Below are 55,831 nucleotides of genomic sequence, written 5' to 3' on the forward strand. Positions count from 1 at the left end.
GCTGCCCCTGATGAAGGCGATGACGGAGGCCCGCATCAAGTGGCGTACCGAGCACGCCCTGGTGTTCCCGGACAGACCCGACTACGACTTCGAGCTGGGTGAAGACGGCGAAGTGCTGGCCATCCACGTGGAGCCGCGCCGCATCGCCAACCGCATGGTGGAAGAGTCGATGATCGCCGCCAACATCTGCGCCGGCCGCGTGCTGGGCAAAGAGGTCGGCTACGGCATCTTCAACGTCCACACCGGCTTTGACGAGGAGTCCCTGGACGGCGCCATCGAGCTGCTCAAGACCGCCGAGGCCCCGTTCGAGAAGGAAGATATCGCGAGCCTCTCCGGCTTCTGCGCCCTGCGCCGCTGGATAGACAACCTGGACACCCGCTGGCTGGACGGCAAGATCCGCCGCTTCCAGAGCTATGCCCTGATGTCCGCCGAACCGGGAGCCCACTACGGCCTGGGTCTGGATGCCTACGCCACCTGGACCTCCCCCATCCGCAAATACGGCGACATGGTCAACCATCGCCTGCTCAAGGCGGTCATCGCCGGCAAGACCCCGGGTGAGCGCCCCAGCCTGGAGCTGACCGAGCACCTGACCGCCTGCCGCCGCCTGCACCGCATGGTGGAGCGCGACATCGGCGACTGGCTCTATGTGCGCTACCTCAAGGCCGATGCGGGCACCGACAAGGTGTTCAACGCCGAGATCATCGACGTGATGCGCGCCGGCCTCAAGCTGCGTCTGCAGGAGAACGGCGCCGTGGTGTTCATGCCCGCCCGCCATATCCTCGACAACAAGGATCGGCTGGAGTGCAACTGGGACAACGGTCGCGTCTATCTGGACAAGACCGAGGTGGTCTACGAGCTCGGCCAGATCATCGAGGTGAAGCTGACCGAGGCGGTGGAAGAGACCCGCTCCCTCATCGCCAAGCCGGCGGTGGATCTGGTGCCGGGTCCGGCGCCGGTGGCCCCGACCAGCGAGGCCGATGCCGCGCCTGCCGACGAGGCCCCCAAGGCGCAGTGATCCCCTGCTTGTCTGCTCTGCAAAAGCCCGCATCCTGCGGGCTTTTTTTATGGCTGCGCTCCGCGGGCAGGCGGGATGGGAGACCCGCTCGCAGGCCCCTGCCTGCGTCGCTACCGGCAGGGAGGAGTGAGACGGGATCGGCTCAGGATCCGCCACCCGAGCGTCACAAGAGGCCTTGTCGGAACCGATCCTCTCGGGGGAAAAACTGAAAGTGGGTTACAAAATAAATGATTCATTGGTGATTAACGATGAACTACGGCATATCCATCGTCATTACTTGCGAATACGAGGCGACAAATCATGACTCATTTGAGTGCAAAATTTGATTTTGTGACAACAGTCACGTTGACACCGTGTTTGCGCAAACCACAAAACGAGACATCAATCACAAAAAATTGACACCCAGAGGCGAAAAGATCGAAATGTAGCCGAAATACAGCGACTGACTGTGATCGTCATCACTATGTCGGGAGGGGGGAGGTCGGGGTATTTGAGATCCAGGTCACAAGACACCCCGTTTTCAGCCTAATTTGATCACAAGCTGGTAGATTGAAGTTGCTTAGACGACTGGGATGGGAGTTCGGCAAAACTCGTCATCCCGACTACCACTTTTAATCACACAGGCTTAAAACGGGGTCCCGACATGTTATCACCGGATACCAAAGTCAAGATACAGAATTTTGGACGCTTCCTGTCCAATATGGTCATGCCCAACATAGGCGCCTTCATCGCCTGGGGCTTCATCACCGCCCTCTTCATCCCCACCGGCTGGCTGCCCAATGAAACCTTGGCCAAGCTGGTCGGTCCCATGATCACCTACCTGCTGCCGCTGCTCATCGGCTATACCGGCGGCAAGCTGATCGGGGGTGACCGGGGGGCCGTGGTCGGTGCCATCACCACCATGGGCGTCATCGTGGGGACCGACATCCCCATGTTCATGGGCGCCATGATGGTCGGCCCGCTGGGTGGCTGGGCCATCAAGCGCTTCGACAAGGCGATGGAAGGTCGCGTCAAGAGCGGCTTCGAGATGCTGGTGAACAACTTCTCCGCCGGCATCATCGGCATGTTGCTCGCCATTCTCGCCTTCTTCGTCATCGGTCCCTTCGTCAAGGTGCTCTCCGGCGTGCTGGCGAGCGGTGTCGGCTTCCTGGTGGACAACCACATGCTGCCCCTCACCTCCATCTTCGTCGAGCCGGCCAAGATCCTGTTCCTGAACAACGCCATCAACCACGGCATCTTCTCGCCGCTCGGGATCCAGCAAGCCACCGAACAGGGCCGCTCCATCTTCTTCCTGATCGAAGCGAACCCGGGTCCGGGCATGGGCGTGTTGCTGGCCTACATGGTGTTCGGCCGTGGCGCCGCCAAGCAGTCCGCAGCCGGTGCGTCCATCATCCACTTCTTCGGCGGCATCCACGAAATCTACTTCCCGTACGTGCTGATGAACCCGCGCCTCATCCTGGCGGTGATCGCAGGCGGCATGACCGGGGTCTTCACCCTGACCCTGTTCAACGCCGGTCTGGTCTCCCCCGCCTCCCCGGGCTCCATCTTCGCCGTGCTGCTGATGACACCGAAAGCCTCCCTCATCGGGGTGCTGCTCTCTATCGTCGCCTCCGCCACCGTCTCCTTCCTGGTCGCCGCCGTGTTCGTCCGTGCCCAGCAGCCGGAAGCCGACGAGGCCGATGCCCTGGGTGAAGCCACCCGCAAGATGAAAGCCATGAAGGGTGCCAAGCCCGAGACCACCGCCGCCAAGAAGCCGGAAACCGAGCTGACCGCAGTGCGCAACATCGTCGTCGCCTGCGATGCGGGCATGGGCTCCAGCGCCATGGGCGCCGGCATGCTGCGCAAGCGGGTGCAGGCCGCCGGTCTCGACATCAGCGTGACCAACCGTGCCATCAACAACCTGGACGATCAGGTGGATCTGGTCATCACCCACAAGGATCTCACCGACCGTGCCCGTCGCCATGCGCCGCATGCACAGCACATTTCGCTGACCAACTTCCTCGACAACGCCCTCTATCAGGAGCTGGTGCAGAACCTCAGCCTGGCCAACGCGGCCAACGATGACATCGCCAACCCGCAACTGCTGGTGGCGGCCAACGACGACAGCTACGAGCCGCAGGAGCCGGAAGTTTTCACCCTGAGCCTGCAGGACGTGCACCTGGGCCTCAAGGCCGAGAGCAAGGAAGCGGCCATCGTGACCGCCGGCAAGCTGCTGGCCGAGCGAGGCTATGTGGCACCGGACTACGTCGACGCCATGCTGGAGCGCGAACAGCTGGTCTCCACCTACCTCGGCGAATCCATCGCCGTGCCCCACGGCACCATCGCCGCCAAGGAGCACGTGAAGCGTACCGGCATCGTCATCTGCCAGTACCCGGCCGGAGTCGCCTTCGGCGAGGGCGCCGATGAAGTGGCGCGCCTGGTCATCGGCATTGCCGCCCGCAACGATGAACACATACAGGTCATAACCCGCCTGACCAATGCACTGGATGAGCCCGGTCTCGTCGACCGTCTGGCCAGCACCCAGGATCCCCAGGAGTTCCTGGATCTGCTGGGGGCCGAGCAGGCCGCGTAATCATCCGTCATCGTCTTTGGTTGTAGAGGTTAATATCATGAAAACATTGCATTTTGGTGCCGGCAACATCGGTCGGGGCTTCATCGGCAAACTGCTGGCTGACGCCAGCCATCAGGTCACCTTCGCCGACGTCAACGAGACCCTGATCGACCAGCTCAACCACCGCCAGGAGTACAAGGTGCACGTGGTGGGCACGGATCAGAAGCTGGACGTGGTGCGCAACGTTGCCGCCGTCAGCTCGGCCGGACACGAGGTGATCGCCCGTATCATCACCGCCGATCTGGTCACCACGGCGGTCGGCCCCAACATCCTGGACAAGATTGCCAGCACCCTGGCCAAGGGGCTGCAGGCCCGCTTCGATGCCGGCAACCTGACTCCCCTCAACGTCATCGCCTGCGAGAACATGGTGCGCGGCACCAGCCACCTCAAGGAGGAGGTACTCAAGTACCTGCCGGTCGCGTATCATGCCACCCTCGAGCAGTGCGTCGGCTTCGTCGACTCGGCGGTGGATCGCATCGTTCCGCCCGCCGCGGCGAACGACGATCCCCTGGAGGTGACGGTGGAGAGCTTCAGCGAGTGGATCGTCGATCGGACCCAGTTCAAGGGGGAGCTGCCCCAGGTGGCAGGCATGGAGCCCACCGACAACCTGATGGCCTTCGTCGAGCGCAAGCTGTTCACCCTCAACACCGGCCACATCGTCACCGCCTACCTCGGCAAGCTCAGGGGCTATCACACCGTGCGCGAGGCGATCGAGGATCCGCTGATCCGCAGCAAGGTGCGCCGCGCCATGGAGGAGAGCGGGGCCGTGCTGGTGAAACGTTACGGCTTCGACCCGCGCCTGCACGCCGCCTACATCGAGAAGATCCTCTCCCGCTTCGCCAACCCCTATCTGGTGGACGAGATTGACCGGGTCGGTCGCCAGCCGCTGCGCAAGCTGGCGGCGGGGGACAGACTGGTGAAGCCGCTGCTCGGCACCCTGGAGTACAGCCTGCCGAGCGATCACCTGCAGGAGGGCATCGCCGCCGCACTGCATTACCGCAATGAGGACGATCCCCAGGCGGTGGAGCTGCAGGCCATGCTGGCGGAACTTGGTCCGGCACGGACACTGGCCCGCGTCACCGGCCTGGATGAGCACAGCGATGTGGTACGCACCATCGTCGCCCGTTACAACAACTTGAAGTGACCTGATGGGGTGGCGTCACACCGCCCGTGACGGACCCCATACGATACAAACCGGGGGAGGGCCTGCTCTCCCCCTGTCAGCCGGACCCGAAGCACTTATGACCACACACCAGGAAGATGAAGTACTGGAGCGACTGAACGAGCAGGATGGCCCCCGCGGCTTCTTTCTCGAGGTCGTGACCATCCTGGAAGAGGCGGTCGACTCCCTGATGCGGCGAGCCTTTCGTCAGGAGGAGTATGCCGTCAAATACGCCATCGAACCCCTGCTCAACCAGAGCGGACCCCTCGGCCAGCTGGAGGTGCGCCTCAAGCTCATCTTCGCCCTCGGCCTCATCTCCCTCGAGCGCTATCAGGATCTCGAGGCATACCTGAAGATCCGCGACTTTCTGGTACGCGACCCCAAGGATTACCGCTTCAGCGACAAGCCGGTCCGCGATCTGCTCGAGCGCCTGAATGCCATCCAGCAGGGCAGCATGATGCCGCAGGATCCCCCGGCCAACGAGGAGGACTGGCCCCTCTACCAGATGCAGCTCAACCGGCTCGATCAGATGGTGCGCTCCGCCCTGGTGCTGGCGGTGACCGATTGCGTCACCGAACTCCACAAAGAGAGCCCCATCTGATCTGAGTGGCTCTCCCCTGCACGCCTGGCGGGTGTCATCTTGCCCCCCTTCCCCGCTACACTAGGTCCAACCCCATCACCTGTACGAGGTTGGCATGATTGCTCTCTCCCTCGCCGGAATAGCCCTCATCTCCCTGCTCGCCCAATGGCTTGCCTGGTCCGTGCGCGTTCCCGCCATTTTGTTCCTGCTGCTGAGCGGCCTCTTGCTCGGCCCGGTGACCGGTCTGCTCGATCCCGATCAGTTGCTGGGGGATCTGCTGTTTCCCCTGGTTTCCCTCTCGGTCGCCATCATCCTGTTTGAAGGAGCGCTGACCCTGCACCTGACCGAACTCAAGGGGATCGGCAAGGTGGTACGCAACCTCTGCTCCACCGGCATGGTGACCAGCTTTGCCGTCATCGGCGCCGCCAGCTACTTCCTGCTTGGGCTGGACTGGCGGGTCGCCATGGTGCTCGGCGCCGTGCTGGTGGTGACCGGCCCCACGGTGATCGCCCCCATGCTCAACGTGATCCGCCCGGTCCGGGAGGTGGACAAGATCCTGCGCTGGGAGGGGATCGTCATCGACCCCATCGGCGCCCTGTTCGCGGTACTGGTGTTCGAGGCGGTGCGCCTCGGCAGCCAGGGGGATCTGGTCGGTCATACCCTGCTGGCCCTGGCCAAGACGGTGGGAGTGGGGTCGCTCATCGGGGTCGGTGCCGGCTGGCTCACCACCCTGCTCATCCGCAAGGACTGGCTGCCGGTCAGCCTGCACAAGTTCGGGGTACTGGCGCTGGTGCTGGTGACCTTCACTCTGTCTGACTGGCTCAGTCACGAATCCGGCCTGCTGGCGGTGACCGTGTTCGGCATCTGGCTCGCCAACCAGGAGGGGCTGGATCTGGAGGAGGTGCTGGCCTTCAAGGAGGATCTCGCCGTCATTCTCATCTCCTCCCTCTTCATCCTGCTGGCGGCCCGCCTCGATCTGGCCCAGCTCTGGCAGCTCGGCCCCATGGTGCTGGCCCTGCTGTGCGTGGTGCAGTTCGTGGCCCGCCCGCTCTGCATCCTGGTCTCGACCCGGGGGTCGGACCTGCCCTGGCGCGCCCGCGCCCTGCTCGCCTGGATAGCCCCCCGGGGCATAGTGGCGGCGGCGGTCAGCGCCTCCTTCGCCATCAGCATGCACGAGGCCGGCATCGAGGATGCCGACAAGCTGGTGCCCCTGGTGTTTGCGGTCATCATCTTCACCGTGGTGCTGCAGAGCCTGACGGCCACGCCATTGGCCAGATTGCTCGACATGCGCCAGAGCGCCCCCAATGTCTGGCTGCTCATCGGCGCCAACTCGGTGGCCCGGGCCATCGGCAAGGCGCTGGCGGATCAGGGGATCCCGGTGCAGCTCTCCGATCCTGCCTGAGAGCACTGCAAGCTGGCCCGCATGAGCGGCCTGCCCTGCTACTTCGGCAATCCCCAGTCGGAGCACGCCGAGCGGCACCTGCCCCTCACCAGCATCAGCACCGTGCTGGCGCTCTCTCCCAGCCGCCACAACAACGCCCTCGGGGTACTGCACTTCGCCCACCTCTACGGGGAGGAGAAGGTCCACTCCCTGCGTTCCAGCGAACAGCACGGCAAGGCCAACCGGGAGAGCGCCACCTTCCGTGCCCGCCAGAACCTGTTCGGCGCCGACATCAACTTCGCCAGGCTGAGCGGCCTGCTGAGCCGGGGCGGGCAGATCAAGGCGACCCGCCTGAGCGACACCTTCGACTGGGACCAGTATCAGGAGGCTAATCCCGGCGCCATTCCTCTGTTCGTGCTGGATGCCAAGGCCAGACCCAGGGTGGTCACCGGCCCTGTCACGCCGCTGCCCGGGGAGCTGCTGATCGCCCTGCAACCGCCCCGTGAGGGGGCGACGGGGCCCTGATCCGATGACGGCGCCACCGGGAAGGAGAACTAGACTTGAGGGTGGCGCCATGAGTCATAGGAGGATGTCATGACAGTCAGTGAATTGCGCGCGCTTCACCAGCAGCACAGGTTCAAGGAGGCGGAGATCATGCACGACATCGTCTCCCCCGGCTGGATCGTGGAGTTCAGGGGGCAAGACGGCCACCTCTACGTGATGACGGACACCCTGGGGTGCCCCATGAGCTTCTCGTCCACCGAGGAGGCACGGGACCACATCCACCTGGTGGCCGACTGCCCCGTCCAGGTCGAGCACCTCTACCGCTTCTTCGAACGCTGAACAGCCATCGAAAAAGGCTCCCGAGGGAGCCTTTTCTCATTCCGGCTGCGTGGACTCAGCCTCCTTTCCCTCCAGCCGCCTCACCGGCTTTTGCAGAATAAGGTTCGCCGGATAGGTGACCAGATCGCCGTTGTCATCCCGCACCCGCACGTAGAAGAGGCCGATCTCGGTGATGATGCCGGTGACGGAGTCATCCTTGTCGAGGATGCGGATGCGATCGCCAATCTTGTAGGGGAAGGCGAAGAAGATGGTGATGCTGGCGGTGATGTTGGAGAGGATCGACCACTGGGCCACCATGGCGACCCCCAGTACCGCGAAGAAGGAGGAGGCGAGCACCACCAGCCGGGAGAAGTCGAGCCCCCAGACCCCGGCCAGGATCAGCAGGGTGGCGCAGCCCAGCAGGAAGTGGAATACGTGCTCCACGTAGAGTACCCGGTTCTCGCTCACCTGCCGGCTCTGGCCAAGGGCCATCAGGCTCTTGTGAATGAGGCCGCGCACCAGGGTGTGCCCCAGCAACAGCAGCAGGGTCACGCCAAAAGATTCCCATGTCGTCATGTTCACTCCTTACCACCAGCGCCTGTGCTTGAGCCAGACCGCCAGTCCGGTCGCCAGCACCAGCAGGAAGCCACAGAACACCCAGAAGGCGGTCGGACTCTCGGCCCCGGGGATCCCCCCCAGGTTGATGCCGAACAGGCCGGTCAGGAAGCTGGCGGGCAGGAACAGCAGCGCCATCACCGACATCTGGTAGGCACGGCGGTTGGTCGCCTCCGCCATCAGGTTGTTGATCTCGTCCGCCAGCACGGCGGTGCGCGCCACCCCGGCATCCAGATCGTCGAGCCAGCGCCGCAAGCGGTCGGCGATGTCGAGCAGGCGTCGCCTGTCATCTTCGTCCAGCCAGCTGATCTTCTCGTTGGCCAGGCGCGCCACCAGATCCCGCTGAGGGGAGAGGTAGCGACGGATCATGATGAGCTGCTTGCGGATGCGCGCAAGCCGACCGTTGGCGGGCAGGTCGCGCATCAGCACCATCTCCTCCAGATCCAGGATCTGGTCGTGCAGCTCCTCGACGAACTCCCCGGCCCGGTCGGTCAGGGCGTCGCATATCTCCACCAGCCAGTCGGCGGGTGTGTCGGCACCGCCCCCCAACGACAGCTGCTCGAACACATCTTTCTCGGAGAGCAGCGGACGACGTCGGCTACTGATGATGAGATCCGGCGTGATGAAGATCCGCAGGGCCACCATTTCTTCAGGCCTGTGATCCTTGTTGTGGTTGATGCCGCGCAGGATCAGCAGCACCGTCTCTCCCATCCGCACCAGCTTGGGACGATTGCTCTGGCCGAGCAGGGCCTCCCGGGCCGCCTCCCCCAGCAGCGGCGTCTGCAGCAGCCAGCGCGCCGACTCCGGGTTGCCGTAGTCCAGATGCAGCCAGCCGGGCTGGGCACAGGGGATCTCGCTACCTTCGGCCAGCGGGGTCATGCCCCCCTTGCCGTCCAGGGTCAGGCCATAAATCACGTCACCGGGCACCCGATCCATCTCGTCTCCTTCTCGTTTCATGTGCAGGCCCCAGCTTACACCAAAGGCGGGGACGACTCAGCCCCGGGGCAGCCGCCCCGCGCCAGCCATGCTAAGATGCGCCACCCGTTCCAGACACAGGAAGCCATGCCATGCCCATCTGGGTTGATGCCGATGCCTGCCCCATCCCGGTCAAGGAGATCCTCTACCGCGCCGCTCACCGCGCCCAGGTGGTGACCACGCTAGTGGCCAACCAGGGGCTCAGAGTCCCCCCCTCCCCCTTCATCAAGACCCAGCAGGTGGAGAAGGGCTTCGATGTGGCAGATCATGTCATCGCCCAGCAGGTCAAGCCCGGCGACCTGGTGATCACCGGCGACATTCCCCTCGCCTCCTGGGTCATCGACGCCGGGGGCGAGGCGCTCAATCCCCGGGGCGAGATCTACACCCGGGAGACCATCCAGGCACGGCTCGGGATGCGCAACTTCATGGAGGAGCTGCGCTCTGCCGGCGTCCAGACCGGTGGCCCTGCGCCCTTCAACGCCGCCGACAAGCAGCGCTTCGCCAATGCGCTGGACAAGTGGCTGGTCAGGGGCAAGCTGAGCTGATCACCCTCTCCCCGGCCCCCTGCCGGGGAGAGCCATTCATTTCCCTTTTCCCTTAATTCTTCCTTAATGCTCCTTGATTAGCCTTGCGACTGTTGACCCAACCACCCGCAAGGAGCAAGCAATGAAACTGACCCCCCTGTTGTTACTGATCCCCCTGTTGAGCGGCGCAGCCCTGGCCGACCCCCAATGCACCCAGGCCGACAAGAGCAAGTGGATGAGCGAAGCCGACGCCCAGCAGCAGATCAAGGCGATGGGCTACGACATCAAGAAGTTCAAGGCCACCAAGACCGGCTGCTACGAGATCTACGGCTGGGACAAGGAGAAGCGCAAGGTTGAGATCTACTTCGACCCGACTGACCTGAAAAAGGTGAAAGAAGAGATCGACGAGTAACGCCGCCCCGGGCCGGTCTTCCCCCGGCCCCCACCATGGAGCCTTGCCATGACACCTGCCTCTGAAGTGAAAGTCTGGGATCCCCTCATCCGGGTATTTCACTGGGCGACCGTCACCCTCTGCCTGCTCAACTTCTTCGTGCTGGAAGAGGGCAGCAAACCCCACAGATATGCTGGCTACGCGGTGGGCATCCTGCTCATCATCCGCCTGCTGTGGGGACTGGTCGGCCCCCATTACGCCCGCTTCGGCCAGTGGTGGCCAACCCCTGCCCGGGTCCGCTACTACCTGCGCCAGCTCGCCCAGGGGCGCCACCCCTACTACCTCGGCCACAATCCGGTCGGCTCCCTGATGATCTGGTTGCTGCTGCTGTCCCTGGTCGGGACCGTCGTCACCGGCTGGCTCACCACCTGGGATGCCTTCTGGGGCGAGGAGTGGCTGGAGGAGCTGCACGGCATCATCGCCAACACCCTGATGGCCGCCGTTAGCATCCATGCGGCCGTGGTACTCCTGACCGATCGCCTCACCCGCAGCGATTTGGTCCGCGCCATGGTGCTGGGCAAAAAGCGGGTCCCCGCCAACATCAAGGTGGAAGACCCCCGCGCTTGATGGCCGGGCTGCCGACCAGTCCCCTCCTCTGTTCACCCGCTCATCTGCCCAAAAAAAGACCCCCTGCCAAGGCAGGGGGTCGTCATGATCAGCGCGGGGGGAAGACCTAGATCATCACACCGGCGATAACGGCGGAGAGCAGGCTCACCAGGGTGGATCCATAGACCAGCTTCAAACCGAAGCGGGAAACCATGTTGCCCTTCTCTTCGTTGAGCGCCTTCACCGCACCGGCAATGATGCCGATGGAGCTGAAGTTGGCGAACGACACCATGAAGATGGAGAGGATGCCGACGGTGCGCGGGGAGAGCTCGGCGGCAATCTTGCCCAGATCCATCATAGCCACGAACTCGTTGGTCACCAGCTTGGTCGCCATGATGGAGCCGGCCTGCAGCGCTTCACTGCCCGGGATGCCCAGGATCCAGGCAACGGGATAGAAGATGTAGCCCATGACGTGCTGGAAGTTGACGCCGAACGCCGCCTCGAACAGGTAGTTGATGAGGGCGATCAGGGCAATGAAGCCGACCAACATGGCGCCCACGATGACCGCCACGGTGAAACCGGCCATGATGTATTCCCCCAGCATCTCGAAGAAGTTCTCCTTCTTCGGCGTATGGTGCTCGTCACCCTCGGCCAGCGCCTTGGCATCGGTCACGGTGTTGTCGGGCTCGTAGGGGTTGATGAGGGAAAGCACCACAAAGGTGCTGAACATGTTGAGCACCAGCGCGGCCACCACGTAGCGCGGCTCGATCAGCTGCATGTAGGCACCGACGATGGACATGGAGACGGTGGACATGGCCGTCGCAGCCAGGGTGTACATCTGCTTCTCGTTCAGGTGCGGCAGTATGTTCTTGAGGGCGATGAAGTTCTCGGACTGACCGACGATCATGGAGCTGATGGCGTTGAAGGACTCCAGCTTGCCCATGCCGTTGATCCTGGCCAGCACGGTGCCGATGCCACGAATGACGATGGGCAGCAGACGGATGTACTGCAAAATGCCGATCAACACGGAGATGAAGACGATGGGCATCAGCACCATCAGGAAGAAGGAGAAGGCCCCTTCGTTGACTAGACCGCCGAACACGAAGTCGGTCCCCTGCTTGGCAAACTCCATCAGCTTGGTGAAGCCGGCGGCAAAGCCACCCACCACCGCCAGACCCACTTCGGAGTTGAGCATGAACCAGGCGAGCGCCAGTTCCACCACCAGCAGCTGGCCGATGTAACGCAGCTTGATCTGTTTCCAGTTGCGGCGGTTTGCCAGCAACGCCAATGCCAGGACCATCACGAGTCCGAGCACGAAATGAACGTATTCCATACCAGTAGCACCCATTGAATTGTTATTTTTGACCGGCGCCATCATAAAGAACTGCATATTTAAAAATCAGAGAATCATCACAATCCGCGGTAAAAATATGCATGCGGAATAATACAAACGTTTTTAAATTAATTGCCAAGACACATGATTATTAATCGTCATTGAGAAAGCTTAAAAATAAATCAAAAACAATAAGTTATGCTCTTTCATTAATTTTATTCCTCATTCGTATATATATTTCATAACGGCTATATCCCATATGGCATCCTCCGATGACTCATCATCACCAGGACATGTTTAATTAAAAACGTTTTCTCGCCATTCATCATGATCTGGCCATGACCACCCTGTTCCATTGTGCTCTTTTTACATACCGCAAGCCCGCCAACGCAGACAGAAGCCTCCATCGGCAACCCATGACACCAACCGTTCAAATATTCACCGCATCCGGCGGCACATTCTGGTATGATGCGCCCCCTTGCGCACCGCGCACCCCCATTTCTGATTTTCCGACATAGAGTCCTTTTGTGAACAACAGCGAATTTAGCAGCCTGAACCTCTCCTCCGCCCTGCAGGACAACCTCGCCAGCCTGGGCTATCTGCAGATGACCCCGATCCAGGCCCAGAGCCTGCCCCTGGTGCTCGACGGCAAAGATTTGATCGCCAAGGCGAAAACCGGCAGCGGCAAGACCGCGGCCTTCGGCCTGGGTCTGCTGGCCAAGCTGGACGTCAACCGGCTGGCCGTGCAGGCGCTGGTGCTCTGTCCGACCCGCGAGCTGGCGGATCAGGTGGCCACCGAGATCCGCCGTCTCGCCCGCACCCTGCCCAACGTCAAGCTGGTGACCCTGTGCGGCGGCACCCCGACCGCACCGCAATCCGCCACCCTGGGCTTTGGCGCCCACATCGCCGTCGGCACCCCGGGCCGGATCCTCAAGCACCTGGAGCAGGGCACCCTTGAGCTCGACGACCTCAAGACGCTGGTGCTGGACGAAGCGGATCGCATGCTGGACATGGGCTTTGGCGAAGACATCAACCGCGTCATCAGCCACGCCCCGCGGGATCGCCAGACCCTGCTCTTCTCCGCCACCTATCCGGAAGGGATCGCCCAGATGAGCCGCGGCGTGCAACGCAACCCGGTGGAGGTGAGCGTGGAGTCCCTGCACGAAGAGAGCGCCATCGAACAGAAGCTGTATGAAGTGCCGGCCGGCCAGCGCCTCGATGCCCTCACCTGGCTGCTCAGCCACTACCAACCGGGCTCCTGCGTGGTGTTCTGCAACACCAAGCGCGCCTGCAACGACGTGGCCGATCACCTGGCTGCCAAGGGCTTCTCGGCGCTGGCGCTGAACGGCGATCTGGAGCAGCGTGAGCGGGATCAGGTGCTGGTGCGCTTCGCCAACGGCAGCGCCACCATACTGGTCGCCACCGACGTGGCGGCCCGCGGCCTCGACATCAAGGAGCTGGGCGCCGTCATCAACTACGAGCTCACCTACGACCCCGAGGTGCATGTGCACCGCATCGGCCGTACCGGCCGCGCCGGCCAGCAGGGCCTGGCCCTGAGCCTCTACCAGCCGAACGAGGCCCAGCGCGTCAACTTCATCGAGGAGTACCAGCAGGCCCCCATTCCCCAGGGCGACCTGGCCGGGATCGGCCGCGACATCAAGCCGATCGCACCGCAGATGGTGACCCTCTCCATCGATGCGGGCCGCAAGAGCAAGGTGCGTGCCGGTGACATCCTCGGCGCCCTGACTGGCGAAGGCGGCATTGCCGGGGCCGATGTGGGCAAGATCCAGATTTCCGAGCAGTACTCCTACGTGGCGGTGAAGCGCCAGGTGGCGAGCGCCGCCCTCAAGCGGTTGCAGGAGGGCAAGATCAAGGGGCGCAGCTACCGTGCCCGCAAACTGGGCTAAGGTATTTCACACGCCCGGCCAGACCACAGGCGCCTGACAGGCGCCTGTTTCATATCATTCGCCGCCATGCGGCAAGACAGGTGACATGACCCAAGCAATCCAGAGCGATGTGAGCTGCCAGAACTGCGAAGCCTGCTGCTGCCGCCTCGAGGTGATGCTCTTCACCGACACCGGCGTGCCGGACCGCTATATCGAGGAGCGGGAAGGAGAAGTGCCCGTGATGCACAGACTGGAAGATGGCTGGTGCGCCGCCCTCGACCGCAACACCATGATGTGTCGCATCTACGAGGTGCGGCCGCTGATCTGCCGTGAATTCGAGATGGGGGAGCCCGACTGCCTCGACGAGCGGGACAAGTGGTTCATCAGGCTGGAGTAACCGGGGTGTTCAACCCGTGCTGACGTGGCTCTCCTTGCCTTGCAGCCCCTCGAGGCGCTGTGTCAGCCAGTGGATGGCCTGCGCTTCCTCCTCGAAATAGCGCACCTCCTGAAAGGGAAGCTCGCTGAAAACGTGATCCGCCAGATAACGTTTGAAATCCCCGATCATGACCACCGCCAGAAAGGCGCAGCCATGGGTGGCGCACCAGTTGAACTGGCGACGAAAACGGGCCAGCACCTCGGGGCCGGCGGCCTCGAACTCGGTCGCGACCTCGACGATGCCCCAGGGGGCTCCCTGCAAACGGCTTATCTGCTGGCTGAACTTGCCCTCATAGGCCATGGCGCCTGCCAGGTTGAAAGGGCCGCTCGGCCGACAGATCAGCAGTTGCCCTTGTCGCTGCATCTCAAAATGGCCGTGTGCTTGCACGTTCACCTCCTGCCTTGAGTCCTTCGCTGCGGCTGATATGCCCTGTGTTGCCACAAAGTAAGAATTTATCCCCGAAAAGTCCATGAAGCTCCCCGCATTGTGAACGGAAAGCGCCATTCAACCCCCGCTTTTACCCCGGTGGCGGAATGTACATTTCCTCGACATGTTCTGTTGCAGTTAACAAAACGTTGCTGCTATTATCCGCGCCATTCAAAACATTCCACCTACTGAAACCTTTTGGCGTTCACCCAGGGATCAACGATGAAGCAACAAGACGCAAGTTATTACCAACGGATCTGGCGCTGGCATTTCTATGCCGGTCTCTTCGTCGCCCCCTTCCTGATCCTGCTCTCCCTCACCGGCATCGTCTATCTGTTCAAACCGCAGCTGGACAACCTGCTCTACCCCGAGCTGATGAAGGTGACGCCCGCCACCCAGACCCTGAGTGCCGACCAGCTGCTGGCCAAGGCAACCATCGCCATGCCGGACGCCAGCCTGCGCAAATACCTGCCCCCGGTGGCAGCGGACGCGAGCGCCCAGATAGTCGTGATGCGTGAAGGGCAGGAGCTGACCCTCTTCATGGATCCCGCGAACGGCGCCCTGCTCGGCACCATGGACAACAAGTGGAACCTGCAGGCGGTGGCGCGTGCTCTCCATGCGGAGCTGATGCTTGGCACCACGGGAGATCGCCTGATCGAGCTGGCCGCAGGCTGGGGAATCGTGCTCCTCGTCAGCGGACTCTATCTCTGGTGGCCCCGCAAGGGACCGGGTGTGGGGGGCATCCTCTGGCCGAGAATGCACCAGCGCGGCCGTCTCTGGTGGCGTGATCTGCACGCCGTGGTCGGCTTCTGGGGCGCAGGTTTCCTGCTGCTGCTGCTGCTGACGGGCATGACCTGGACCGGTTTCTGGGGCGGCCAGTTCGCCGATGTCTGGAACCGCTTCCCTGCGGCCATGTGGAACGAGGTGCCCAAGTCGGCCCCCCTCACCCGCAGCCTCAACCAGGCTCACGAACAGACCGTCTCCTGGGGGGCCGAGACCCTGCCCATGCCGAGCTCCCAACCCACGGCAGAGAGCCATGATCACAGCGCCATGACCCATGGCGGCGGACACGAGGGCATGGTCATGGCCAGCCATCGCATTCCGCTGCAACAGGTGGTCGACATCGCCAGCGAGCGTGGGGTCAGCCCGGGTTACAGCATCACCCCCCCGGTCGGTGAAACCGGCGTCTATACCATCGCCATCTTTGCCGATGATCCCCGCAACGACGCCACCCTGCACATCGACCAATACAGCGGCAAGGTGCTGGTCGACGTGCGTTGGCAGGATTACGGCCCGGTCGCCAAGGCGGTGGAAACCGGCGTCATGCTGCACATGGGCAAGCTCTACGGCTGGCCGCACCAGCTCGTCATGCTGCTCATCTGCCTGATGATTCTGGCAAGCTCGGTGAGCGGGCTCTGGATCTGGTGGAGCCGCCGTCCCAGTGGTCGCCTCGCCGCCCCGCCCCTGCCCGCCAAGTTGCCTCCCATGGGCGGTGCCATCGCGGTGCTGGTCGTGCTCGGGATCTGCTTCCCGCTGGTGGGGGCCTCCATGGTTGCCATCTGGCTGCTGGACAGTCTCTTCTTCTCTCGCCGCACGGCCGTGGCCCAGGCAAGCTGACCCAGGGGCAAGCCCACCTCATGCACACGAGGGCTCCCTGTCGGGGGCCCTCGTCGTCTGCATCACCTGGCATCATCCTTGGCCTGGCGGCATGCTCCTCCCCTGGCGATCATCACATCGGTCTGATGAAACAACAGCGCATCGACACATAAGCAAAAAGGGCTCCCGTTCGGGAGCCCTTTTCATTGCCAAACACGTCGGCCTCAGGTGAGCGCCAACCCGGCGGAGAGCAGCAGGCTGAACAGAAATGCGCTGATGGCAGTCTTCTTGAGGGCGCCGGTCAGCACCTCGCCATCGAAACTCTCTCGCAGGGTGCGGGCGGCATCGGTGAGGGGCTTCATAGCGGGCAGGAAGATCCAGGGCCAGAGGCTCGCAGGCTGGGTCAGCAGGAAGGCGATGGTCGCCAGCAGCGCCGCCCCCAGCAAGACCCAGTGATAGGCGATGGCCCGGTTGCGGCCAAGGCGCACCGCCAGGGTGATCTTGCCGCTGGCGGCATCCGTCTCGATGTCCCGCACGTTGTTGATGTTGAGCACGGCAGTCGCCAGCAGGCCGCAGGCGGTGGCGGGCAGCAACAGGTCCCACTCCAGGCGATGGGTGAAGAGGTAGTAGGAGCCGAGCACCCCCAGCAGGCCGAAGAACAGGAATACCGAGATGTCCCCGAAGCCGCGATAGCCGTAGGGGCTCTTGCCCACCGTGTAGGTGATGGCCGCGACGATGGCCGCTCCCCCCAGCAGGATGAACGTCAGGATCTGCTGCCACGCCTCCCCGAAGGCGCAGATCAGCAGGGAGAGGCCGCTCACCACGGCCGCCAGGGCGGTCAGCCCCATGGCCACACACATCTGGTGCCGGGTGATGAGGCCGGAAACCACGGCGCGCTGGGGACCGATCCGCTCCCCGTTGTCGGCACCGGAGACGGCATCGCCATAGTCGTTGGCCAGATTGGAGAGAATTTGCAGCAGGATGGCGGTCAGCAGGGAGAGCCCCATGATGGTGCCGTCGAACGCTCCCCGGCTGGCTGCCAGCCCCGAGCCCAGCAAGATGGAGGAGCACGCCAGGGGCAGTGTTCGCAAACGCGCCGCCAGCAACCAAACAGAGAAGGTATTTGTCATATTGTGATGGCCAAACAATCAGATATTGATCGTGTTAAGGGTTATCGAACCGGATTTAGGTATACTTGGCTGCGCGGGGGCGTCGGCTCCCCCGGGCAATTTACATGGACGAATGGGCAGATAATATATAGGAAATCGTCGCCCTTTGGCATCAACCTGCGCCATCCTCCCCCGGAGCGATCGCGATTATCCGGCTCAGACTAGACATCCATGTTGGCTCAGACCCACCTCAAGCAACAACTGGACGCCCTGCGTCACAGCACTGTCAGCGGTTTCGTGCGACTGCGCGTGGCCGCTCACGTCGACGTCTTTCCCGGCTGGTTGGCGGCCCAGACGCTCTACCCCCGCATCTATTGGCACGCCAGAGGGCAACAGAGCCCGGAGTACGTGGCGCTTGGCGCCATCCACGAGCTGACGCGGCCGGAGGATATCCAGCGGGTCTGCGACCTTGCCGGCACGGCCAGTGAAGACAGCCCTCGCTACTACGGTGGCCTGGCGTTCGACCCGGATCTGCCCGGCTGGCAGGGTTTTGGCCCCTGCCGCTTCGTGCTGCCCCGTATCGAACTGGTACGCCGGGGGGAGTGCACCAGCCTCTGCCTCAATCTCTGGCTGCCCGCTCGGGAAGAGGGTCACGCATTCGAAGCCGAACTCTGCGCCGCCGAGGCGGCGCTCGATGCCCTGCAACCCGAGGCCCCTCTGCCCGCCCTGCAAAAGCGGCCATGGCAGCGCCAGGACCTGCCGGGCCCTGCCCAGTGGCAGACCCTGGTGGAGCAGGTCACGGCCCCCGACTTCCAGGCCCGCACCCCCAAGGTGGTGCTGTCGCGGGAGAGCCTGCTCCAGAGCGAGGCGCACGATGCGCCCCTCTGCCCCTGGTCCCTGCTGACACAGTGGGCCCGCCACGCCCAGGAGTGCTTCCACTTCGGCTTCCAGTTCTCCCCCGAGCAGAGCTTCATCTCCTGCTCCCCCGAGCGCCTCTACCGCCGGGAGAAGGGCCACCTCTTTACCGAGGCGCTGGCAGGCACCATTCGCCGTTCCGGGGATGAGGCGACCGACGCGGCCCTGGCCGCCGAGCTGCTGGCCGACAGCAAGAACCGGCTGGAGAACCGGCTGGTTCACGCCGACATTCTCAGCTGCCTGGCACCCCTCACGACCGATGCCACCCTGACCGAGCCGCGCATTCTGAAATTGCGGCTGCTGCAACACCTCAAGTGCGACATCGAGGCCGAGCTCAAACCCGGCGTCTGCGACTGGCAACTGCTGGCTGCCCTGCACCCCACCCCCGCCGTGGGGGGCGCCCCCCGCGAGGCGGCGCTCGCCTTCATCCGTGAATGCGAGCCCCATGATCGCGGCTGGTATGCCGGTGCCTGTGGCATGCTGAGCCGGGAGACCTCGGAGTTCTCCGTCGCCATTCGCAGCGCCCGGATCAGGGGCCCGCGCATCAGCCTGTTCGCCGGTGCCGGCATAGTGGCGGGATCGGAGCCCGCCGCCGAGTGGGCCGAACTCGACAACAAGATCGCCAACGTGCTCTCCCTGCTGGGATAGCGTTTCTTACCGACTCCTCACTGCGAGAGCTTCATGTCCGCCAGCCACGTGTCCGCGCATCACGCCTTTGCCAGCCATCACGCCACCTTCAACCATGTCTGGTCCTCCCTCTTGCTGGAAGAGCTCTTTCGCCTCGGCGTGCGTGACATCGCCCTGGCCTCCGGCTCCCGCTCGGCGCCGCTCACCATGGCCGCCGCAGCCCACCCGGGCTTTCGCCGCCACCTGCACTTCGACGAGCGGGGTCTGGGCTTCATGGCGCTGGGGCTGGCCAAGGGGAGCGGCCGCCCGGTGGCGGTCATCATGACCTCGGGCACCGCGGTGGCCAACCTCTGGCCCGCGGTGGCAGAAGCCCAGCTCACCGGGGTCCCGCTCATCATTCTCTCTGCCGACAGGCCACCCGAGCTCATCGACAACGGGGCCAACCAGGCCATCGATCAGCCGGGGATCTTCGGTCGCTACCCCGTCTATCAGCAAAATCTGCCGAGCCCCACTCCCACCATTCCGGCGGCCTTCGTGTTGAGCTCGGTGGATCAGGCCCTGGCCCGACAGGCGCACACCCCGGGGCCGGTGCACTTCAACTGCATGTACCCCGAGCCCCTCTACCCCGGCGACCACTATCTGGACTTTTCCGATTACCTGGCGCCCCTCGGCGACTGGCTGCACTCGGCCAAGCCCTGGAGCCCCTGGCTGGTGGGCGAGCCTGGCTGCCCCGCCCAGCCGGACTGGGAGGAGCTGAAGGGCAAGCGCGGTGTCATCGTCGCCGGACGCATCCAGGATCCGGTGCAAGGCAAGGCGGTGGCCGAGCTGGCAGACCGCCTCGGCTGGCCCCTGCTGGCGGATCTGCAAAGCCAGATCCGCTTCGATGATCGCAACCTCGTCCACACGGATCTCGCCCTGCAACACAGCGACTTCGTGGCCGAGCTGACCCGCGCCGAGGTAGTGCTGCAATTCGGCGCCCGCCTCATCTCCAAGCGCCTCGGCCAGTTCATCAAACAACACCCCTGGCAAGATTACTGGCTGGTGGACCCGCAGCCGGCACGCCTCGACCCCGACTACCGGCTGCGACGTCGCCTGGTGTGCGACCCCGCCGCCTTTGCGGCCGCCCATCCAATCCCCCATTCGCAGCAGCCCTGGCACCAGTTGGCCGCGCGCCAGCAGGCCATCAGCCAGCAGATCCGCACCGCCTGTGATCGCTTCTCGGAGCTCGGGGTGTGCCATCGCCTGAATCAGCTGATCCAGGGTCAGTTGTTCGTCGGCAACAGCATGCCGGCCCGGCTGATGGACATGCTGGGCGAGGTGGGCAAGGGCCCCAGCCGGGTGATGACCAACCGCGGCGCCTCCGGCATCGATGGCCTTATCGCCACCGCATACGGCTTCGCACAGTCGGTCCCGCCTGACAGTCGCGAGCCCACCACCCTGCTGCTCGGGGATCTCAGCGCCCTGCACGATCTCAACAGCCTGGCGCTGCTCGGCAAGGGGAGCCGCCCCCTGGTGGTGATCCTGCTCAACAACGACGGCGGCAGCATCTTCCGCATGCTGCCTGTGCCCACCCAGGACGCCCTGCTGGAGACCTACTACTGCCTGCCCCACGGCCTGCACTTCGAGCACGCCGCCGCCATGTTTGGCCTGCACTACCGGGCCCCCACCACCCTCGACGCATTTGAGCAGGACTATGCCGCAGCCCTGAAAAACGGGGTAACCCTGATTGAAATCAAGGTACCGAGCAGTGAAGTCGCCGAGGATCTCAAAGCACTGGGAGCCGCTATCCGTGGTCTCTGATCCCGCCGCGCCGCTGGTGCTGCTGCACGGCCTGCTGGGGGACGCCGACGACTGGCGACCTGTCATCCAGACCCTGCCCGACGTCCCGTGCCATGCCCTGGATCTGCCGGGCCACGGCCGCAACCGGGCACTGCGGGTGAGCGGCTTTGACGAGGCCCATCGCTGGCTCTGCGACGAGCTGGCCGCACGGGATATCGCCCACTACCGGCTGGTGGGGTATTCGCTGGGGGGGCGGCTCGCGCTTCATCACGCCAGCCACACCCCGGCGGGGTTGCAGGCCCTGCTGCTGGAGAACTGCCACCCCGGGCTGCCTGCCGGTGAGCGTCCGGCCCGCATCGCTCACGATGAAGCCTGGGCCCGGCGTTTCGAGTGCGAGCCCCTGACCCGGGTGCTTGCCGACTGGTACCGCCAGGGCGTCTTCGCCGACCTGGACGACGATGCCCGCATCCGCCAGGCCGCACGCCGCCTTGGCAACGACGGCAAGGCCGTGGCCGCCATGCTGAGGGCCACGTCCCTGGGGCGGCAGCCGGATCTCGCCCCCTGGCTTCGGGATACCCGGCTGCCGGTGCAGTGGGTCTCCGGCAACCGGGATCACAAATTCCATGCCCTCGCTTGCCAGTTGGTAAAGCAAGGCTGCAATATCAAACACTTGGCTCTGGATGGCGGACACAATCTGCACACAAGCCAGCCCGATACCTTTGCCCGGCTCCTGCGGGAGTGGGCTCACCAACCAGAAGAGAAGATCCATGATTGAAGCAATGACGGAAGCCGAGCTCTATGCCCCTGTCGAGTGGCACGACTGCTCCGCCGGTTACGAGGACATCCTCTATCACAAGTCCCCAGAGGGCATTGCCAAGATCACCATCAACCGTCCCCAGGTGCGCAACGCCTTCCGCCCCCGTACCGTGAAAGAGATGCTGCAAGCCCTGGCCGATGCCCGCTACGACGACAAGGTCGGCTCCATCATCCTCACCGGCTTCGGCGAGAAGGCCTTCTGCGCCGGCGGCGACCAGAAGATCCGCGGCGACTACGGTGGCTACCAGGACGATGAAGGCACCCATCACCTCAACGTGCTCGACTTCCAGCGTGACATCCGTACCTGCCCCAAACCCGTGGTGGCCATGGTGGCTGGCTACGCCGTCGGTGGCGGCCACGTGCTGCACATGATGTGCGACCTGACCATCGCCGCCGACAACGCCCAGTTCGGCCAGACCGGCCCCAAGGTGGGCTCCTTCGACGGCGGCTGGGGCGCCTCCTACATGGCCCGCATCGTCGGCCAGAAGAAGGCTCGGGAGATCTGGTTCCTCTGCCGCCTCTACGACGCCAAACAGGCCCTCGACATGGGGCTGGTCAACACCGTCGTGCCCCTGGCCGAGCTGGAGCGTGAAACCGTGCGCTGGTGCCGCGAGATGCTGCAACACAGCCCCATGGCTCTGCGCTGCCTGAAGGCGGCCCTCAACGCCGACTGCGACGGCCAGGCCGGTTTGCAGGAGCTGGCAGGCAATGCCACCATGCTGTTCTACATGACCGAAGAGGGTCAGGAAGGGCGCAACGCATTCAACGAGAAACGCCGTCCCGACTTCTCCAAATACAAGCGGAATCCCTGATGACACTCGCCCTCTACCGCTACCAACTGCCCTTTACCCAGCCCCTGGCCTTTCACGGTCAGTTGCAGGTAGCGCGCGAGGGCCTGCTGGTACGCATCGACGATGGCTGGGGGGAGATAGCCCCCCTGCCAGGATTTTCCAAAGAGACCCTGGCCGACGCCCAGGCCGAGGCCCTCGACTGTCTGGCGCAGCTGGCGCGGGGACAGACCCCGACGCCACAGCTGCCCTCGGTGCAGTTCGGGCTCGACTGCGCCCGTCGTAGCTGGCCCGAGCAGGGTGCCCCCCTGCCCGAGCCCTATCCGCTGATCCAGGGCTCCCCCCAGGAGCTGCTCAAGAACTGGAAGCAGTGGCTGCACGAGACACCCCTCAAGGCCAAGCTGAAGGTAGCCCGCTACCCCATGCGCGACGAGCTGGCGCTGATCCGGCTGCTGCTCGATCGGCGCCCCAACCTCAAGCTGGTCCTGGACGCCAACCAGGGCTGGACCCGCGAGGAGGCCTGGGCCTTCTGCGGCCACCTGGATCCTAATCGCATCGAATACCTCGAAGATCTGTGCGCCGACTTCGAGGACATCGCCTTCGTCGCCAGCCACACCGGCATGCCGGTGGCGCTGGACGAACTGCTGGCTCAGGGCAAACCCTGGGAGCCCATCCCGCAACTGCGCGCCCTGGTGCTCAAGCCGACCCTGCTCGGCGCCCTCGCCAACAGCGAGGCCCTGGTAGCCCGCGCTCGCGAACTGAAGCTCAAGGTGATCGTCTCTTCCTGTTTCGAGTCCGGTCTCGGCCTCGGCCAGCTCGCCCGCCTCGCAGGGGAGTGGGCGCCGGATCAGGCCCCTGGCCTCGATACCCGCCGCTGGCTGGCCAGGGATCTGCTGGACAAGCAAGGGCAACCCGATCCGGGCAGGATGGACCCCCTGTTTCACCGTGACTGACCCATGGTGACCCGTCAGATCCCACGGCAGGAAACCTGCCCGGTACGACGCTGGGCGACACTGGCCCCTCATCGCATTGCCATCCACAGCGGGGAGCCTCTTAGCTACCAGCGCCTCGACCTGCGCCTCAACAACCTGTGCAATCAGCTCGCCCGGGCCGGGCTGGAACGAGGAGATCATCTCGCCGCCGTGGTGCGCGGCGCCCTGGAGGATGTGTTGCTGGCCTGGGCCTGCGTGCGCAGCGGCATCGTCTTCTGCCCCCTCAATCCCGCCTTTCCGGCAACCAGACACAGCGAACTGGCGAGCCAGCTCGAGGCCCGGGCATTCTGGTCGGCAGGCGAGATCCCGGCGGGCGACTGGCAAGCCCTCAGCCTCGACTTCACGGGCGAGCTGGCCGCAGATGGGGAGTCCCCGCTGGTACCCGACCAGCCGAACAACATGATCCTCACCTCGGGATCCAGCGGTACCCCCAAGGCGGTGGTCCACCGCCTCGCCAACCACCTCACCTCGGCTCGGGGTTCCGCCACCCTGATCCCCCTGGACGAAGCCTGTGGCTGGCTGCTCTCCCTGCCACTGTTTCACGTCGGCGGTTACGCTATCCTGTTTCGGGTCTTCCTGGCGGGAGCCGCCCTGGTGCTGGACGATCGCACCCGGTCCCTCAAGGCGCGGCTCGAGGATCAGCCCATCACCCACCTCTCCCTGGTGCCGACCCAGCTCTGGCGGCTGCTGGCGGCGGGGTTCGAGCCATCGCGCACCCGGGTGCGCGAACTGCTGCTCGGCGGCGCCGCCATCCCGGCCCCCCTGGTGAGCCGGCTGACCGCCATGGGGCTGGTGCCCAAGGTGAGCTATGGACTCTCCGAGATGGGCAGCCAGGTCTGTACCGGCCAGCCCTGCGCCGCCGGCGTGGTGGGCCGTCCGCTGCCGGGGCGGGAGATCTGCATCCGCCAGGGGGAGATCTGCGTGCGCGGCGACACCCTGTTTGCGGGCTATTTCCAGGAGGGCGAGCTGGTGCGACCGCTGGACGAGGCGGGCTGGTTCCATACCCGGGACAAGGGACGCCTCACCGCCGAGGGCGAGCTGGTGGTGGAGGGTCGGCTCGACAACCTCTTCATCTCGGGGGGGGAGAACATCCAGCCCGAGACCATAGAGCAGCGGCTGGTGGATCACCCCGCCGTGGCCCAGGCCCTGGTGGTGCCGGTGCCGAGCGACGAGTGGGGGCATAGGCCCGCCGCCTTCATCGACTGGCACGGCGAACCGGCCCCCCCTGCCGAACTGGCCGCCTGGATCAGGGTGTCGTTACCCGGCTTCATGGTGCCGGACCAGTGGCATCCCTGGCCGGATCTCGGCGGCAATCTGAAACCCTCCCGCACCCTGCTCGCCCGCAGCTTGCGACAAGAGGAGTGACGCCTCCCCCATATGGGGCGGAGTCCTTGCTATCAACACAGCCCCCTTTGGGGCTGTTTTTATGTTGTTTACTCCCGAATGCATCATTTCGCTGCGCCATCTGGTCGATTGATATTCCTTTGGAGCCCAATACCCTGTCTGGTCCCCACGCCTCTCCATCCACCAAAGGGATCATGATGAAGCACATCTCTCCCCGGCTGCTGCTCCTGGCAGCCCCAAGCCTGCTCGCCACTTCGGCGCTGGCCGACTACTCCTCCGACTGGCAACAGTATCAACTCAAAGGCGAATCCAGCCGTCAGCTGGGGGATCGTCTCACCGAAGTGACCTACGAGCTGAGCGCCCGCAGCGGCGACGCCCCTTATCAGCAGTTGAGGGTGTATCGCCGCTTCGACTGGCGCGATGCCAACCTGGCCACGCTGGCAGAGCAGCAGTGCGGCGAGCCGCAACTCAAGATCGAGCAGGGCTGGCAGATCCGCTACCTCAGCTGTGAAGAGGTGGTACCGGCCGGCAAGGCCGTCCCGGCCAGCAGCTATGACTATGGCTACGGCATGAAGCAGGGCCGCTGGGAGCCGCTGGCGGGCACCCCGACCGCGCCGCGTCAGGATCGTCTGCCGCTGGCGGAGCGGGTCATCCTGGGTCACAGCGAGCAGGAGCTGGATCGCTGCGAGCTCAACGCCGAAGGTCGCTGCGCCGAGCAGGCATGGCAGTACCAGCCGCAAAACTGGCAGCAATTGAAGGTACTGGAAGAGACCCCCAACGAACGGGATGGCCGCCTCGAGCAGATCTTCTTCCGCCTGCAGCCGGTTGCGGGCAGCCAGGCCGCCCGTCAGGTGAACGAGCTGCACGTCTGGCGCCAGTACACCTGGTTGCTGGACGAGATCAAGGCCCGGCAGGAGTGCGATGAACCCCAGACCCGTCAGGAAGGGGACAAGACCATCAGCTACCGGGTGTGCCGTCAGACCCTGCCAGCCGGCAGCGAGGTGCAGGTGGTCTTGAAGGACACCGGCTATCAATACCCGGTGGGGGGCAGCGAATGGCAGACCCTGCCGGAGACAACCGAGTGGCAGGAGAGCCGGGTACTCAACCGCCCCATGGTGCTGGCCAGCAAGGAAGAGCAGCTCGACTGTCGCCGTGCCGACGGCCGCGCCTGCTCCGAGCCGGATCTGCCGGGCACCGAGCTGCTGGATGCCGAAGCGGCCAGGATAGTGCAGGATGCCAGTGGCCAGCCCGCGCCGGTCTGGCAGGAGAACTATGGTCACGATGACACCAAGCTGCTGGCCGTGTCGCGCGGCATCCAGAGCCTGCTGGCGGCCAATCAGCCGGCCCATCCGGCCATGAAGCTGCTGCTGGAATACGTGCGTGCCCACAACTACCACAACTACGGCAAGCACAAGGAAGACGGCCCGGCCGCCGCCGAGGCACTGGCCGAGGCATTGACCGCACTCGGCGCCCATCCGCTGCTCTTCCCGGAGCAGGCCAGCGACGAGGTAGGCGCCGTCATGGGTGCCTGGAGCATCGCCCTGCACGGCCAGTTCAAGAGCCCGGCAGTGCAGAGCCGCTTTGGCACCCTGCTCGGCGAGTTCAACCAGATGCTGGCCTACGCCACCCGCCATGCCAGCGAGATCAACGGCCGGCACCCCTGGGCGACCGGCCTGTTCGATCTGCTCAACTTTCTCGACTTCGCCAGCGACCATAGCGACCCCTTCGCCAACGACTTCCGCCAGCAGGATGGCGAGCTGCGCAAGCAGCTGCACGCCCTCGGCATGAGCGAGCTCGCGCTGTGGCAAGGAAGGGATGGCAAGGATCTGTTCCTGCTCAACAACGTGCTGGATGCCTACACCCGCCTCTACCGGGTCGCCCGCTATACCCGCCCGGACGAGCTCGACGGCTACCGCAAACTGCTGGATGACTCCGTCATCGCACTCGTTCGCCACCACGACCTGATCCCCGGTGGTCAGCAGAGCCAGGATCTGCTGGAAGACATGTCGCTGACCCTCTCCACCTACTACCTGACCTACACGGACCGCACCGGCGAAGCCTGCATCAGCGGCGACTTCGCCGGGCTCTGCACCCCGATCCGGGTGGAAGACGTGCTGCCGTTCGAGCACACCTGCTCGCCGACCCTGCGCCTGCGCGCCCAGGATCTGACCCTGGATCAGGCCGAGGGGATCTGCCGTGAACTGGGCGCCGAAGAGCAGCGGTTCCACCAGCAGATGGAAACCGGCTGGCAGCCGGTGGCGGACGATCACAACGAGGCGCTGGAGCTGGTGGTCTTCGACTCCTCCGCCGACTGGAAACGCTACGGCAGTGCCCTGTTCGGCGGCGTCTCCACCGACAACGGCGGCATCTACCTCGAAGGGGATCCGGCTCGCCCCGGCAACCAGGCCCGCTTCTTCGCCTACGAGGCGGAGTGGAAGCGCCCCGCCTTCCAGGTGTGGAACCTGCGCCACGAGTACGTGCACTACCTGGACGGCCGCTTCAACCAGTACGGCAGCTTCGGCCACTACCCCCTCAACCGCACCACCTGGTGGTCGGAAGGGCTGGCGGAGTTCATCGCCCACGGCCAGTGCTTCGCCCGCGGTCTGGACAACGTCGCCGGCCGTCCTGCCAGCGATCGTCCGGCCCTGGCCGACATCCTGCACCTGGATTACGACAAGGGCGGCGAGATGGTCTACTCCTGGTCCTACACGGTACACCGCTTCCTGAACGAAACCGGTCGCGGCGCCAGCTGGCTGGCCATGGCCCAGGCCCTGCGCAACCCGGATCAGCAGCAGGCCATGAGCGCCTTCGAAGCCGAGCTGGACCAGCTGATTACCAATGACAGCGAGGCCTACCAGCAGTGGCTCGGCCGCGAGCTGCTGCCTTGGTGGGAAGCCAACAAGGACTCCGACGAGTGCAAGGCCAACGACTCCTCCCACTGAGGACGAGACGGCTATGACAAGGGGCGGCCATGGTCGCCCCTTGTTTATGGCGCCGTTTGATAAGCCCGGGATCCTGGCGCGCGCTGCGACAACCTCTGCCCGAGTGAGACCCTGCGCCGCCATCAAACCTGACGCGCCACAACAACTTGTAATAGAATGGCCCCCTGTCTTCTCTTACTTCAGACCCGAACCGCACCGCGCATGAAGAAGTTTGCCAAGATCCTGCTCGCCTGCCTCTGCCTGTTGCTGGCCTCCATCGCCGCCCTGCTTGGCTACAGCGAGTGGACCGTCTCGGACGCCCGTCACTACACCTATGACGACGTCAACGCGGTGCCCTACAACCGGGTCGCCCTGGTGCTCGGCACCTCCAAATACCTGATTGGCGGCAGCCCGAACCACTACTTCAAATACCGGATCAAGGCCGCCGCCGAGCTCTACAACAACGGCAAGGTGGACTACATCCTGGTCTCCGGCGACAACGCCACCGTGCAGTACAACGAACCGCGCCAGATGCGGCGGGCCCTGATCCAGGCCGGCATTCCGGCCAGCGCCATCTACAGCGACTACGCAGGCTTTCGGACCCTGGATTCCATCGTGCGTGCCAAGGAGGTGTTCGGTCAGGCCCACTTCACCGTGGTCTCCCAGGCCTTTCACAACGAGCGCGCCATCTTCATCGCCCGCCATTTCGGCATCGAGGCGGTCGGCTTCAACGCCGTGGATCCCAGCGCCTATCAGGGCATCAAGACCCGGGTGCGCGAGGTGTTCGCCCGCCTGATGGGGCTGCTGGACCTCTACGTGCTGGACAAGGGGCCCAAGTTCCTCGGCGAGCCCATCGTCATCGGCGGCCCGGTCCCCTGCCAGGCGTTGAGCACCATAGGGGCGAGCCAGCCCTGCCTGCCCATTGCACCGCCCCCTCATCAGCCGAAGGCCAAGCAGGCAACGGCCGTGAGCGCGGCAACAGCCACCAGTGCAGCGGCTGCAACCAGCGGTGCACCAGCCACCAGCGCAGCCGTGCCGAGCGAAGCAACACCCGTGGATAATCCGGCTGCCAGCAGCGCGCCGACCCCTCAATAGCAGAGACCCGCCAACAGGCGGGTCTCTTTCATCAGGTGAAATGGGGCGTCAGGCCAGCGCCGCCACGTAACGCCGTGCCACCTCGTCCCAGTCGATCACGTTGTAAAACGCGGCTATGTAGTCGGGACGCTTGTTCTGGTACTTGAGGTAGTAGGCATGCTCCCACACATCCAGCCCGAGTATGGGGGTGAGCCCCTCCATCAGGGGGCTGTCCTGGTTCGCGCTGCTCACCACCTGCAACTTGCCGCGCCCATCGACCACCAGCCAGGCCCAGCCGCTGCCAAAACGGCTCAACGCCGCCTGGGTAAAGGCCTGTCTGAAGGATTCCAGCCCACCCAGATCCCGCTCGATCGCTGCGGCCAGCTCGCCGTCCGGCTCGCCGCCGCCCTGCGGACTCATCACCTGCCAGAACAGGCTGTGGTTGGCGTGACCGCCGCCGTGATTGCGCACCGCCCCCTGCACCTGGGCCGGCAGGCTATCGATACGGGCAAGCAATGCCTCCAGCGGCAGGGCAGCCAGCTCCGGCAGATCGGCCAGGGCGGCATTGAGGTTGTTGATGTAGGTCTGATGGTGACGGCTGTGATGGATCTCCATGGTCTTTGCATCGATATGGGGTTCCAGCGCGTCATAAGCGTAAGGAAGGGCTGGCAAGGTATGGCTCATGTTCATTGTCTCTCCTGTTGGGCTCAATGCAGTTGATGGGCAGAGCCGGTCTGACACAGACATTGACCCAGGCTGCGCTGGATGCCGTCGTGATGACCGTGTTTGCCCAGAAAGGCGAGCAGCTCGGTACGGGTGCTGCGGGCGTGGCGAACAGCCGCCTCCCGCAGGGCAGCGGAACTGGTGGGGGACTGGCTGGTGGCCAGCAGGCAATCATGGATGTGACACAGCAGGTCGGCGGCCCGATCCGGCAGGGTCATGGCCACCAGCAGATCCGCCAGGTTGTGATGGGCCACCACCAGGGCCGCCACCGCTTCGTCGGCATCGTGCCAGTCGGCAAACTGCTGGCGGGCAAGCCACAGCGCCTGCTGATAGCAGTCGAGCGCCCTGGCGTACTCCCCCGCATCGAAATGGCGGTTGCCACTCAGGGTCTGCGCCTTCCAGTGCGCCATGCTGCTGTCCGCTCCGGTGGTACCGACCCACCCCTTCACCCAGGTTCCCGTCATGACTCGACCACTCAAATGATAATAATTATTATTTAACTTATTTGATGAGCAGACACAAGGAATAGTTGGTGCCGCCTTTTTTGCCCATATGGGTAGGGTTTTTCTGCAATCCCCGGTTTAGTGATCCCACCCACAGATACATTTGAGTTCAGCTACCATGCTGCCGGTACTGGCATGAGGCCGGTGGCTGCCCCGGTGACGACCCCCGGTGACGACCAGAATGCAGCCGGTTTTTTCACAAGGACGGTGAAGATGAAAAGATGGCTATTGATGCTGTTGTGCGCCCTGCCCATGCTGGGTCAGGGGGCCGGTTATACCCAGACCCGCTACCCCATAGTGCTGGTGCACGGTCTGTTCGGTTTCGACAAGCTGCTCGGGGTCGATTACTTCTACGGCATCCCCCAGGCCCTGACCCGGGATGGCGCCAAGGTTTACGTGGCCCAAGTCTCCGCCACCCAGAGCTCGGAGCTGCGCGGTGAACAGCTGCTCAAGCAGGTGCAGCAGGTGCTCGCCATCACGGGGGCGGAGAAGGTGAACCTCATCGGCCACTCTCACGGTGGCCCCACCATTCGCTACGTCGCTTCGGTCGCCCCCGAGCTGGTCGCTTCCGCCACCAGCTCGGGCGGGGTCAACCATGGCTCGGAGATCGCCGACCTGGTGCGGGCCAAGGTGACGCCGGGCTCGGCGGCCGAAGGTCTGGCGGTGGCCGCCGCCTCGGCCCTGTCCGGGGTCATCTCGCTGCTCTCCGGGGGCAGCCAGCTGCCGCAGGATCCCCTCGCCGCCCTCGACGCCCTCACCAGCACCGGCGCCCAACGCTTCAACCAACGCTATCCGGAAGGGCTGCCGAGCCAGCATTGCGGCGAAGGGCCCATGCAGGCCGCCAACGGGGTCTACTACTTCTCCTGGAGCGGGCGCGGCAACATGACCAACATCCTGGATCCGGTGGATCCGGCGCTGGCGCTGACCGGCAGCTTCTTCAAGGAGCCCAGTGACGGCCTGGTCGGGGTGTGCAGCAGCCACCTTGGCAAGGTGATCGGCACCCACTACCGCATGAACCATCTGGACGAGGTGAACCAGTCGTTCGGCATTCGCCACCTGTTCGAGACCGACCCGGTCAACCTCTATCGCCAGCACGCCAACCGCCTGCAGAGGCTGGGACTATGAACAGGGCATGGCTGATGGCTGCTCCGCTGGGGGCGGCCCTGCTGCTGGGGGGCTGGCAATATTGGCCCTCCGCTGACGCAACCGCCCCTTCGCCACAACATGCCGGGCCCGCTTCCCCTCTGGTCAGGCAGGCTGCACCGCCGTCGGACAAGGGCTCGCTGCAGGCCCGCCATGAAGCCTTTCTCGCGGCTGAGGGCAGCCTGACGGTGCCGGCGGATCCGGGCCTCGCCAGCTTGCAAAAGCTGTTCGACGAGCGCGAGCAGTTGCGCAGGCAGCGCTTCACCCCGGCCGAGCAGGAGCAGCTGTTTGCCGAGGACAGGCTGATGGAGCAGTGGACCCTGCGCCGCAAGGCGCTGGCGGAGGCCAGCGATGCCGACAAGCCGCTGCTGGCGAGTGAGCTGGAGCTCTGGCTGGCGGAGCAGCCCCAGTGGTTTCGGGAGGCGGAGGCCAACAGCCGCCTGCTCGGCGATCTGCAGGCTCTGGAGCAACTCCCCGCAGCCGGGCGTGACGCCGCACTGCGCGAACAGTTGGGACCGGAGGCGGCAGACCGGTTGCTCCAGCTGGCAGAGAGCCAGCAGGGGTTCGAGCAGCAGCTGGCCGGCTATCTGGCAGAGATCAGGCCCCTGCCTGCCGAGGCCCGTGCCAGCCAGCAGCCAGAGATCCTGGCACGCTGGTTCGAGCCCGGTCAGTGGCGACGGGTGGAGGCCCTCACCCGGCTCACCCTGGGCGAGCAGTAACCGGCATGAAAAAGGGGCCCGCAAGTGGGCCCCCATTCTTTGACGCTGCCGCCCTTACTGCGGCTTGTTGGCACCCGGCAGCGGCTGCCAGGTGAGGCGAGTCACCCGATTGCCCTGCACCTCGCAGGTGAGGCAGAGATCCTGCCACCCCTTCTCCTGGCGCAGGGAAACTTCTCCCTTGATGCCCTCTGCACTCCTCTTGAGTTTGGCCGGCTCGAAGGTCACCTTGTCACCTCCGGCAAGCGCCATCAGCTTGCCATTGCAGAGCCACTGGGCGAGCTCGGCCCCCTTGAGCTTGACGCCCCCCTTGTCAGCCTTCTCCTCGGCGGTGCTCGGTGCAAACAACCCGCCCAGCTCGGCCGCCCGTCTGGTCAGCCAGGCTTCCCGCTGCTGCATGCTCATCTTGCTGACAAACTCTGCAGGCTGCCCCTTGTCGTCCAGCCACTGGGTCAGCTTGCCACTGTCATCGAAGACGAACTGGGCGGCGGGCTCCTTCACCCCGAACAGCTTGCCGCCCTTGAAGTAGTAACGGCTCTCCCCTTCCTGTTTGCCCTGCTCGTTCAGGATGGGCACGGCGATGATGACGGGCGTGCCGTCGACCCAGGCCTTGATGTCGACGCCATTGTGGCTGAACAAGCGGGTATCGAGGGCGCTGTCAGCCCCCTTCTCCATCAGGGTGAACTGCTCGGCCAGGGAGGCGGCGAATGAAGGCAGGGAGCAGAGTCCCAGTCCCAAGCCGAGGCTCAGGGCGATCGCGGTTGTGCGCATAAGTGTCCTGTGGTGGGCCCGAAGGCCGGATTAACTCTCTACCAGCCAGACCCTCAGTCCCTCCCGGTGAGCCTCGCTCAAAGGGATGGACTGCCGGGTCCGGTAGTCAAAATGGATCAGGGTCGTCTCGGCGGTCACCGCCAGCTCGCCGCCCTGCCAGGCTTCCTGCCAGAGCGTGAAGGAGCTGGTGCCGATACGCCGCACGCCGGTCTTGATCGACACCATCTGGCCATAGAACAACTCCCGTTTGAATTGCACCGTGTAGCCCGCGATGATCAGATGCCAGTCATGCACATCCAGATCGGGCGAGAAGAGGCGAAACAGGGGATCACGGGCCGATTCAAACCAGACCGCCGGCACCGTGTTGTTGATGTGACCGAGGGCGTCCGTCTCTTGAAAACGGGGTTGGATCTGCATTTCCAGCATGGATGTCGACTCCTTGTCGTAGGACCGCGCACAGGCTAGCGCGCCAACCCGTCCGACTCAAGCGTCCCTGCCTGGGGGTGAGAGCCACCGCCGGTTTCCGGCTCCTGCGCCACCTGCTCGGGCTTTAACCAGGCGCTGCGAAAATCGAACCAGCCGAGGGCCGTCATGCGCACACCGTGCACGCCGACCCGGCTCTCCAGCTCCAGCCAGTGGTGAAACAGCGGCACAAACCAGCTCTGGCGCTGAACCTCGGCCAGCAGGGCGCGGGGGCCGGGCTCTTCACCATGGGCGCGCCACTGCGTCAATCCCTGCCACAGGGCCTGCTGGCCGCCCCACACCCGGCGCAGCAAGGGGGTACCCTGAAGCCAGGCGTAAGGGGCGAAGGCATGCTCATGCTCCAGGTTGAGGGTGCCGAACCAGAGATCCACATCTTCATCCTCTCCGCTCACCCAGCGCCCGTAGTCCAGGGTACGCACCTCGAGCTGGATCCCCTGCTCTGCCAGCAGGCTGCTCATGGCGCTGGCGCACTCGTTGAACTCCAGATGCTGGTTGAAGCAGGCCAGTACCAGCCGCGCTGGCAGGCTGACCGGGCCGGGCTCGGGAAGAGACAGGCTCTCGCGCCAGTGGGGCAGGAGGCCCAATGCGCTGGTCCAGCCCCGCTGCAGCTCGGGGGCCACCCGGGCCATCAGGGCGATGGGGTTGAGCAGCCGGGTCAGCCACTGGCGCAGGGCCGGGTCCTGCAGGGGGGCCGATCTGTCGTCCTGCAGCAGGAAGTAGCAACCGGATTCCAGTTCTGACTCCCCGCGCATGGAGCCAAGCTCCGGGGTGTCGCTGCCCAGCCTGACGTGGCTCTCCAGCCGCTCCGCCAGCTCCGGCAGCATCCAGATGTCGATCTCGTCGAGCAGGGCCCGCAGCCCGAAATAGTCGTCAAATGCTTCGAGGCACAGGTGCAGCGGGTCGTTGGCGCTCACCCGATAGGGGCCGGTGCCCACCGGCTGCAGGGCGAATTTCGCCTCCCCCTTGAGCTCCCGCGGCAGGATGGCCGCCACCGGCTCGGCCAGCAGGTGCGGCAGCAGAGGATCCGGGCTGTCGAGATGGATGTCCAGGGTGCGCGGCCAGCGGCTCTCCAGCCGTGCCAGATGGGCGAACAGCGGGCGATCCCGCAAGGCCTGCAGGCTCTCCATCACATCCTCCACCACCAGTTCGCGGCCATGGTGAAAGCGCACCACGGGGCGCAGATAGAAGCGCCAGTGACAGGAGGCCAGACACTCCCAGTAGTGGGCGAGATCCCCCTCTATTTCCCCATTTTCCTCGTTTCGCCGGGTCAGACCGTTGAAGATCTGGCGGCTCAGGTGAATTTCGGAGCGGCGCAAGGGCGCTGTGGGCAGCAGACCGGGCAGGGGCCGGTAGTAGGGCACCCTCAGGATCTGGCGCCCCTCCCGGGTGGCCTGGCCGAGCTGCTCGATGAGCAGCGGGGTGAGCAGATCGAGGCGATCTTCGGCCAGCCGTACCGCCTGCGCCAGCTGGCCCTGGCTCAGCAGATCCCGCAATCGGCGCCGGGTCAGGCTCTCCTGGTTGTCGAGCAGGGTGAGGCGGGAGCGCCGCCCCCGCCCTGCCTCCGCCGTCCAGCACAGCCAGCCCTGCCCTTCCATGCGGCGCAGCAGCAGGCGGGCATTGCGGGGGGTGCAGCAGAGCAGATCCGCCACCTCGGCGAGGCTGATCTCCCGCTCGTCGCAGCCAAGCTGCTGGGCGAGCCGTTGAAATTGCTGATAAAGGCGGGTGGTAGGCATAAAAGAGGAAATCCTGTAGCTGAAAGTCATCAGTTTTTACTTCCGCATTTTAGCTCAATACTGCTGGCGAACGTGAGAACCACAGCACAGGAGCACCATCATGAGCCATGCCACCCCCCTCAAACCGAACCGGATCCAGCAAACCCTCCGTCGCTACTTCCTGAGGATCCTGCCCCGCCCTCTGACGCTGGTCGAAGATCCCATGGTGCAGCTCAACCGCCTGATGCAGTGGGACATGCACCAGATAGACGACAGGGAGTATCGCCGCCGTCTCTGAGGTCGCCGTCACCGACGCCATCCGGTCACCGCCATCCCCCGGCATTGCTTTGCCGGAATGGGTGGTTTACATCGGCGCTGGGCCTGCTAGATTGGACGTCTATCCATCCATAATGGTGACATCCAACAAGGAGTGTGTGATGAAAGATGCGACCCTGGCCCTGCACCACGGCTTTTCCAGCGATCCCGCCACCAAGGCCGTTGCCGTGCCCATCTACCAGACGGTGGCCTACGAGTTCGAGAGCGCCCAGCACGGGGCGGATCTGTTCAATCTGGCGGTGCCAGGCAACATCTACACCCGCATCATGAACCCCACCAACGATGTGCTGGAGCAACGGATGGCCGCGCTGGAAGGGGGCATCGCCGGCCTGGTGGTCTCGGCGGGTTCCGCCGCCATCACCTACGCCATCCAGGCGCTGACCGCCGCCGGTGACAACATCGTCTCCACCCCCCAGCTCTATGGCGGCACCTACACCCTGTTCGCCCACATGCTGCCGAGCTTCGGGGTCGAGGTGCGCTTCGCCAAGGATGACAGCGCCGAGGCCATCGCCGCCCTCATCGACGACAAGACCAAGGCGGTCTACTGCGAGAGCATCGGCAACCCGGCGGGCAACATCGTCGACATCGCCGCCCTGGCCAAGGTGGCCCACGCCCGCGGCGTGCCGCTCATCGTCGACAACACGGTCGCCACCCCGGTCTTGTGCAAACCCATCGAACACGGCGCCGATATCGTGGTGCACAGCCTGACCAAATATGTCGGCGGCCACGGCAACTCCCTGGGGGGCGTCATCGTCGACTCGGGCAAGTTCCCCTGGGCGGATCACGCCGAGCGCTTCCCCCAGCTGACCCAACCCGAGCCTTCTTATCACGGGGTGGTCTACACCGAGGCCTTCGGCCCGGCGGCCTTCATCGGCCGGGTGCGCACCGTGCCGCTGCGCAATACCGGGGCGGCGCTGGCGCCGATGAACGCCTTCCTGCTGCTGCAAGGGCTGGAAACCCTGAGCCTGCGCATGGAGCGCCACGTGGACAACGCTCTGCGGGTGGCCCACCACCTCAAGCACCACCCCAAGGTGGCCTGGGTCAGCTACGCCGGTCTGCCGGGTCACCCCCACTACCCGCTGGCGGAGAAGTACATGGCCGGTCGCCCCTCAGCCATCCTCTCCTTCGGTCTGAAGGAGGGCTACGAGGCGGGCGTGCGCTTCTACGATGCCCTCAAGATCTTCAAGCGGCTGGTCAACATCGGCGACGCCAAGTCCCTGGCCTGCCACCCCGCCTCTACCACCCATCGCCAGTTGAGCGAAGAGGAGCAGGCCAAGGCTGGAGTGAAACCTGAGATGATCCGGCTGTCGGTGGGGATCGAAGCCATCGAGGACATACTGGCGGATCTGGATCAGGCGCTGGAGGCCTGAGTCAATCGACGAAGGAGCGGGCACCACGCCCGCTCTTTTTCATCCATAAGTGAACCTGCTGCCGGGGCGCTGCGTATCACCGCCTTCCGTCACTGCGTCGAGGTTTCCATGATAGTCCTGCACCACCTGAACAAATCCCGCTCCCAGCGCATCATCTGGCTGCTTGAAGAGCTGGGCCTGCCCTATGAGATCAAGGCCTACCAGCGCGATGCCGCTACCTTTCTGGCGCCGCCCGAGCTCAAGGCCGTCCACCCTCTCGGCAAGTCGCCGGTCATCGAGTTTGACGGGCGGGTGCTGGCGGAATCCGGTGCCATCACAGAGTACCTGATTGCCCGCCACGCCCCGGACCGGCTGGCACCGGCCACCGACAGCCCGGAGTATCCCGAATACCTGCAGTGGCTCCACTTCGCCGAGAGCTCCGGCATTCTGCCGCTGCTGCTCGACATGTTCGTGCGCAAGGATGGCAGCCCGATGCGCTTCCTGCCGGACTACGCCAAAGCCGAGTGCTCCAAGGTGCTGGGTTATCTCGATGAGGTGCTGGCAAGCCGCCGTTACCTGGTGGCCGATCGCCTCACCGGCGCCGACATCCTGAACTCCTTCCTGGTGGATCTGCTGGCCCAGAGCGGCCAGCTGGCCCAGTTCCCGCATCTGCAGGCCTACTGGCAGCGACTCAACACTCACCCGGCCCGCCAGAAGGCGGCAGCCCTGGAGCGCGAGCTGGACCGCAGCGCCGAATAAACGGCGGTGCCCCGGTGACACCCTGCAAAACGCCCCGATGATCGGGGCGTTCTCTTTTCCGGCCGTCAGCCAGATGATCAAAGCGCGTGGGAAAGGATCCTGGCCGCACTTATTGTCCAGATCGCCCCTTGACCAAGGGCCTCAGGCCTAGAGGGCGTGAGAAAGGATCCGCGCTACCTTGTCGGGATCAATGTCCTGCTGCTCCCCGAGGGCGGTCAGCCCGAAACGCTTGAGGTTGGAGCAGATACCGGGGATGCAGCTCTCGCTCAGCCCGTAGTCGGCAAGCCGGGTGCCCACCCCCATCTGCTGGAAGAACTGCTCGGTGCGGATGATGGCCTCCTCGATCCGCAGTGCCTTGTCCTCGCGGCTGGAGTGCCATACTCGCTCGGCGAACTGGGCCAGCTTCTCCTGCTTCTGGGCCGATTGCTCCCGCAGCAGGGAGGGCAACACCACCGCCAGGCTCTGGGCATGATCCAGCCCGTGCAGGGCGGTGAGCTGGTGACCGATGGCGTGGGTGGACCAGTCCTGGGGCACGCCACGACCGATGAGGCCGTTGAGCGCCAGGCTGGCCGCCCACATCAGGTTGGCGCGCACCTGGTAGTTGGTGGGCTCCGCCAGCGCCCGCGGACCGTTGTCCACCAGCACCTGCAGCAGCCCCTCCGCCAGCCGGTCCTGCACCTCGCCCCCCACCGGGAAGGTGAGGTACTGCTCGAGGATGTGGACGAAGGCATCCACCACGCCATTGCCCACCTGGCGCGGCGGCAGGCTGTAGGTAGTGGCGGGATCCAGCACCGCAAACACCGGTTGCACCAGCGGATTGTAGAAGGAGAGCTTGGCCTCCCCCCGGCTCACCACGGCGGCGGGGTTGCTCTCCGAACCGGTGGCCGGCAGGGTCAGCACACAGCCGAGCGGCAGCGCCCCCTTGATGGAGGCCTTGTCCCGCAGGATCTCCCAGGAGTCGCCCTCCTCGAAGCAGGCCGCGGCGGCCACGAACTTGGTGCCATCCACCACGGAACCGCCACCCACCGCCAGCAGGAAATCGATGCGCTCGCGCTTGACCAGGGCCACCGCCTCCATCAGCTGATCGTACTGGGGGTTGGCGCCGATGCCGGGAAACTCCAGCCACTCCCGGCCCGCCAGCGCCTGGGTCAACTGCTCATAGACCCCGTTCTGCTTGATGCTGCCACCCCCGTAGAGCACCAGCAGACGGCTGCCGGCCGGGATCAGCTCGGGCAGCCTGGCGATCTGGCCTTCACCAAAACAGATGCGGGTGGGATTGGCATATTGGAAGTTGTACACGGCAGAGCCCTCGGTTGATTGCATGCCGGGGAATTGTGCGCCTGCCGTGCCATCAGGTCAAAAACGGGAGCCTGTCGTCAAAAATACGATGCCAGCCTGCCGATGCCGGGCGCTCCTGCCCGGCTTTGCTATGGTGATAGCGGGAAGACGAGTTCGTCGCCCCCTCAAGCCCCTCCCGGGGTCCCTTTCCCACTCACAGGGTCTCTATCATGAAACTGAAGCACGCCTGGATTGCGGGTGCCCTCACCCTCTGTGCCCCTCCCCTGCTCTATGCCGCCGAGGTCACCACCCATGTGGCCGTGGCCCCCGGACAAGCCAGTCTCGCCGAAGAACTGACGGCCAGGGCAACCGTCACCGCCATCGACCTGGCCACCCGCAAGGTCAGCCTGAAAAATGCCGAAGGGCAGACCCTGGATCTGATCGCCGGGGAGGAGGTGACCAACCTTCCCCAGCTCAAGGTGGGAGATGTCGTGGCCTTGAGATATCTGCAACTGCTGGACCTGACCCTGCTCAAGGGCACCGCCGGGGTGAGAAAACGGGTGGTGGAAGTGGAAGGGGGCAAGGCGGCCGCCGGGGAGAAACCCGCTGCCGGCGCTGGCATGCAGGTAACCATCTATGCCGACGTCATCGACGTGGACAAGGCGCACCAGACCATCCGGGTCAAGGGGGTCGACCATACCCTGACCCTCAAGGTGCAGGATCCGGCCCAGTTCGCCCTCATCGCCAAGGGGGACCAGATCAAAGCCGTACAGACCACCGCCATCGCCATCGGGATCGCCCCCCAGAGTCCCTGAGCCCTGACCACGGCCTGCCAGCCCCGTGGCAAGGGGGCAACCCCTTGCCTTTAACGCCCAATGATTTCCGTTTGAATCACATCATGCCTGGGAGGCGGATTTGCCGGTGAGGCGATCCATGGCCTCCTTGAGCATGGCATCGCGCTGCGCGGCCAGGTCCTTGCTCTGCGTTTCGCGCTCCTTGGCAGAGAGCGTCTTGTCATCCGCTATCCCCTTGAGCTGACGCTCGAGATCGTCAAATTTTTTGCGATCAAAGCCCAGGGCCTTGTCCACCATCTGCTGCACCCGCGCATCCTTGACGCCACCGGTCAGGACTGTGTTCTTGCCGTTCCTGGCCAGATGCTCGTAGGTCAGTGCCTGCTGCGCCTTGCCGGTCAGCACCTGACTGGAGAGGCTGACCTGCTGAGACCAGCCACTCTGCTTGTCGTCGCTGTCGCTGAGGGTCGCCAGGGCTCGGTTCTGGGACGCGCTCTGGGCGAGTTGATGACCATAGGGTTTGATATCCATGAAGGCTCCACGCTCACTGCCGGCCTCGCCGGCTCCGGGGATGGTTTCCCCGCCATGGGCCGGAGACAGCAAAATGCAGGCCAACTTGAGTACCCCCCTCTTTCGACGTTTCAGCACGGGGTTGCAACACGCCTCCTTCTGCACTCCATGACGAGTGCGACCAGACCCATCAAAAAAAGGCGCCCAAAGGCGCCTCTTGTGGACAGAAGTCGGCTCGTCATGACATCAGCGACGGCTGATGTGGAGCGGACCGAAGGTCTGGGCCACCGGCATGATCTCGATGCTGTTGATGTTGACGTGGGCAGGCTGCTCGCTGATCCAGAGTACGGTATTGGCGATGTCTTCCGGCAGGATGGCCTGCACCCCCTGATAGACGGTGGCCGCCTTGGCGTCGTCGCCGTGGAAGCGCACGTTGGAGAACTCGGTGCCGCCACACAGGCCGGGCTCCACGTTGGTGACACGCACCGCCGTGCCCGCCAGATCCGCACGCAGGTTGAGGCTGAACTGCTTCACGAACGCCTTGGTCGCGCCGTAGACGTTGCCGCCCGGATAGGGATAGGTCCCTGCGATGGAGCCGATGTTGATGACGTGGCCGCGGTTGCGCGCCACCATGCCCGGCAGCAGCAACCGGGTGATCAGGGTCAGGCCGCTGATGTTGGTGGCGATCATCTGCTCCCAGTCTTCCAGATCCGCCTTGTGGGCAGGCTCCAGCCCCAGTGCCAGGCCGGCGTTGTTGACCAAAAGATCCACCTGTTGCCATTCGGTCGGCAGCCCCTCGATGGCGGCGCGGGTGGCAGCCTTGTCCTGGACGTCGAACACCAGAGGCAGGAACTGCTCGCCCAGCTCCTCGGACAGGGCGGCCAGCCGTTCGGCGCGACGCCCAGTGCCGATCACCCGGTGGCCAGCGCTCACCAGCAGGCGGCTGATGGCCTCACCAAAGCCGGACGAGGCGCCCGTTACCATTGCAATCATGTGAACCTCCATTGTTATTTGTCTTCTTGAAAAATCAGCACGTTATATGTCGCGTTTGCCCAGCTTTCGCCATGCGAACACCGCCAGATGCAGCAGGAAGAGACCCGAGCCCCCCAGCGCAAACAGCAGGCCGGTCAGGGCGTTGACCGAGGTATCGGCGCCGCACCACCACCAGACCAGCCAGCCGACGGCCCCGATGAGAAAGGTCTGGGCGGCGCAGACCGGGCAGCGCCCGAGCTTGGCCCTGATGGCGGTGGCCAGGCAATCCTCGCAACTCATGATGGCGCCTGCCGCTCATCCCCCAGCGCCAGCACCAGGCGGTGGGCATGCTGTCCGGGCCCGTAATAATCGGGCAGCCGTACCCCGGGGCGAAACCCCAGCCCCTGATAGAGGGTCCTGGCTTCTGGGTTGGCGTCGGCGACCTCGAGGCGAATCGCCCCCCAGCCGGCCTCGCGCCCTTCCCGGATCACCTGCTCCAGCAGGCGGCGTGCCCACCCCTGACGGCGGACGGTCCAGCGGATGGCGAGGGTCTGGATGATGAGACGATCCCAGCCTTTGTGCTCCAGCACGCTCAAATAGCCCATCACCTGCGCCTTCTCGTCTTGCAGCAGCAGGGTGCGCCCCTTGGCCTGATTGAGCAGATAGTGCCAGCGGCTGCGGCCGAAGGCGACCTCGGGGGGAAAACAGTAGCGTTCCAGCTTCACGATGGCGCCCAAATCATCAGCTCGGGCGGCGCGCACGGTCAACACGGGGAGTCCTTGTTCGGTTATTTATCCTCAGCACCAGAAATGCGACTTGTATCACAAGTTACCAAGGCAGAATATTAGGCACTGTAACCTCTTGTTTCCCCTCGCGCCATTGTCGTGCTTGTCGGTGCATCGAAGCCCACTGGGGATCCTGCCGTTTATGGCAGTCCTTTCTGTGGAGCCTGAAAATATGAGTACCTATGTCATCGTCGAGGAGCCGGGCGACTGGCCCTGCCATGCCGACTATCTGCTGACCGCCCGCACCTACCTGCAACACGGTCTGCCCACCACAGGGGGGCGTCCGCGCATCATCAACCTCTGCCGCAGCCTGGAACACCTGGGGGCCGGTTATTACTGCTCCCTGCTGGCCCAGGCCCGCGGCCACCACTGCCTGCCGGGATTGCAGGCCATCAGCCGGCTGCAGCCCCAGCAGCCTCCCGCCAAGCTGTGGCGCAAATTGCAGGGCTGGCTGGCCCAGCAGAGCGAAGACAGGATCCGGGTGCGCGCCATCTTCGGCCAGTGCGAACAGAGCGAGCTGGCGGGGCTCGCCCGCTATTACTACGGCCTGAGCCAGTTGCCGCTGCAGGAGCTGACCCTCAAGCGCGGTCGCCACGGCTGGTCGGTGCGCCAGCAGGAGAGCCTGTCACCGCTGGCGCTGAGCCCGAGCGAGAAGGCGCTGATGGTGCAGCACGCCCAGGCGCTGGTGGGCACGGGGGACGAGGAGCAGACGGCGCCACGCTACCAGCTCGCCATCCTGGTCGACCCCAACGACGGCCGCGCCAGCAGCGATGCCCTGGCGCTGGAGCGTTTCATCAAGGCGGCCGCTGCCCAGGGGATCCAGGCCGAGATCCTGCCTCCCTCGGCCATCGAGCGGTTGCCGGAGTTCGACACCCTCTGGCTGCGCGCCGAGACCGCGGTCGGCCACTACACCTTCGAATTTGCCCGCCGTGCCGAGCAGCTCAAGATGCCGGTCATCGACAGCTCCCGTGCCATCCTCGCCTGCAGCAACAAGCTCTATCTCTACGAGCTGATGGTGCGCAGCGGCGTGCCCATGCCCCCCACCACCGTCGTGACCCGCCGCGGCCGCCAGCATGTGGACGAACTGGTGCAGCGCCTCGGTCTGCCGCTGATGGTGAAGATCCCCGACGGCGCCCAGGGGCGCGACCTCGCCATGGCCAGCGATGACATCCAGCTCGCCCGCCTGCTGGACGAGGGGCTGGCCCGCTCCGCCCTGCTGCTGGTCCAGAGCCGGATCCCTGCCGAGTTCGACTGGCGCATCGGCTTTCTCGACGGCTCGCCGCTGTTCGCCTGCCGCCGCTACCGACCCGAACCCGGCAACCGCATCCGTCGCCGCAAACACCCCCTCGACATGAGCCGCATCGAGGCGCTGCCCCTCAGCGACGTGCCGGAGCGGGTGCTGCAAACCGCCCGCCGCGCCGTGCACCAGCTCGGCAACGGCCTGTTCGGGGTGGATCTGCGCCAGCAGGGTCAGGGCTGCGTGTTGCTGGAAATCATCGACAACCCCTGGATACGTGGCGATATTGAAGACAGGGAGGCAAAGGACCTCTACGAGCGCCTCGCCCGGGCCTTCCGCCAGCGGCTGGAGAACCGGGGGCAGAGCGCGACAGGATAACAAGCATCGCGAGCAGAGGTGGATATGATGACAATGCAGTGGTGGGACATCGCGCCCCTTGGCTGGGAGAACATCCTGGTCTGTCTGGTGTGTGGCACCCTGGTGGGGCTGGAGCGGCAGCTTCGCGGCAAGCCGGTGGGGATCCGCACCTCTTCCCTCATCGTGCTCGGCACCTACTGTTTTCTCGCCATCGGCGCCGCCGTCAGTCCTCAGGGCGCCGATCAGGCGCGGGTGCTGGGTCAGCTCATCACCGGGGTCGGCTTTCTCGGGGCCGGGGTCATGATGACCCGGGATGGTCAGGTGCTGGGGGTGACCTCCGCCGCCGCCATCTGGATGCTGGCCGCCCTCGGCGCCCTCATCGGCATGGACATGCTGCATCAGGCGCTGCTGCTCACCGGCGTCACCCTCTCCATCCTGGTGGGGGTGGACTACTTGGAAGCCAGCTTCAAGAGCCTGCGCCGCGGGGTGCACAATCGGCTGGAACACTGGCGCCACGGGGCCGAGCCCTCGGTCTCTTCCCGCCGGGACGATCTGGGCAGCGGCATCGAGAAGTAAGCCGCCACCATGAAAAAGGGCTCCACTATGGAGCCCTTTCTGTTGTCTGCCTCCCTCAGCGCACCAGCAGGAAGCGGCCGGTGAGGGGCGGCAAGTCCACCGTCACGCTGCTGCCACCGATGGCCAGGTTCTCGCCGCTCTGCAGATCCACCAGGGCGCTGCCGCTGCGCAGCTTGCCGACCGGCACGGCGTAGCTCTGAGGCGTGGTGGAGACATTGAGCAGGTAGACTACTTGCTCGCCCGCCGTCTGCTTGATGTCGCCATAGACGCTCCCCTCGGCCACCAGCTTGACCCGCTCCCCCTGATAGAGAGCCGGGTGCCCAGCGCGCAAGGCCAGCAGATCGCTCAGCCACTGCTTGAGCTCGGCCTGCTCGCTGCTCGGCACGAAACCGGTGACACCGGGAACCTTGCCATCGCTGCGAGCCACGTGATCATCGCAGAGCCCCTGGGCCGCACAGTCGCCCCCCACCTGACTGGCAAAGCCAGGCACCTCGTCGCCAAACTCCTCGCCATAGTAGAAGGTAATGGGACCGGAGCGGGCGGCCATGAAGCTGAAGGCCGCCTTGTGGCGCTGCCAGTAGTCCGCCCCATTGAAGTTGCCGCGCTCCAGCAGATCGCCGAAGCGCACCAGATCGTGGTTGCCCAGCATCAGGTTGGGCATGGCGTGATTCGGGTAGTTCTCCACCTTGTTCCAGCTGGCGTCGAGCACGCTGGCCCCCTGTCCGCCCTTGCCGGACTCTTCCACCGCCAGCGCCTGTACCAGGCCGTAGCGCAGGGGGAAGTCGAACGCCGAAGAGAGCGCCGGGTTGTCGCTCGGGCCATAGGCCTGGGCGCGGATCTCGTCGGCGCCCTTCCACACTTCCCCCACCATGTAGCCGAGGGTGCCCCACTGCTGGCCGGCGGCCTTGCGCGCCGCGCTGGCCTGGGCCACCTCGCTGCGAATGGCGCGCCAGTCATCCAGCCCCAACTGATAAGCCTGATCGAGGCGCCAGCCGTCGATGCCGTACTGCTCGACCCAGTAACGGGCCACCTCCTTGAAGTAGGCCAGACTCTCGGGCTGGCCGTAATCCACCAGCTGACCCGGGTAGCCTGCGCCGCCGCTCTTGAGGGCAGGCAGCCGCCCCTCTGGTGAAGGCTTGCTCACCCCCACCTTGTTGACGTGGCCGAACACCCCGTCGAGGAAGACATAGAGCCCGCGCTGGTGCGCCCCGTCCACCAGTTTTTTAAGCTGGGCGTTGCTGCCGAAGTTGGGATCCACGTTGAAGAAGTCGCAGGCGAAGTAGCCGGTGGCATCCAGCCGGTCGTCCCCGGCCTGGCCGGCGCAGGAGTCAAACACCGGCGTCAGCCAGATGGCGTTGACGTTGAGGCTCTTGATGTGGTCGAGGCTGTCGATGATCCCCTGCAGATCGCCGTTGTGCCGGGAGGGGCCGTAACCGACGCCGTAGTTGGCGCTGCCGTCGCCGTCAACGAAGGACTCCACCATCACCTGGTAGGTGCGCAGGTTGCAGGCTGGCTGATCATTGCCGTAGCAGGCGCGGCTGGCCGACGCGGGGGGCGGATTGACCACCGGGGGCTGGGGGTCACTGCTGCCACCGCCTCCCCCGCTGCCGCAAGCCGTCAGTAACAGGGCGGCCCCGATGAGGCCGCCACGACGCAACGTTCCTTGTTTCATTGTTATGTTCCCGCTGTGGTGGATGGGCGCCCAAAGCGCCGCACTGGGGTCATGATAACGACCTGACCGACGCGGGTCTGTGACTGAAAACGTTACCTGACTCAACGAGTTAGCATGTCAGAAGCGATGCATGTTGCGATCGGGGAAGGCGGCGCGCTCGTCGATGGGCAGGATCATGTGGTAGACCTCGTGGGCCGTCAGGGTGAAGCCCGAGGGCCACGCCAGTTGATGGCGATGATCGATGAAGACACGGGCGAAGCGACGCTCGGTCTCCATGGCCGCAAACAGCGGCTGGCCGCGCCAGGGGGTGAGATCCAGCACGCCTGTGGTGCCGTCGGAGAGCACCACGAACAAAGACCAGCCCTGCATATATTCCACATCGATGAAGACCGGCATCCCTTCGGCTCCGATTGAGAAATCCGGCGCCATTATAGGCACGACCATTGTCTCGATGTGCCAGCAGGATCACAGTTTCCCCAGCGTTTTATGCTCTCTTCGAACCCTGCATCCCGTCACAAAAAATCATAAAACGTGCCAGCTTCTCCATTTATACCTCACCCCCATGCAACCTTTGCCAGGCGCCACTGTCATACTCCTGCACCATAACAACAATGCGTCCGGGGACTGGGCGCAAACAGGTTTGCAGGAACAATATGACCACCATCAAACAATGGCTGGGACCGGTTTGGCCCATCGCCGTCTTTTCATTGATCGCGCTCATCTCACTGACCGTCAGCCGCCTTGGCCTGGGCCTCTGGCAACTGGAACGGGTGGATGCCGTCTCTGGCTGGCAGGAGATGCTGCTGCAAGGCATTCGCGTCGACGTCGCCACCCTCTGCTGGGTCTGGGGCGTACCCGCCGTCTTGACCCAGTTGCTGGCCGGGCCCCACGCACCGGGGCGGCTCTGGATGCAGCTTATCCGGATCTGGCTCACCTTGGGGCTCTGGCTGATGCTCTTTCTCGAGATCTCCACTCCCGCCTTCGTCACCGAATACGGGGTGCGCCCCAACCGCCTCTATGTGGAGTACCTCATCTATCCGAAGGAGGTGCTCTCCATGCTGTGGGCTGGCCGCAAGGGCGAGCTGCTGCTGGCCGTGATCTTCAGCGGCGCCGTGCTGGGCGGTGGCTGGTGGCTGAGCGGCCGCCTGGTGCGTGACCTAAGCTTCCCCCGCTGGTACTGGCGCCCCGCCTTCGCCCTGCTGATCCTCGCCGTCGGCTTCCTCGGCGCCCGCTCCAGTCTCGGCCATCGCGCCCTGAATCCGGCCATGGTGGCTTTTGCCGACGATCCCCTGGTCAACGCCCTCACCGTCAACTCCGCCTACTCCCTCTTCTTTGCCATCAAGCAGATGGGGGCCGAGGAGGACGCCAGCCAGTTTTACGGCAAGATGGCTGACCATCAGGTACTCGACATAGTCCGCGAGGAGAGCGGCCGCCCTCTCGGCGATTTCACCTCTGCCGATCTGCCGAGCCAGACTTTCAACACGGCCAGCTACCAGGGCAAGCCCAAAAACCTGGTGATCCTGCTGCAAGAGAGCCTGGGGGCCCAGTTCGTCGGCTCCCTCGGCGGCCTGCCGCTCACCCCGAACATCGATGCCTTGTCGAAAGAGGGTTGGGCGTTCGAGCAGCTCTACGCCACCGGTACCCGTTCGGTACGCGGCATCGAGGCGGTGCTCACCGGCTTCACGCCGACCCCGGCCCAGGCCGTGGTCAAGCTCGGCAAGAGCCAGACCAACTTCTTCACCATCGCCGACCTGCTCAAGCAGCGAGGCTATGACACCAGCTTCATCTATGGCGGCGAGAGCCACTTCGACAACATGCGCAGCTTCTTCCTCGGCAACGGCTTCACCACCATCGTCGAGCAGAAGGACTTCAAGAACCCGGTGTTCGAGGGATCCTGGGGCGCCTCGGATGAAGATCTGATGGCCAAGGCCAACGAGACCTTCGCGGCGCTGCACAAGGAGGGCAAACCCTTCTTCAGCCTGGTGTTCAGCTCCAGCAACCACGATCCCTTCGAGTTCCCCGACAACCGCATCGCCCTGTACGAGCAGCCCAAGCAGACCCGCAACAACGCCGCCAAGTACGCGGACTACGCCGTCGGCGAGTTCTTCAAGAAGGCCAGGGCATCGGACTACTGGAAGGACACCCTGTTCCTGGTCATCGCCGATCACGACAGCCGGGTCGGGGGAGCCAGCCTGGTGCCCATCCCCCGCTTCCACATCCCGGGGGTCATCCTGGGGGACGGCATAGCACCGAGAAAGGACCCCCGCATCGTCAGCCAGATCGACATGGCCCCGACCCTGCTCTCCCTCATGGGCATCAGTGCCGACTACCCCATGCTGGGCAAGGATCTCACCCGCATGCCCGCCGACTGGCCTGGGCGCGCCATCATGCAGTACGACAAGAACTTCGCCCTGATGCGTGGCAAGGATGTGGTGATCCTGCAGCCCGAGCGGGCGCCGGAAGGCTTCATCTACGAGGATGCGACCGAAACGCTCACCCCGGCGCAGCAGCCGGACACCATGAAGGATGCCGCCCTGGGGCTGGTCCTGTGGGGCAGCCTGGCCTATCAGCAGGGGCTCTACCGGACGGCGCAGGACAGCCGGCTGGCTCTCAACTGAGGAACCGCCCACAAAAAAACCGCCCTCGGGCGGTTTTTTCTTGCGGCTAGCCCCGTCAGGGGTGGGGGAAGCAGGGAAGCGAGCGGCTGAACCTGTGCTCGAACACCAGGGAGGTCTCGAGGTGCACCACCTCTTCCCGGGAGGTGAAGTGATCGAAGACGAAATTGCGCAGGTGTTCGGTATCGGAGACGCACAGGTGCACCAGGAAATCATCCTTGCCGCCCATGTGGAACAGGCTGATCACCTCGGGCAGGGCCAGGATGGCGTCGCGAAACGCATCGATGATCTGGCGGCTGTGACGGGCCAGTTGCAGGGAGACCATGGCCTGGATGTGACCGCCCAGAGCCTGGTAATCCACCTCGCAGTGCGCCCCCTTGAGCACGCCATCCTGCTGCAGCTTGCGCACCCGCTCCAGACAGGTGGACGGCGCCACCCCGACCAGGGCCGCCAAATCCTTGTTGGTCATGCCCGCATCGCGAAACAGATGGGCCAGGATGTCCAAGTCCAGTTGATCCAGGTTTCTCATCTTTACTCCTTGCATCGCTCGATTTTTTTAGACTCTGCCCGTAAACCGGGCCGAACACAACGCAGATTGACATCGCCTCCGGCCCCTCTATGCTGTGCCGCACCCGCGGGATGCCCATCCCGTTGATCCCGACCACCACGAGGAACCCCATGCTCAGTGCCCATCCCTTCTGGAGCCTGGACGTTCCACGGCTCGACGGCCAGCTCCTGCTCACCCCCTGCCCCGGCAGCCAGCAGGTCCCCATGGCCGACGCCCTTGCCCAGTTGCAGCTGGCCGGTGCCGGCGGGGTGCTGACCCTGATGACGGTGGAGGAGCTGGCCCTGTGCGGGCCCCTCTCTCTCGGGCAGCTGGTGCAGGCCAGAGGCATGAGCTGGTTCCATCTGCCCATTGCGGATGACGAGGCACCGGATGCAGCCTTCGAACAGGCCTGGCCCGGGGTGCAACCCCGACTGCTCGCCCTGCTGCGCGAGGGACGGCACCTTGCCATTCACTGCCACGGCGGAAGCGGGCGTACCGGGCTGGCGGCCGCCCTGCTGCTGATGACCCAGGGGCTGCCCCAGCAGGAGGCCATGACCCTCATCCGGGCCAGACGGCCACGGGCCTTCACCCTGGCCTGCCACCGTCACTGGCTCGATACCCGTGGACGGCAGCTGGCCGGGGCGGACTGATGGGCTCTATCCCTTGGGCTGCTGGTAGGTAAACACCTTGCCGATGTCTTCCACCTTGTAGCTGGTCAACTGGTAGACGTAATAGTTGAGCCAGTTGGAAAACAGCAGGTGACCGTGGCTTCGCCAGGTGGCGCGCGGGGTCTGGCTTGGGTCGTTGTTCGGGTAATAGTTGACCGGAATGACGGGGGTGAGCCCGGCCGCCAGATCCCGCCGGTATTCCCCATCCAGGGTCAGGGCGTCATATTCCGGATGGCCGGTGACGAACACCTGGCGACAATCCTTGGTGGCGGCCAGATAGACGCCCGCCTCTTCCGACTCGGCGAAGATCTGCAGATCGGTGTGGGCGCGGATGAGATCCCCGTCGAAGGCCGCATAGCGGGAGTGGGGCGCCACGAATTCATCATCGAAGCCGCGCAGCAGCGCCTCGTGCTCGTCGAGGCGGTGGTGGCGATAGACCCCGGAGAGCTTCTCGCCGTGGGTCTGCTTCTCCATGCCGTACAAGGCTTTCAGCGCAGCCTGCACCGCCCAGCAGAGGAAGAGGGTGGAGGTGACATGCTGATGGGACCACTCGATGATCTCGACGATGCGGGGCCAATAGACCACCTCCTCGAACTCCACCAGCCCGAGCGGCGCCCCCGTGATGATCATGCCGTCGTAGTTGTTGCCTCTCACCTGTTCGAAGTCGTGATAGAAATTCTCCAGGTGCGCCTGGGGCGTGTTTTTCGACTCCCGATCGTCGATGCGCAACAGATCCACGTCCACCTGCAAGGGCGAGTTGGAGAGCATCCGCATCAGCTGGATCTCGGTTTCTATCTTCTTGGGCATCAGATTGAGGATGAGCACCCGCAGCGGGCGGATGTTCTGGGTGACGGCCCGGGATTCCGTCATCACGAAGATGTTCTCCTGCCCCAGCACTTCGGCGGCGGGCAACTGGTCCGGGATCTTGATCGGCATGCTGACTCCCTGTACTGCATCGGTAAATATGTCTGGACATCTAGAAGCCTATAATAAAGCGCTCCCGCTGTCATCAGATACCTTTTGTATTCACCCCGCCCTTTGACTAGCATACGGCTCAGTGTGTCCCTCGTGCCCAACCCCATGACAGGAATCAAGATCTCCGTAGAACGGCTGCAAGTCGGCAATTATGTCTCCCTGCCTTTGGGATGGCGTGAGCACCCGTTTCTGTTCTCCAGCTTCAAGCTCAAGAGCGAGGAGGAGATCGAGCTCATTCGTCGCCTTGGCCTCAAGCTGGTGACCATCATTCCCGACAAGAGCGACACGCCGCCCAAGCCCCTCGGACAGACCCAGTCCCAGGCGGATGAGGTTGAAGGAGAGGGTCTTGTCGCCCGCCAGGAGGAGATGCAGCAGGAGAAACTGCGGCGCATCGAGCAGTTGCAGCGCTATCGCCGCGACCTGCAGCAGTGCGAGAAACAGTTCCGCCAATCCCTGGCCCAGGTGCGCAACCTCATGGGCAAGATCCAGTCCCGCCCCCTCAACGCCATCAGCGAGGCCCAGGAGCTGATCAACGCCATGACGGAGCAGCTCCTCTCGGTGGACGAGATGGTGCTGCACCTGGTCTCCGACAGCGATGATGGCAACAGCCTGCAGTTTCACTCCCTCAACGTCAGCGTGCTCAGCATGCTGCTCGCCCGGGAGTGCAAGTTGCCGGCCGAGGCGATCCGCCAGGTCGGCATGGGGGCCCTGTTCCACGACATCGGCAAGCTGAGGATCCCGAGCCAGATCCTGCGCAAGACGGAGCCGCTGACCAAGCCGGAGCAGAACCTGATGGCCCAGCATCCCCGCTACGGCCTGGAACTGCTGGGGCTGGTCAGCGATTTTCCGGAAGCGGCCAAGCAGATAGTGCAGAACCACCACGAGTACCTGGACGGCACCGGCCCCCAGGGGCTCAAGGGCGATCAGCTCGATCCCCTCACCCAGATCGTCTCCCTCATCAACGAGTACGACAACCTCTGCCACCTGGAGGCCAAGGTGCCCTACGCGGCCCTCGGCAGCCTCTACAAGCAGCGCAAGTCCCAGTTCAACGCCGATCACCTCGGCATGCTGATCCGACTGATGGGGGTCTACCCCCCGGGTAGCGTGGTGCAGCTTTCCAACGGCCAGGTGGGGCTGGTGATGTCGGTCAACGCCTCCCGCCTGCTCTACCCCGCCGTGCTGGTATACGACCCCCGCATTCCGCGCCAGGAGGCGGCCATCATCGACCTCGACGCGGCCGGGCTGACCATCGCCAAGGTGATCCAGCCCAAACGCCTGCCCCCGGCGGTGTTCGAATACCTCAACCCCCGCACCCGGATCAGCTACTACTTCGAACACGGCAAGCCCTGAGAGGGCTGGCCCCACCCAAGGAGTCCCCATGCGCATCGAGATCATCAGCACAGGCGACGAGATAGTGACCGGCCTGGTGGTGGACACCAATGCCGCCTGGCTCAGCGCCCTCTTGCTGGAGCAGGGCTGGCAGGTGCGCCGCCGCGCCACCGTGGGGGACAACCTCGCGGATCTGACAGCCGTGCTGCAGGAGAGCGCCAACCGCGCCGAGGTGGTACTGGTGTGCGGAGGGCTCGGCCCCACGGCAGACGACCTCACCGCCCAGGCCGCGGCCGAGGCGTTTGACCAGCCCCTGACCCTGTTCCCGGACTGGCTCGCCACCATGGCCGAACGCTATGCCAGCCGGGGCCGCACCATGGCCCGGAGCAACACCAAGCAGGCCTGGCTGCCCCGGGACTGCGAGATCCTCGACAACCCGGTGGGCACCGCCTGCGGCTTTGTGGTCCGCCACCCGGCCAGCCACGGCCAGAGCCGGCTCTTCTTCACCCCGGGCGTGCCGTTCGAGTTCAAGCAGATGGTGCGTGAACAGATCATGCCCCGCCTCAAGGTGCTGGCCGGGGAAGAGACGGACACCGAGCTGCGCCGTTTCTACACCTTCGGCGTCTCGGAGTCCGCCCTCAGCGACATGCTGGATGCGGCCCCCTGGCCTGCCGGCATCGAGCTGGGCTACCGCTCCTCCATGCCCCTCATCGAGCTCAAGCTCATCGGCCACGGTGCCAGCACCGCCGACATGGACGCCGCCGAGGCGAGGCTGCTTGCGGCCATCGCCCCCTGGCTGGTGGGACGTGGCAACGAGGCGCCTGCCAGCCAGATCCTGGCCCTGCTGGGGGAGCGGTCGCTGCACCTGCAGGAAGGGGAGAGCCGGGGCGCCCTGCTGACCATGTGTCACGGGCACCCGGCCCTGACCGCCGGCTTCAGCCACACCCTGAGCGACGATCTGACTCAACTGGCGGTGCCCGCCGCCCCCCTGAGCCTCACCATAGGCCGTGCCGGGCCGGACGGCGTGCCGCTGCTGCTCTGCGCCGACGGGCAACTGCACGGCCAGACGCTCAGGGTCAGCCACCCGGATCCCGCGAGCGGTCGCCGGATCCTCGCCTTCGCCGCCCTCGACATGCTGCGCCGCCACCTGCTGGGGCTGCCGGTGCTCGCCGATTACCTCACCCTGACCCGAACGGCCACATGCCAGGAGGGCGCCCGGGGCTAGAAGTGAGCCAAACCTGCGCCGCCATGGACCCAGTACCCGGCGAGCGCCAGGGTCAGCAGGCAGAAGGCCCTCTCGTAACCCCCGCCGCTCTTGAGGGGCAGGCCGGGCAGGCGAAAGCGCCGACGCCAGGGCCAGAGCAGGGGAATGCCCATGGGGGTGAGCCAGTCCCCCAGCAGATGGCTGAGATAGCCCACGATGAGGGCATCCTTCACCGCCCCCGACAGCAACCAGGGGGCTTCCACCTGGGCCAGCCCCCAGACCCCCATCCCCACCGCCAGCAGGCTGTGGGTGAAGCCGCGATGGCCGAACAGCCGGGAGAGCGGCCCCGAGATCCAGGGCAGTTGCCGCCCGAGCAGGGAGCGGGGGTGATCGAGATCCGGCAGCAGGGCGCTCGCCAGGGCCATGGGAACGATATGCCACAGGCTGGCATCGGCCAGGGCCGGAGTCAGTTCAACCTTGTGGGCAAGCAGGACGCAGGTGACGGAAAACAGCAGGTGGCCTTGGGCGGTCATGGGGCTCGTTCGGTTGGACAGAAAAAGGGGCTGATCGATGGCGCCAGGGTCCTCGCCCTGAGGCGGCGGCAGATTAAAATCCTTCTCTTCCTGCCTGGCAAGGTGATTTGCATCGCCTCCCTCAACGTGATGGACACTCTGGATAGCGAAAGCATAAAACGTCAGCATATTGCGCTAAAAAACTGCAATGGAACCCACGACATGGCCGGCTCTGCCCCTCTCCCGTCAGCCGAAATTTCCTCAACCCGGCTCACCCATTTGCATTCAGATCGTTGACCCGGAAGGAAAAATACCCGAATACTGCGCGTTGGATCCGCCCCGGCGGCATTGGATGCCGGCAAGGAGAGGCCCCGGCATGGGGCAAACCGGACAGGGACAACGAAGGAGGGCCCGGTGTTAAGCAAAGCGTGGTTTCAGCTGTCGGCCGACATGAGCTATGTCTGCCTGCGCATCACCCCGGGCCTCACCGAGCCCATCCAGGAAAGCGACGTCCTGGCCCTGCTGCGACTCTCCAACTGTCGGCGCTACGAACCCCTCGGCGAGGGGATCCGCGAAGCCGTCACCCTGCTCAACGCCCTCATCGCAGAGCCGGATGCCCCCGCGCATCCGCCAGTCCCCATTGCCCGGCGCCAGGATGCCAGGCTGCTCATCCAGGTGGACAAGGACCAGATGAGCGCCAGGGCGCAGATCACCGCGGACTGGGGCGGCCAGCCCCTGACCCTGGCCCGGTTGCAGGAGGCCCTGGCGGCCAGCACGGTCAAGCAGGGGGTGAGCGAGCGACTGCTTACCGCCGCCATCCAGGCGGCGGGTGAGGCGGCCCCCGGTGCCCAGCTCAATCCCGTCATCGCCCTCGGCAAGGCCGCCAGGCACGGCCTGGATACCCGCCTGGAGCGGCTGGTGGAGACCGCAGCCGAGCGGATCCTCAAACCCCAGGAGCGGGATCACGGCAAGGTGGACATGCGCGACCTCGGCACCCTGCTCACCGTCAAGGCGGGGGCGTTGCTGATGCGCAGGCACCCCGCCACCCAGGGCATCGACGGCTTCACCGTGACGGGCCAGACCCTGACCGCCCGCCACGGCAAGGAGAGCGCCATGACGCCGGGTGACGGCACCTGCCTCTCCCCCGAGGATCCGGACCTGCTGCTGGCGACACGCCCGGGGCTCCCCTGTCAGGAGCGTGCCGGGATGCGGGTCGACGAGGTGCTCAACGTCAAGCAGGTCGACATCCGCCACGGCCACGTCGAGTTCGAGGGATCCCTGCTGGTCACCGGGGACGTCATGCCCGGCATGCGCGTCAAGACCAGCGGGGACGTGGTGATCGGCGGCTTCGTCGAGGGCGGCTACATCGAATCCGGCGGCACCATCACGGTGCGCAACGGCATCATAGGGCGCAAGCTGGCGGACGACGAATACCTCTGCCACCTCAACGCCGGGGGGGAGATCCACGCCAGCTATGCCCAGTACGCCAGGCTGGAGGCCGATGGCGACATCCATATCCTGAGCCAGCTCAGCCACTGCTATTGCCGCAGCGGCCAGGATCTCAAGGTGGGGGACAGCGCCATGCGCAAGGGGCACCTCATCGGCGGCATCAACATCGCCAACCGGCTCATCATGGCACCGGTGCTCGGAGCCTCGGCGGCCAATCGGACCCGGTTGCAGATCCTCGGTGGCTATTTCAGCCAGAAGGAGCAGGAGCTGGCGCTGCGCCAGCGCAAACAGACCTGCGCCGAGCAGATAGACAAGCTGCAGGATCTCATCCTGCGGCTGCTGCAACTGCCCCGTGACAAGCGCAATCCCGAGACCCTGCAGAAGATCAAGGCGCTGCGCACCCGCCAGTTCGACGAGAGCAAGAGCCTGGACGAGCAGCTCGCCGAGGCGCAGCGGGAGCTGCAGGCGCTCATGGCCAACATGGACATCATCGCCACCCAGCGCCTCTTCCCCGGCGTCGAGGTGGAGATGGCCCATCACCACAACAGGGTCGACATCGAGCACGGCCCCATCCACTTCGCCATCCGGGAAGATCAGCTGCAACTGACCCCCTACCAGGGCCAGCGCTGAGGGGCAACGTGCCCCCGCGTCGGCAGGCGGCGTGATCCCGGCGGCGATTTTCGCTACACTCGGCCTCCCCATGGCCCCATCGGGCGGGCCGGCCAGACTCAGGTAGTGAGAAGATGTACAAGCTGATCGCATTGGATATGGATGGCACCCTGCTGACCCCAGAGGGCCGAATCTCCCCCCGCACCCAGGCCGCCATCGCGGCAGCCCGCGCCAAGGGCGTGACCGTGGTGCTGGCCTCCGGCCGCCCGCTGGAAGGCATGACCGCCGCCCTGACCGAGCTGGGCCTCACCGGCCAGGATGACTACGTCATCTGCTACAACGGCGCCCTGGTGCAGCAGGTGTCCGAGCAACGCATCATCCGCAGCCAGTTGCTGACCGGCAGCGATGCCCGTGCCATCGCCCACCTGGCCTGTGAGCTGGGGGTGAACATCCACGGCTTCTCCGTCCGCCAGGGGCTCATCAGCCCAAGGCTCAGCCCCTACACCGAGCACGAATCCCGCCTCAT

At 64.8% G+C, this 55,831-nt stretch carries 53 protein-coding genes and 1 pseudogene (2 of these 54 running past the window's edge); 34 read left to right on the forward strand and 20 right to left on the reverse strand.

From position 1 onward, the window contains the following. The 6 genes and pseudogenes from C2U37_RS05180 to C2U37_RS05205 form a co-directional block, all read left to right on the forward strand. Positions 1-1,015, forward strand: partial view of an exoribonuclease II gene (locus C2U37_RS05180; protein WP_104451951.1) — the 3' portion only. Its footprint begins 1,007 nt before the window's first position; 1,015 of the gene's 2,022 nt are visible here — the last part of the coding sequence; the start codon falls outside the window, past its left edge; the stop codon is at positions 1,013-1,015. 643 nt (positions 1,016-1,658) lie between these two features. Continuing rightward, positions 1,659-3,587, forward strand: coding sequence for a PTS mannitol transporter subunit IICBA (locus C2U37_RS05185; RefSeq protein WP_104451952.1), 1,929 nt, complete (start codon positions 1,659-1,661; stop codon positions 3,585-3,587). Between the two features lie 37 nt (positions 3,588-3,624). After that, positions 3,625-4,770, forward strand: coding sequence for a mannitol-1-phosphate 5-dehydrogenase (locus C2U37_RS05190; RefSeq protein WP_199770510.1), 1,146 nt, complete (start codon positions 3,625-3,627; stop codon positions 4,768-4,770). Positions 4,771-4,867: 97 nt separating this feature from the next. Then, positions 4,868-5,389, forward strand: a complete 522-nt coding sequence (locus C2U37_RS05195; protein WP_010672759.1) for an MltR family transcriptional regulator — start codon at positions 4,868-4,870, stop codon at positions 5,387-5,389. Positions 5,390-5,436: 47 nt separating this feature from the next. Further along, positions 5,437-7,274, forward strand: a pseudogene (locus tag C2U37_RS05200) (cation:proton antiporter); the annotation flags it as partial. 69 nt (positions 7,275-7,343) lie between these two features. After that, complete coding sequence (locus C2U37_RS05205) at positions 7,344-7,592, forward strand: hypothetical protein (RefSeq protein WP_010672757.1); 249 nt, start codon at positions 7,344-7,346, stop codon at positions 7,590-7,592. Positions 7,593-7,628: 36 nt separating this feature from the next. Here the strand turns inward: C2U37_RS05205 and C2U37_RS05210 are convergent, their stop codons facing one another. Both C2U37_RS05210 and zntB read right to left on the reverse strand, forming a co-directional pair. Further along, a complete protein-coding gene (locus C2U37_RS05210) occupies positions 7,629-8,147 on the reverse strand; it encodes a mechanosensitive ion channel domain-containing protein (RefSeq protein ID WP_039039767.1) in 519 nt (172 codons plus the stop codon). Between the two features lie 9 nt (positions 8,148-8,156). Further along, on the reverse strand, positions 8,157-9,122 hold the full coding sequence (gene zntB / locus C2U37_RS05215) for a zinc transporter ZntB (protein WP_174213885.1): 966 nt from the start codon (positions 9,120-9,122) through the stop codon (positions 8,157-8,159). A gap of 131 nt (positions 9,123-9,253) precedes the next feature. On the opposite strand from zntB, the gene C2U37_RS05220 reads away from it, so the two are divergent. The 3 genes from C2U37_RS05220 to C2U37_RS05230 all read left to right on the forward strand — a co-directional run bounded on the left by C2U37_RS05220 (position 9,254) and on the right by C2U37_RS05230 (position 10,703). Beyond that, complete coding sequence (locus C2U37_RS05220; RefSeq protein ID WP_039039769.1) at positions 9,254-9,706, forward strand: YaiI/YqxD family protein; 453 nt, start codon at positions 9,254-9,256, stop codon at positions 9,704-9,706. Positions 9,707-9,827: 121 nt separating this feature from the next. Further along, entirely contained in the window at positions 9,828-10,097 is a 270-nt protein-coding gene (locus C2U37_RS05225) for a PepSY domain-containing protein (RefSeq protein ID WP_010672753.1), read from the forward strand. Positions 10,098-10,145: 48 nt separating this feature from the next. Then, on the forward strand, positions 10,146-10,703 hold the full coding sequence (locus C2U37_RS05230) for a cytochrome b/b6 domain-containing protein (protein ID WP_041212284.1): 558 nt from the start codon (positions 10,146-10,148) through the stop codon (positions 10,701-10,703). A gap of 106 nt (positions 10,704-10,809) precedes the next feature. Here the strand turns inward: C2U37_RS05230 and C2U37_RS05235 are convergent, their stop codons facing one another. After that, a complete protein-coding gene (locus tag C2U37_RS05235) occupies positions 10,810-12,015 on the reverse strand; it encodes a NupC/NupG family nucleoside CNT transporter (RefSeq protein WP_041214374.1) in 1,206 nt (401 codons plus the stop codon). Positions 12,016-12,542: 527 nt separating this feature from the next. Here C2U37_RS05235 and dbpA point away from each other — a divergent pair. After that, positions 12,543-13,922 carry an ATP-dependent RNA helicase DbpA gene (gene dbpA, locus C2U37_RS05240; protein WP_039039771.1) on the forward strand — a complete coding sequence of 460 codons (1,380 nt, stop codon included), beginning with the start codon at positions 12,543-12,545 and terminating at the stop codon, positions 13,920-13,922. Positions 13,923-14,007: 85 nt separating this feature from the next. Then, positions 14,008-14,298, forward strand: coding sequence for a YkgJ family cysteine cluster protein (locus C2U37_RS05245; protein WP_039039772.1), 291 nt, complete (start codon positions 14,008-14,010; stop codon positions 14,296-14,298). 9 nt (positions 14,299-14,307) lie between these two features. On the opposite strand, the gene C2U37_RS05250 is transcribed toward C2U37_RS05245, so the two are convergent. After that, entirely contained in the window at positions 14,308-14,700 is a 393-nt protein-coding gene (locus C2U37_RS05250; protein ID WP_234921969.1) for a hypothetical protein, read from the reverse strand. Positions 14,701-14,985: 285 nt separating this feature from the next. On the opposite strand from C2U37_RS05250, the gene C2U37_RS05255 reads away from it, so the two are divergent. Beyond that, positions 14,986-16,380 (forward strand): PepSY-associated TM helix domain-containing protein, encoded by a 1,395-nt coding sequence (locus C2U37_RS05255; RefSeq protein WP_041212281.1) that lies wholly within the window; start codon positions 14,986-14,988, stop codon positions 16,378-16,380. A gap of 203 nt (positions 16,381-16,583) precedes the next feature. On the opposite strand, the gene C2U37_RS05260 is transcribed toward C2U37_RS05255, so the two are convergent. After that, positions 16,584-17,489: a 1,4-dihydroxy-2-naphthoate polyprenyltransferase gene (locus C2U37_RS05260; protein WP_199770511.1), complete on the reverse strand. Its 906-nt coding sequence runs from the start codon at positions 17,487-17,489 to the stop codon at positions 16,584-16,586. Between the two features lie 210 nt (positions 17,490-17,699). Here C2U37_RS05260 and C2U37_RS05265 point away from each other — a divergent pair, with 210 nt between their 5' ends. From C2U37_RS05265 to C2U37_RS05300, 8 genes are all read left to right on the forward strand, one after another. Beyond that, positions 17,700-19,031 (forward strand): isochorismate synthase, encoded by a 1,332-nt coding sequence (locus tag C2U37_RS05265; protein WP_104451955.1) that lies wholly within the window; start codon positions 17,700-17,702, stop codon positions 19,029-19,031. Positions 19,032-19,064: 33 nt separating this feature from the next. Beyond that, positions 19,065-20,810 (forward strand): 2-succinyl-5-enolpyruvyl-6-hydroxy-3-cyclohexene-1-carboxylic-acid synthase, encoded by a 1,746-nt coding sequence (menD, locus tag C2U37_RS05270; protein WP_041212279.1) that lies wholly within the window; start codon positions 19,065-19,067, stop codon positions 20,808-20,810. Next, complete coding sequence (gene menH / locus C2U37_RS05275) at positions 20,800-21,564, forward strand: 2-succinyl-6-hydroxy-2,4-cyclohexadiene-1-carboxylate synthase (protein ID WP_041212278.1); 765 nt, start codon at positions 20,800-20,802, stop codon at positions 21,562-21,564. Before menD ends, menH begins: the two co-directional genes overlap by 11 nt. Beyond that, complete coding sequence (gene menB, locus C2U37_RS05280; protein WP_041212277.1) at positions 21,557-22,417, forward strand: 1,4-dihydroxy-2-naphthoyl-CoA synthase; 861 nt, start codon at positions 21,557-21,559, stop codon at positions 22,415-22,417. The genes menH and menB overlap by 8 nt, the downstream gene beginning before the upstream one ends. Then, positions 22,417-23,346: an o-succinylbenzoate synthase gene (gene menC / locus C2U37_RS05285; RefSeq protein WP_104451956.1), complete on the forward strand. Its 930-nt coding sequence runs from the start codon at positions 22,417-22,419 to the stop codon at positions 23,344-23,346. Before menB ends, menC begins: the two co-directional genes overlap by 1 nt. A gap of 3 nt (positions 23,347-23,349) precedes the next feature. Continuing rightward, the gene (gene menE, locus C2U37_RS05290; RefSeq protein ID WP_104451957.1) at positions 23,350-24,750 is read left to right on the forward strand and encodes an o-succinylbenzoate--CoA ligase; all 1,401 of its coding nucleotides are present in this window, start codon (positions 23,350-23,352) and stop codon (positions 24,748-24,750) included. Between the two features lie 173 nt (positions 24,751-24,923). Further along, a complete protein-coding gene (locus tag C2U37_RS05295; protein WP_406568622.1) occupies positions 24,924-27,671 on the forward strand; it encodes a collagenase in 2,748 nt (915 codons plus the stop codon). 156 nt (positions 27,672-27,827) lie between these two features. Next, complete coding sequence (locus tag C2U37_RS05300; RefSeq protein ID WP_043154021.1) at positions 27,828-28,745, forward strand: SanA/YdcF family protein; 918 nt, start codon at positions 27,828-27,830, stop codon at positions 28,743-28,745. A gap of 48 nt (positions 28,746-28,793) precedes the next feature. Here the strand turns inward: C2U37_RS05300 and C2U37_RS05305 are convergent, their stop codons facing one another. Beyond that, complete coding sequence (locus C2U37_RS05305) at positions 28,794-29,408, reverse strand: superoxide dismutase (RefSeq protein WP_042880836.1); 615 nt, start codon at positions 29,406-29,408, stop codon at positions 28,794-28,796. A 23-nt stretch (positions 29,409-29,431) separates the two neighbouring features. After that, positions 29,432-29,857 carry a hypothetical protein gene (locus tag C2U37_RS05310; protein ID WP_029313599.1) on the reverse strand — a complete coding sequence of 142 codons (426 nt, stop codon included), beginning with the start codon at positions 29,855-29,857 and terminating at the stop codon, positions 29,432-29,434. A gap of 306 nt (positions 29,858-30,163) precedes the next feature. On the opposite strand from C2U37_RS05310, the gene C2U37_RS05315 reads away from it, so the two are divergent. After that, positions 30,164-31,075 carry a lipase family alpha/beta hydrolase gene (locus C2U37_RS05315; protein WP_104451958.1) on the forward strand — a complete coding sequence of 304 codons (912 nt, stop codon included), beginning with the start codon at positions 30,164-30,166 and terminating at the stop codon, positions 31,073-31,075. Next, positions 31,072-31,812, forward strand: a complete 741-nt coding sequence (locus tag C2U37_RS05320; protein ID WP_104451959.1) for a lipase secretion chaperone — start codon at positions 31,072-31,074, stop codon at positions 31,810-31,812. Before C2U37_RS05315 ends, C2U37_RS05320 begins: the two co-directional genes overlap by 4 nt. A gap of 54 nt (positions 31,813-31,866) precedes the next feature. Here C2U37_RS05320 and C2U37_RS05325 read toward each other — a convergent pair whose 3' ends face one another. Genes C2U37_RS05325 through sgrR form a run of 3 tightly spaced genes read right to left on the reverse strand, consistent with a single transcriptional unit; the run spans position 31,867 to position 34,796 of the window. Continuing rightward, a complete protein-coding gene (locus C2U37_RS05325; RefSeq protein WP_104451960.1) occupies positions 31,867-32,580 on the reverse strand; it encodes a hypothetical protein in 714 nt (237 codons plus the stop codon). A gap of 30 nt (positions 32,581-32,610) precedes the next feature. Then, a complete protein-coding gene (locus tag C2U37_RS05330) occupies positions 32,611-33,006 on the reverse strand; it encodes an acyl-CoA thioesterase (RefSeq protein ID WP_104451961.1) in 396 nt (131 codons plus the stop codon). A 35-nt stretch (positions 33,007-33,041) separates the two neighbouring features. After that, positions 33,042-34,796, reverse strand: a complete 1,755-nt coding sequence (gene sgrR / locus C2U37_RS05335; protein ID WP_104451962.1) for an HTH-type transcriptional regulator SgrR — start codon at positions 34,794-34,796, stop codon at positions 33,042-33,044. A gap of 100 nt (positions 34,797-34,896) precedes the next feature. Between sgrR and C2U37_RS05340 the strand changes: the two genes are divergently transcribed. The 3 genes from C2U37_RS05340 to C2U37_RS05350 all read left to right on the forward strand — a co-directional run bounded on the left by C2U37_RS05340 (position 34,897) and on the right by C2U37_RS05350 (position 37,219). Next, a complete protein-coding gene (locus C2U37_RS05340) occupies positions 34,897-35,073 on the forward strand; it encodes a hypothetical protein (protein WP_080767934.1) in 177 nt (58 codons plus the stop codon). A 139-nt stretch (positions 35,074-35,212) separates the two neighbouring features. After that, positions 35,213-36,481, forward strand: coding sequence for an O-acetylhomoserine aminocarboxypropyltransferase/cysteine synthase family protein (locus C2U37_RS05345; protein WP_104451963.1), 1,269 nt, complete (start codon positions 35,213-35,215; stop codon positions 36,479-36,481). A 108-nt stretch (positions 36,482-36,589) separates the two neighbouring features. After that, a complete protein-coding gene (locus C2U37_RS05350; protein ID WP_199770512.1) occupies positions 36,590-37,219 on the forward strand; it encodes a glutathione S-transferase family protein in 630 nt (209 codons plus the stop codon). 147 nt (positions 37,220-37,366) lie between these two features. On the opposite strand, the gene C2U37_RS05355 is transcribed toward C2U37_RS05350, so the two are convergent. Then, the gene (locus tag C2U37_RS05355; RefSeq protein WP_104451965.1) at positions 37,367-38,542 is read right to left on the reverse strand and encodes an iron-containing alcohol dehydrogenase; all 1,176 of its coding nucleotides are present in this window, start codon (positions 38,540-38,542) and stop codon (positions 37,367-37,369) included. A gap of 185 nt (positions 38,543-38,727) precedes the next feature. Here C2U37_RS05355 and C2U37_RS05360 point away from each other — a divergent pair, with 185 nt between their 5' ends. After that, on the forward strand, positions 38,728-39,312 hold the full coding sequence (locus tag C2U37_RS05360; RefSeq protein WP_041212267.1) for a hypothetical protein: 585 nt from the start codon (positions 38,728-38,730) through the stop codon (positions 39,310-39,312). A gap of 81 nt (positions 39,313-39,393) precedes the next feature. On the opposite strand, the gene C2U37_RS05365 is transcribed toward C2U37_RS05360, so the two are convergent. From C2U37_RS05365 to C2U37_RS05380, 4 genes are all read right to left on the reverse strand, one after another. Further along, complete coding sequence (locus tag C2U37_RS05365) at positions 39,394-39,819, reverse strand: hypothetical protein (RefSeq protein WP_104453189.1); 426 nt, start codon at positions 39,817-39,819, stop codon at positions 39,394-39,396. A 225-nt stretch (positions 39,820-40,044) separates the two neighbouring features. Further along, positions 40,045-40,791 carry an SDR family oxidoreductase gene (locus C2U37_RS05370; protein WP_103243819.1) on the reverse strand — a complete coding sequence of 249 codons (747 nt, stop codon included), beginning with the start codon at positions 40,789-40,791 and terminating at the stop codon, positions 40,045-40,047. A gap of 42 nt (positions 40,792-40,833) precedes the next feature. After that, complete coding sequence (locus tag C2U37_RS05375; RefSeq protein WP_039039791.1) at positions 40,834-41,070, reverse strand: DUF3624 domain-containing protein; 237 nt, start codon at positions 41,068-41,070, stop codon at positions 40,834-40,836. Continuing rightward, complete coding sequence (locus C2U37_RS05380; protein ID WP_103259406.1) at positions 41,067-41,540, reverse strand: GNAT family N-acetyltransferase; 474 nt, start codon at positions 41,538-41,540, stop codon at positions 41,067-41,069. The genes C2U37_RS05375 and C2U37_RS05380 overlap by 4 nt, the downstream gene beginning before the upstream one ends. A gap of 187 nt (positions 41,541-41,727) precedes the next feature. On the opposite strand from C2U37_RS05380, the gene C2U37_RS05385 reads away from it, so the two are divergent. Continuing rightward, positions 41,728-43,170: a RimK family alpha-L-glutamate ligase gene (locus C2U37_RS05385; protein ID WP_010672720.1), complete on the forward strand. Its 1,443-nt coding sequence runs from the start codon at positions 41,728-41,730 to the stop codon at positions 43,168-43,170. A 24-nt stretch (positions 43,171-43,194) separates the two neighbouring features. Further along, positions 43,195-43,725, forward strand: a complete 531-nt coding sequence (locus C2U37_RS05390) for an MgtC/SapB family protein (protein ID WP_160836811.1) — start codon at positions 43,195-43,197, stop codon at positions 43,723-43,725. A 55-nt stretch (positions 43,726-43,780) separates the two neighbouring features. On the opposite strand, the gene C2U37_RS05395 is transcribed toward C2U37_RS05390, so the two are convergent. Next, positions 43,781-45,397 (reverse strand): alpha-amylase family protein, encoded by a 1,617-nt coding sequence (locus tag C2U37_RS05395; protein WP_104451966.1) that lies wholly within the window; start codon positions 45,395-45,397, stop codon positions 43,781-43,783. A 117-nt stretch (positions 45,398-45,514) separates the two neighbouring features. After that, the gene (locus tag C2U37_RS05400) at positions 45,515-45,793 is read right to left on the reverse strand and encodes a DUF2442 domain-containing protein (RefSeq protein ID WP_104451967.1); all 279 of its coding nucleotides are present in this window, start codon (positions 45,791-45,793) and stop codon (positions 45,515-45,517) included. A 257-nt stretch (positions 45,794-46,050) separates the two neighbouring features. On the opposite strand from C2U37_RS05400, the gene C2U37_RS05405 reads away from it, so the two are divergent. Then, positions 46,051-48,015: an LTA synthase family protein gene (locus C2U37_RS05405; RefSeq protein WP_104451968.1), complete on the forward strand. Its 1,965-nt coding sequence runs from the start codon at positions 46,051-46,053 to the stop codon at positions 48,013-48,015. A gap of 55 nt (positions 48,016-48,070) precedes the next feature. Here C2U37_RS05405 and C2U37_RS05410 read toward each other — a convergent pair whose 3' ends face one another. Then, positions 48,071-48,541, reverse strand: coding sequence for an Lrp/AsnC family transcriptional regulator (locus C2U37_RS05410; RefSeq protein WP_010672715.1), 471 nt, complete (start codon positions 48,539-48,541; stop codon positions 48,071-48,073). A 149-nt stretch (positions 48,542-48,690) separates the two neighbouring features. On the opposite strand from C2U37_RS05410, the gene C2U37_RS05415 reads away from it, so the two are divergent. Beyond that, positions 48,691-49,209: a phosphatase domain-containing protein gene (locus C2U37_RS05415; RefSeq protein ID WP_104451969.1), complete on the forward strand. Its 519-nt coding sequence runs from the start codon at positions 48,691-48,693 to the stop codon at positions 49,207-49,209. A 6-nt stretch (positions 49,210-49,215) separates the two neighbouring features. Here C2U37_RS05415 and metA read toward each other — a convergent pair whose 3' ends face one another. Further along, the gene (metA, locus tag C2U37_RS05420; protein WP_010672713.1) at positions 49,216-50,163 is read right to left on the reverse strand and encodes a homoserine O-acetyltransferase MetA; all 948 of its coding nucleotides are present in this window, start codon (positions 50,161-50,163) and stop codon (positions 49,216-49,218) included. A 144-nt stretch (positions 50,164-50,307) separates the two neighbouring features. Here metA and C2U37_RS05425 point away from each other — a divergent pair, with 144 nt between their 5' ends. Together C2U37_RS05425 and C2U37_RS05430 are read left to right on the forward strand one after the other, a co-directional pair. Next, entirely contained in the window at positions 50,308-51,552 is a 1,245-nt protein-coding gene (locus tag C2U37_RS05425) for an HD-GYP domain-containing protein (RefSeq protein WP_041212363.1), read from the forward strand. A gap of 28 nt (positions 51,553-51,580) precedes the next feature. After that, positions 51,581-52,756 (forward strand): competence/damage-inducible protein A, encoded by a 1,176-nt coding sequence (locus C2U37_RS05430; RefSeq protein WP_104451970.1) that lies wholly within the window; start codon positions 51,581-51,583, stop codon positions 52,754-52,756. Here C2U37_RS05430 and C2U37_RS05435 read toward each other — a convergent pair. Further along, on the reverse strand, positions 52,753-53,268 hold the full coding sequence (locus tag C2U37_RS05435; RefSeq protein ID WP_010672710.1) for a metal-dependent hydrolase: 516 nt from the start codon (positions 53,266-53,268) through the stop codon (positions 52,753-52,755). The two genes, C2U37_RS05430 and C2U37_RS05435, sit on opposite strands and share 4 nt — an antisense overlap. A 393-nt stretch (positions 53,269-53,661) precedes the next feature. Between C2U37_RS05435 and C2U37_RS05440 the strand changes: the two genes are divergently transcribed. Continuing rightward, on the forward strand, positions 53,662-55,326 hold the full coding sequence (locus C2U37_RS05440) for a DUF342 domain-containing protein (protein WP_319847988.1): 1,665 nt from the start codon (positions 53,662-53,664) through the stop codon (positions 55,324-55,326). Between the two features lie 113 nt (positions 55,327-55,439). Then, positions 55,440-55,831, forward strand: the start of a protein-coding gene (gene yidA, locus C2U37_RS05445; protein WP_104451971.1) for a sugar-phosphatase. It continues 418 nt past the right edge of the window; only the first 392 of its 810 coding nucleotides appear in the window; its start codon is at positions 55,440-55,442; its stop codon lies off the right edge, out of view.

It is taken from the genome of Aeromonas sp. ASNIH1, from assembly GCF_002934285.1.
GTDB classification, from domain to species: Bacteria; Pseudomonadota; Gammaproteobacteria; order Enterobacterales; family Aeromonadaceae; genus Aeromonas; species Aeromonas caviae.

Coding starts and splice junctions, on each gene's coding strand:
- C2U37_RS05185 (WP_104451952.1), top strand. CDS start 1,659: ATGTTATCACCGGATACCAAAGTCAAGATACAGAATTTTGGACGCTTC.
- C2U37_RS05190 (WP_199770510.1), top strand. CDS start 3,625: ATGAAAACATTGCATTTTGGTGCCGGCAACATCGGTCGGGGCTTCATC.
- C2U37_RS05195 (WP_010672759.1), top strand. CDS start 4,868: ATGACCACACACCAGGAAGATGAAGTACTGGAGCGACTGAACGAGCAG.
- C2U37_RS05205 (WP_010672757.1), top strand. CDS start 7,344: ATGACAGTCAGTGAATTGCGCGCGCTTCACCAGCAGCACAGGTTCAAG.
- C2U37_RS05210 (WP_039039767.1), bottom strand. CDS start 8,147: ATGACGACATGGGAATCTTTTGGCGTGACCCTGCTGCTGTTGCTGGGG.
- zntB (WP_174213885.1), bottom strand. CDS start 9,122: ATGGATCGGGTGCCCGGTGACGTGATTTATGGCCTGACCCTGGACGGC.
- C2U37_RS05220 (WP_039039769.1), top strand. CDS start 9,254: ATGCCCATCTGGGTTGATGCCGATGCCTGCCCCATCCCGGTCAAGGAG.
- C2U37_RS05225 (WP_010672753.1), top strand. CDS start 9,828: ATGAAACTGACCCCCCTGTTGTTACTGATCCCCCTGTTGAGCGGCGCA.
- C2U37_RS05230 (WP_041212284.1), top strand. CDS start 10,146: ATGACACCTGCCTCTGAAGTGAAAGTCTGGGATCCCCTCATCCGGGTA.
- C2U37_RS05235 (WP_041214374.1), bottom strand. CDS start 12,015: ATGGAATACGTTCATTTCGTGCTCGGACTCGTGATGGTCCTGGCATTG.
- C2U37_RS05245 (WP_039039772.1), top strand. CDS start 14,008: ATGACCCAAGCAATCCAGAGCGATGTGAGCTGCCAGAACTGCGAAGCC.
- C2U37_RS05250 (WP_234921969.1), bottom strand. CDS start 14,700: ATGCAGCGACAAGGGCAACTGCTGATCTGTCGGCCGAGCGGCCCTTTC.
- C2U37_RS05255 (WP_041212281.1), top strand. CDS start 14,986: ATGAAGCAACAAGACGCAAGTTATTACCAACGGATCTGGCGCTGGCAT.
- C2U37_RS05260 (WP_199770511.1), bottom strand. CDS start 17,489: ATGACAAATACCTTCTCTGTTTGGTTGCTGGCGGCGCGTTTGCGAACA.
- C2U37_RS05265 (WP_104451955.1), top strand. CDS start 17,700: ATGTTGGCTCAGACCCACCTCAAGCAACAACTGGACGCCCTGCGTCAC.
- menD (WP_041212279.1), top strand. CDS start 19,065: ATGTCCGCCAGCCACGTGTCCGCGCATCACGCCTTTGCCAGCCATCAC.
- menB (WP_041212277.1), top strand. CDS start 21,557: ATGATTGAAGCAATGACGGAAGCCGAGCTCTATGCCCCTGTCGAGTGG.
- menC (WP_104451956.1), top strand. CDS start 22,417: ATGACACTCGCCCTCTACCGCTACCAACTGCCCTTTACCCAGCCCCTG.
- menE (WP_104451957.1), top strand. CDS start 23,350: ATGGTGACCCGTCAGATCCCACGGCAGGAAACCTGCCCGGTACGACGC.
- C2U37_RS05295 (WP_406568622.1), top strand. CDS start 24,924: ATGATGAAGCACATCTCTCCCCGGCTGCTGCTCCTGGCAGCCCCAAGC.
- C2U37_RS05300 (WP_043154021.1), top strand. CDS start 27,828: ATGGCCCCCTGTCTTCTCTTACTTCAGACCCGAACCGCACCGCGCATG.
- C2U37_RS05305 (WP_042880836.1), bottom strand. CDS start 29,408: ATGAGCCATACCTTGCCAGCCCTTCCTTACGCTTATGACGCGCTGGAA.
- C2U37_RS05310 (WP_029313599.1), bottom strand. CDS start 29,857: ATGGCGCACTGGAAGGCGCAGACCCTGAGTGGCAACCGCCATTTCGAT.
- C2U37_RS05315 (WP_104451958.1), top strand. CDS start 30,164: ATGAAAAGATGGCTATTGATGCTGTTGTGCGCCCTGCCCATGCTGGGT.
- C2U37_RS05320 (WP_104451959.1), top strand. CDS start 31,072: ATGAACAGGGCATGGCTGATGGCTGCTCCGCTGGGGGCGGCCCTGCTG.
- C2U37_RS05325 (WP_104451960.1), bottom strand. CDS start 32,580: ATGCGCACAACCGCGATCGCCCTGAGCCTCGGCTTGGGACTGGGACTC.
- C2U37_RS05330 (WP_104451961.1), bottom strand. CDS start 33,006: ATGCTGGAAATGCAGATCCAACCCCGTTTTCAAGAGACGGACGCCCTC.
- sgrR (WP_104451962.1), bottom strand. CDS start 34,796: ATGCCTACCACCCGCCTTTATCAGCAATTTCAACGGCTCGCCCAGCAG.
- C2U37_RS05340 (WP_080767934.1), top strand. CDS start 34,897: ATGAGCCATGCCACCCCCCTCAAACCGAACCGGATCCAGCAAACCCTC.
- C2U37_RS05345 (WP_104451963.1), top strand. CDS start 35,213: ATGAAAGATGCGACCCTGGCCCTGCACCACGGCTTTTCCAGCGATCCC.
- C2U37_RS05350 (WP_199770512.1), top strand. CDS start 36,590: ATGATAGTCCTGCACCACCTGAACAAATCCCGCTCCCAGCGCATCATC.
- C2U37_RS05355 (WP_104451965.1), bottom strand. CDS start 38,542: ATGCAATCAACCGAGGGCTCTGCCGTGTACAACTTCCAATATGCCAAT.
- C2U37_RS05360 (WP_041212267.1), top strand. CDS start 38,728: ATGAAACTGAAGCACGCCTGGATTGCGGGTGCCCTCACCCTCTGTGCC.
- C2U37_RS05365 (WP_104453189.1), bottom strand. CDS start 39,819: ATGGATATCAAACCCTATGGTCATCAACTCGCCCAGAGCGCGTCCCAG.
- C2U37_RS05370 (WP_103243819.1), bottom strand. CDS start 40,791: ATGATTGCAATGGTAACGGGCGCCTCGTCCGGCTTTGGTGAGGCCATC.
- C2U37_RS05375 (WP_039039791.1), bottom strand. CDS start 41,070: ATGAGTTGCGAGGATTGCCTGGCCACCGCCATCAGGGCCAAGCTCGGG.
- C2U37_RS05385 (WP_010672720.1), top strand. CDS start 41,728: ATGAGTACCTATGTCATCGTCGAGGAGCCGGGCGACTGGCCCTGCCAT.
- C2U37_RS05390 (WP_160836811.1), top strand. CDS start 43,195: ATGATGACAATGCAGTGGTGGGACATCGCGCCCCTTGGCTGGGAGAAC.
- C2U37_RS05395 (WP_104451966.1), bottom strand. CDS start 45,397: ATGAAACAAGGAACGTTGCGTCGTGGCGGCCTCATCGGGGCCGCCCTG.
- C2U37_RS05400 (WP_104451967.1), bottom strand. CDS start 45,793: ATGCCGGTCTTCATCGATGTGGAATATATGCAGGGCTGGTCTTTGTTC.
- C2U37_RS05405 (WP_104451968.1), top strand. CDS start 46,051: ATGACCACCATCAAACAATGGCTGGGACCGGTTTGGCCCATCGCCGTC.
- C2U37_RS05410 (WP_010672715.1), bottom strand. CDS start 48,541: ATGAGAAACCTGGATCAACTGGACTTGGACATCCTGGCCCATCTGTTT.
- C2U37_RS05415 (WP_104451969.1), top strand. CDS start 48,691: ATGCTCAGTGCCCATCCCTTCTGGAGCCTGGACGTTCCACGGCTCGAC.
- metA (WP_010672713.1), bottom strand. CDS start 50,163: ATGCCGATCAAGATCCCGGACCAGTTGCCCGCCGCCGAAGTGCTGGGG.
- C2U37_RS05425 (WP_041212363.1), top strand. CDS start 50,308: ATGACAGGAATCAAGATCTCCGTAGAACGGCTGCAAGTCGGCAATTAT.
- C2U37_RS05430 (WP_104451970.1), top strand. CDS start 51,581: ATGCGCATCGAGATCATCAGCACAGGCGACGAGATAGTGACCGGCCTG.
- C2U37_RS05435 (WP_010672710.1), bottom strand. CDS start 53,268: ATGACCGCCCAAGGCCACCTGCTGTTTTCCGTCACCTGCGTCCTGCTT.